This is a genomic window from Variovorax sp. HW608, assembly GCF_900090195.1.
Classification (GTDB): Bacteria; Pseudomonadota; Gammaproteobacteria; order Burkholderiales; family Burkholderiaceae_C; genus Variovorax.
The window spans coordinates 5,791,045-5,848,715 of record NZ_LT607803.1 but is presented as its reverse complement, the minus strand read 5'-3'; the positions used below and the strand labels follow the sequence as shown (position 1 = coordinate 5,848,715).

At 63.8% G+C, this 57,671-nt stretch carries 48 protein-coding genes and 1 tRNA gene (2 of these 49 only partly in view); 26 read left to right on the top strand and 23 right to left on the bottom strand.

Going from position 1 to position 57,671, the window contains the following annotated elements:
- Positions 1-148, bottom strand: the 5' portion of a protein-coding gene (locus VAR608DRAFT_RS27645) for a hypothetical protein (RefSeq protein WP_088956980.1). It extends 77 nt beyond the left edge of the window; only the first 148 of its 225 coding nucleotides appear in the window; the start codon lies at positions 146-148; its stop codon lies off the left edge, out of view.
- 92 nt (positions 149-240) lie between these two features.
- Here VAR608DRAFT_RS27645 and VAR608DRAFT_RS27640 point away from each other — a divergent pair, with 92 nt between their 5' ends.
- A complete protein-coding gene (locus tag VAR608DRAFT_RS27640) occupies positions 241-1,014 on the top strand; it encodes a carbonic anhydrase (protein ID WP_088956979.1) in 774 nt (257 codons plus the stop codon).
- A gap of 63 nt (positions 1,015-1,077) precedes the next feature.
- Here the strand turns inward: VAR608DRAFT_RS27640 and VAR608DRAFT_RS27635 are convergent, their stop codons facing one another.
- The 4 genes from VAR608DRAFT_RS27635 to VAR608DRAFT_RS27620 form a co-directional block, all read right to left on the bottom strand.
- Entirely contained in the window at positions 1,078-2,292 is a 1,215-nt protein-coding gene (locus tag VAR608DRAFT_RS27635; protein WP_088956978.1) for a branched-chain amino acid ABC transporter substrate-binding protein, read from the bottom strand.
- A gap of 125 nt (positions 2,293-2,417) precedes the next feature.
- Positions 2,418-2,855, bottom strand: a complete 438-nt coding sequence (locus VAR608DRAFT_RS27630; RefSeq protein WP_231972980.1) for a hypothetical protein — start codon at positions 2,853-2,855, stop codon at positions 2,418-2,420.
- Positions 2,855-3,292, bottom strand: coding sequence for a DNA polymerase III subunit chi (locus tag VAR608DRAFT_RS27625; protein ID WP_088956977.1), 438 nt, complete (start codon positions 3,290-3,292; stop codon positions 2,855-2,857). The genes VAR608DRAFT_RS27630 and VAR608DRAFT_RS27625 overlap by 1 nt, the downstream gene beginning before the upstream one ends.
- Entirely contained in the window at positions 3,289-4,803 is a 1,515-nt protein-coding gene (locus VAR608DRAFT_RS27620) for a leucyl aminopeptidase (protein WP_088956976.1), read from the bottom strand. The genes VAR608DRAFT_RS27625 and VAR608DRAFT_RS27620 overlap by 4 nt, the downstream gene beginning before the upstream one ends.
- A 21-nt stretch (positions 4,804-4,824) precedes the next feature.
- Here VAR608DRAFT_RS27620 and lptF point away from each other — a divergent pair, with 21 nt between their 5' ends.
- The 6 genes from lptF to VAR608DRAFT_RS27590 all read left to right on the top strand — a co-directional run bounded on the left by lptF (position 4,825) and on the right by VAR608DRAFT_RS27590 (position 9,859).
- A complete protein-coding gene (gene lptF / locus VAR608DRAFT_RS27615) occupies positions 4,825-5,934 on the top strand; it encodes an LPS export ABC transporter permease LptF (RefSeq protein WP_088956975.1) in 1,110 nt (369 codons plus the stop codon).
- The gene (gene lptG, locus VAR608DRAFT_RS27610; RefSeq protein ID WP_088956974.1) at positions 5,931-7,037 is read left to right on the top strand and encodes an LPS export ABC transporter permease LptG; all 1,107 of its coding nucleotides are present in this window, start codon (positions 5,931-5,933) and stop codon (positions 7,035-7,037) included. Before lptF ends, lptG begins: the two co-directional genes overlap by 4 nt.
- 10 nt (positions 7,038-7,047) lie before the next feature.
- Positions 7,048-7,416 carry a sirohydrochlorin chelatase gene (locus VAR608DRAFT_RS27605; protein ID WP_088956973.1) on the top strand — a complete coding sequence of 123 codons (369 nt, stop codon included), beginning with the start codon at positions 7,048-7,050 and terminating at the stop codon, positions 7,414-7,416.
- 63 nt (positions 7,417-7,479) lie between these two features.
- The gene (locus VAR608DRAFT_RS27600; protein ID WP_088956972.1) at positions 7,480-8,421 is read left to right on the top strand and encodes a CysB family HTH-type transcriptional regulator; all 942 of its coding nucleotides are present in this window, start codon (positions 7,480-7,482) and stop codon (positions 8,419-8,421) included.
- Entirely contained in the window at positions 8,418-9,590 is a 1,173-nt protein-coding gene (locus tag VAR608DRAFT_RS27595) for a pyridoxal phosphate-dependent aminotransferase (protein ID WP_088956971.1), read from the top strand. Before VAR608DRAFT_RS27600 ends, VAR608DRAFT_RS27595 begins: the two co-directional genes overlap by 4 nt.
- A gap of 110 nt (positions 9,591-9,700) precedes the next feature.
- The gene (locus VAR608DRAFT_RS27590; RefSeq protein ID WP_088956970.1) at positions 9,701-9,859 is read left to right on the top strand and encodes a DUF3309 family protein; all 159 of its coding nucleotides are present in this window, start codon (positions 9,701-9,703) and stop codon (positions 9,857-9,859) included.
- Between the two features lie 68 nt (positions 9,860-9,927).
- On the opposite strand, the gene hrpA is transcribed toward VAR608DRAFT_RS27590, so the two are convergent.
- The gene (gene hrpA / locus VAR608DRAFT_RS27585; RefSeq protein ID WP_231972979.1) at positions 9,928-13,839 is read right to left on the bottom strand and encodes an ATP-dependent RNA helicase HrpA; all 3,912 of its coding nucleotides are present in this window, start codon (positions 13,837-13,839) and stop codon (positions 9,928-9,930) included.
- Between the two features lie 136 nt (positions 13,840-13,975).
- On the opposite strand from hrpA, the gene argA reads away from it, so the two are divergent.
- The 9 genes from argA (at position 13,976) to VAR608DRAFT_RS27540 (ending at position 23,733) form a co-directional block, all read left to right on the top strand.
- Complete coding sequence (gene argA, locus VAR608DRAFT_RS27580) at positions 13,976-15,322, top strand: amino-acid N-acetyltransferase (RefSeq protein WP_088956969.1); 1,347 nt, start codon at positions 13,976-13,978, stop codon at positions 15,320-15,322.
- Between the two features lie 75 nt (positions 15,323-15,397).
- Complete coding sequence (gene dapC, locus VAR608DRAFT_RS27575) at positions 15,398-16,609, top strand: succinyldiaminopimelate transaminase (RefSeq protein ID WP_088956968.1); 1,212 nt, start codon at positions 15,398-15,400, stop codon at positions 16,607-16,609.
- Entirely contained in the window at positions 16,606-17,430 is an 825-nt protein-coding gene (gene dapD / locus VAR608DRAFT_RS27570) for a 2,3,4,5-tetrahydropyridine-2,6-dicarboxylate N-succinyltransferase (protein WP_088956967.1), read from the top strand. The genes dapC and dapD overlap by 4 nt, the downstream gene beginning before the upstream one ends.
- Before the next feature lie 81 nt (positions 17,431-17,511).
- Positions 17,512-18,660: a PilT/PilU family type 4a pilus ATPase gene (locus tag VAR608DRAFT_RS27565; RefSeq protein ID WP_088956966.1), complete on the top strand. Its 1,149-nt coding sequence runs from the start codon at positions 17,512-17,514 to the stop codon at positions 18,658-18,660.
- Positions 18,661-18,676: 16 nt separating this feature from the next.
- Entirely contained in the window at positions 18,677-19,852 is a 1,176-nt protein-coding gene (gene dapE, locus VAR608DRAFT_RS27560) for a succinyl-diaminopimelate desuccinylase (protein ID WP_088956965.1), read from the top strand.
- Positions 19,849-20,715, top strand: coding sequence for a 50S ribosomal protein L3 N(5)-glutamine methyltransferase (gene prmB / locus VAR608DRAFT_RS27555; protein WP_088956964.1), 867 nt, complete (start codon positions 19,849-19,851; stop codon positions 20,713-20,715). The genes dapE and prmB overlap by 4 nt, the downstream gene beginning before the upstream one ends.
- A gap of 36 nt (positions 20,716-20,751) precedes the next feature.
- Complete coding sequence (locus VAR608DRAFT_RS27550) at positions 20,752-22,734, top strand: ATP-binding cassette domain-containing protein (protein ID WP_088956963.1); 1,983 nt, start codon at positions 20,752-20,754, stop codon at positions 22,732-22,734.
- A gap of 18 nt (positions 22,735-22,752) precedes the next feature.
- The gene (locus VAR608DRAFT_RS27545) at positions 22,753-23,334 is read left to right on the top strand and encodes a hypothetical protein (protein ID WP_231972978.1); all 582 of its coding nucleotides are present in this window, start codon (positions 22,753-22,755) and stop codon (positions 23,332-23,334) included.
- A gap of 168 nt (positions 23,335-23,502) precedes the next feature.
- On the top strand, positions 23,503-23,733 hold the full coding sequence (locus VAR608DRAFT_RS27540) for a hypothetical protein (RefSeq protein WP_157731126.1): 231 nt from the start codon (positions 23,503-23,505) through the stop codon (positions 23,731-23,733).
- Positions 23,734-24,210: 477 nt separating this feature from the next.
- Here the strand turns inward: VAR608DRAFT_RS27540 and VAR608DRAFT_RS27530 are convergent.
- Positions 24,211-24,303: transfer RNA gene (locus VAR608DRAFT_RS27530), tRNA-Lys, on the bottom strand.
- Positions 24,304-24,481: 178 nt separating this feature from the next.
- Here VAR608DRAFT_RS27530 and VAR608DRAFT_RS27525 point away from each other — a divergent pair.
- Positions 24,482-25,492, top strand: a complete 1,011-nt coding sequence (locus VAR608DRAFT_RS27525; RefSeq protein WP_088956960.1) for a tyrosine-type recombinase/integrase — start codon at positions 24,482-24,484, stop codon at positions 25,490-25,492.
- Positions 25,493-25,597: 105 nt separating this feature from the next.
- Here the strand turns inward: VAR608DRAFT_RS27525 and ltrA are convergent, their stop codons facing one another.
- Complete coding sequence (gene ltrA / locus VAR608DRAFT_RS27520; RefSeq protein ID WP_231972977.1) at positions 25,598-27,106, bottom strand: group II intron reverse transcriptase/maturase; 1,509 nt, start codon at positions 27,104-27,106, stop codon at positions 25,598-25,600.
- Positions 27,107-27,508: 402 nt separating this feature from the next.
- On the opposite strand from ltrA, the gene VAR608DRAFT_RS27515 reads away from it, so the two are divergent.
- Together VAR608DRAFT_RS27515 and VAR608DRAFT_RS27510 are read left to right on the top strand one after the other, a co-directional pair.
- A complete protein-coding gene (locus VAR608DRAFT_RS27515; protein ID WP_088956959.1) occupies positions 27,509-29,128 on the top strand; it encodes a tyrosine-type recombinase/integrase in 1,620 nt (539 codons plus the stop codon).
- A 209-nt stretch (positions 29,129-29,337) separates the two neighbouring features.
- Positions 29,338-30,612 carry a site-specific integrase gene (locus VAR608DRAFT_RS27510; RefSeq protein ID WP_088959009.1) on the top strand — a complete coding sequence of 425 codons (1,275 nt, stop codon included), beginning with the start codon at positions 29,338-29,340 and terminating at the stop codon, positions 30,610-30,612.
- A gap of 325 nt (positions 30,613-30,937) precedes the next feature.
- Here VAR608DRAFT_RS27510 and VAR608DRAFT_RS27505 read toward each other — a convergent pair whose 3' ends face one another.
- From VAR608DRAFT_RS27505 to VAR608DRAFT_RS27480, 6 genes are all read right to left on the bottom strand, one after another.
- Positions 30,938-33,685, bottom strand: a complete 2,748-nt coding sequence (locus VAR608DRAFT_RS27505; RefSeq protein ID WP_088956958.1) for a UvrD-helicase domain-containing protein — start codon at positions 33,683-33,685, stop codon at positions 30,938-30,940.
- A complete protein-coding gene (locus tag VAR608DRAFT_RS27500) occupies positions 33,685-34,746 on the bottom strand; it encodes an HNH endonuclease (RefSeq protein WP_088959008.1) in 1,062 nt (353 codons plus the stop codon). The genes VAR608DRAFT_RS27505 and VAR608DRAFT_RS27500 overlap by 1 nt, the downstream gene beginning before the upstream one ends.
- Positions 34,747-34,748: 2 nt before the next feature.
- Positions 34,749-35,141, bottom strand: a complete 393-nt coding sequence (locus tag VAR608DRAFT_RS27495; RefSeq protein WP_088956957.1) for an HIT family protein — start codon at positions 35,139-35,141, stop codon at positions 34,749-34,751.
- Positions 35,142-35,147: 6 nt separating this feature from the next.
- On the bottom strand, positions 35,148-36,239 hold the full coding sequence (locus VAR608DRAFT_RS27490) for a DUF3883 domain-containing protein (protein ID WP_443082896.1): 1,092 nt from the start codon (positions 36,237-36,239) through the stop codon (positions 35,148-35,150).
- Positions 36,240-36,575: 336 nt separating this feature from the next.
- Positions 36,576-37,586: a hypothetical protein gene (locus tag VAR608DRAFT_RS27485; RefSeq protein ID WP_157731125.1), complete on the bottom strand. Its 1,011-nt coding sequence runs from the start codon at positions 37,584-37,586 to the stop codon at positions 36,576-36,578.
- Complete coding sequence (locus VAR608DRAFT_RS27480; protein ID WP_088956954.1) at positions 37,498-38,187, bottom strand: DUF4365 domain-containing protein; 690 nt, start codon at positions 38,185-38,187, stop codon at positions 37,498-37,500. Before VAR608DRAFT_RS27480 ends, VAR608DRAFT_RS27485 begins: the two co-directional genes overlap by 89 nt.
- A gap of 600 nt (positions 38,188-38,787) precedes the next feature.
- Between VAR608DRAFT_RS27480 and VAR608DRAFT_RS27475 the strand changes: the two genes are divergently transcribed.
- The 5 genes from VAR608DRAFT_RS27475 to VAR608DRAFT_RS27455 all read left to right on the top strand — a co-directional run bounded on the left by VAR608DRAFT_RS27475 (position 38,788) and on the right by VAR608DRAFT_RS27455 (position 45,409).
- Complete coding sequence (locus VAR608DRAFT_RS27475) at positions 38,788-40,608, top strand: hypothetical protein (RefSeq protein WP_197700420.1); 1,821 nt, start codon at positions 38,788-38,790, stop codon at positions 40,606-40,608.
- Positions 40,605-43,685, top strand: a complete 3,081-nt coding sequence (locus VAR608DRAFT_RS27470; protein ID WP_088956952.1) for an AAA family ATPase — start codon at positions 40,605-40,607, stop codon at positions 43,683-43,685. The genes VAR608DRAFT_RS27475 and VAR608DRAFT_RS27470 overlap by 4 nt, the downstream gene beginning before the upstream one ends.
- A 280-nt stretch (positions 43,686-43,965) precedes the next feature.
- Positions 43,966-44,634, top strand: a complete 669-nt coding sequence (locus VAR608DRAFT_RS37255) for a hypothetical protein (protein WP_157731124.1) — start codon at positions 43,966-43,968, stop codon at positions 44,632-44,634.
- An 80-nt stretch (positions 44,635-44,714) separates the two neighbouring features.
- Positions 44,715-44,936: a hypothetical protein gene (locus VAR608DRAFT_RS27460; protein ID WP_088956950.1), complete on the top strand. Its 222-nt coding sequence runs from the start codon at positions 44,715-44,717 to the stop codon at positions 44,934-44,936.
- Positions 44,933-45,409 carry a hypothetical protein gene (locus tag VAR608DRAFT_RS27455; RefSeq protein WP_088956949.1) on the top strand — a complete coding sequence of 159 codons (477 nt, stop codon included), beginning with the start codon at positions 44,933-44,935 and terminating at the stop codon, positions 45,407-45,409. Before VAR608DRAFT_RS27460 ends, VAR608DRAFT_RS27455 begins: the two co-directional genes overlap by 4 nt.
- 98 nt (positions 45,410-45,507) lie before the next feature.
- Here VAR608DRAFT_RS27455 and VAR608DRAFT_RS27450 read toward each other — a convergent pair whose 3' ends face one another.
- Positions 45,508-46,470 carry an IS5 family transposase gene (locus VAR608DRAFT_RS27450; RefSeq protein WP_088956948.1) on the bottom strand — a complete coding sequence of 321 codons (963 nt, stop codon included), beginning with the start codon at positions 46,468-46,470 and terminating at the stop codon, positions 45,508-45,510.
- Positions 46,471-46,584: 114 nt separating this feature from the next.
- Between VAR608DRAFT_RS27450 and VAR608DRAFT_RS27445 the strand changes: the two genes are divergently transcribed.
- A complete protein-coding gene (locus VAR608DRAFT_RS27445; RefSeq protein WP_088956947.1) occupies positions 46,585-46,893 on the top strand; it encodes a hypothetical protein in 309 nt (102 codons plus the stop codon).
- Positions 46,894-47,550: 657 nt separating this feature from the next.
- Here the strand turns inward: VAR608DRAFT_RS27445 and VAR608DRAFT_RS27440 are convergent.
- The 4 genes from VAR608DRAFT_RS27440 to VAR608DRAFT_RS27425 form a co-directional block, all read right to left on the bottom strand.
- Positions 47,551-48,141 (bottom strand): isochorismatase family protein, encoded by a 591-nt coding sequence (locus VAR608DRAFT_RS27440; RefSeq protein ID WP_088956946.1) that lies wholly within the window; start codon positions 48,139-48,141, stop codon positions 47,551-47,553.
- Between the two features lie 18 nt (positions 48,142-48,159).
- A complete protein-coding gene (locus VAR608DRAFT_RS27435; RefSeq protein WP_443082895.1) occupies positions 48,160-48,828 on the bottom strand; it encodes a pirin family protein in 669 nt (222 codons plus the stop codon).
- A gap of 79 nt (positions 48,829-48,907) precedes the next feature.
- Complete coding sequence (locus VAR608DRAFT_RS27430; protein ID WP_088956944.1) at positions 48,908-49,981, bottom strand: alkene reductase; 1,074 nt, start codon at positions 49,979-49,981, stop codon at positions 48,908-48,910.
- A 327-nt stretch (positions 49,982-50,308) separates the two neighbouring features.
- Entirely contained in the window at positions 50,309-51,673 is a 1,365-nt protein-coding gene (locus tag VAR608DRAFT_RS27425; RefSeq protein ID WP_088955659.1) for an IS1380 family transposase, read from the bottom strand.
- A 184-nt stretch (positions 51,674-51,857) separates the two neighbouring features.
- Between VAR608DRAFT_RS27425 and VAR608DRAFT_RS27420 the strand changes: the two genes are divergently transcribed.
- Positions 51,858-52,733, top strand: coding sequence for a LysR family transcriptional regulator (locus VAR608DRAFT_RS27420; RefSeq protein WP_088956943.1), 876 nt, complete (start codon positions 51,858-51,860; stop codon positions 52,731-52,733).
- Positions 52,734-52,998: 265 nt separating this feature from the next.
- On the opposite strand, the gene VAR608DRAFT_RS27415 is transcribed toward VAR608DRAFT_RS27420, so the two are convergent.
- The 4 genes in view from VAR608DRAFT_RS27415 to VAR608DRAFT_RS27400 are tightly spaced (at most 50 nt apart) and all read right to left on the bottom strand, a layout consistent with a single transcriptional unit that may run on beyond the window.
- Positions 52,999-54,843, bottom strand: coding sequence for a hypothetical protein (locus VAR608DRAFT_RS27415; protein ID WP_088956942.1), 1,845 nt, complete (start codon positions 54,841-54,843; stop codon positions 52,999-53,001).
- A gap of 50 nt (positions 54,844-54,893) precedes the next feature.
- Entirely contained in the window at positions 54,894-55,934 is a 1,041-nt protein-coding gene (locus VAR608DRAFT_RS27410; RefSeq protein ID WP_088956941.1) for a Gfo/Idh/MocA family protein, read from the bottom strand.
- 1 nt (position 55,935) lies between these two features.
- Positions 55,936-57,003, bottom strand: coding sequence for an ABC transporter ATP-binding protein (locus VAR608DRAFT_RS27405; protein ID WP_088956940.1), 1,068 nt, complete (start codon positions 57,001-57,003; stop codon positions 55,936-55,938).
- A gap of 34 nt (positions 57,004-57,037) precedes the next feature.
- Positions 57,038-57,671 carry the 3' end of a DUF5060 domain-containing protein gene (locus tag VAR608DRAFT_RS27400; RefSeq protein ID WP_088956939.1) on the bottom strand. It continues 884 nt past the right edge of the window, so 634 of the gene's 1,518 nt are visible here — the last part of the coding sequence; its start codon lies off the right edge, out of view — the gene reads right to left on this strand; its stop codon occupies positions 57,038-57,040.

Below are 57,671 nucleotides of genomic sequence, written 5' to 3'. Positions count from 1 at the left end.
TCGCGGCGTCGAGGTCCGGGAATTGGGAGATGACCGTGCCGTCCGGCCCGCACAGACCGAAGGCGATGACCTCGCCATTCGCATCCTGAATCTGGGCGACGCGAAAGCCGTGGGGGCCGACCGCGTGTCGAATGGCTCTACTGGGCATCGCAGCTCCGGGAAAAGTCGAAGAGGCGTGATTCTGCTGGAAATGCATGGCAAGCTTGCGGCCTCCAAGAACCCCAACGAACGGGAGTCACGATGTCCTGCTTTCAACGTCCGTCCTGCGTCGCCGCGACCCTCCTCGCCCTGACCGTCAGCCTCGGCGCCCATGCCGAGGAACACGCGCATTGGTCCTACAGCGAGCACGCCGGTACCGGCCCCTCGCGCTGGGGCGCGCTCGATCCTGAGAACCGGCTGTGCAAGACAGGTCTTCAGCAGTCGCCGATTGCGCTGCACTCGCGCAACGCCGCGCGCCTCGCCGACCGCGATGTCGCCCTGCACCTCGGTGCGGCCAAGGGCGAGCTCGTGAACAACGGCCACACGATCCAGTTCAACGTGGCGGACGCACCGGCCAATACCGTGGCCTACAAGGACGGCAGCTACGCGCTCGCGCAGTTCCACTTCCACACGCCCAGCGAGCATCGCCTCGATGGCAAGCCATTTCCGATGGAGATGCACCTGGTGAACAAGGACGCCAGCGGCAAGATCACCGTCGTGGGCGTGTTCATCAAGCAGGGCGCGAAGAACGAAGCGCTGGCCCCGCTGTGGGCGCAGTTGCCTGCACCGGACGCGGCGCCGAAGGCCGGGGAAGTCGATCTCGCCGCACTGCTGCCGGCGTCGCACAAGGCCCTGCTCTATGCCGGATCGCTGACGACGCCGCCGTGCTCCGAAGAGGTGAACTGGATCGTCATGGAGCAGCCGATCGAGATGTCGCGGCAGCAGATCCAGGCTTTCCAGAAACTGTTCCGCGACAACCATCGCCCGATCCAGCCGGACCATCGGCGCAAGGTCGTCGAGGAAGCGGCCATGTGACGCTGGCCGCCTGAAACAAAAAGGGGCCCCGAAGGGCCCTTTTTCTTGGGTCAGCGCAAGCGCTCAGCTCGCGCCGCGCACCACGGCGATCTGCGTACGCTGGCCGTTCTTGTAGGTGTACAGCGTCAGCGCACCGTTCTTGATGTCGCCCTTCTCGTCGAACGCGATCGGACCGGTCAGGCCCTTGTATTCGATCTTGCTGACTTCAGGCAGGTACTTCTCGGGGTCGGCCGAGCCGGCCTTTTGCATCGCGGCAGCCAGCACGTTCACGGCGTCATAGACGTACGGCGCGTAGATCTGCACTTCGACGCCGTTCTTTTCCTTGAACTTGGTCTTCCAGGCGTCCAGCGGCCCCTTGAAGTCGCCTTCCACACCGCCGGCTTCGGCGCACACCACCATGTCTTCGCCGATTGCATCGCCGGCGAGCTTGGCGAGTTCGCCGGTGCACAGGCCGTCGCCGCCCATGAACTTGACGTCCATGCCGAGCTGCTTGACCTGCTTGAGCATCGGGCCGCCGACAGCGTCCATGCCGCCGAAGAACAGGATGTCGGGCTTGGCGCCCTTGAGCTTCGTCAGGATGGCGTTGAAGTCGGTCGACTTGTCGGTGGTGAACTCGTGGCCGACGATGTTGGCGCCGGCGGCCTTGGCGGCCTTCTCGAATTCCTCGGCGACGCCCTGGCCGTAGGCGGTGCGGTCGTCGATCACGGCGATGTTCTTGCCCTTCAGCGTTTCGACGGCGTACTTGCCGAGCGTGCCGCCGAGCTGGGTGTCGTCAGCCACCACGCGGAAGGCGGTCTTGAAGCCCTGGCGGGTGTACTTGGGGTTGGTCGCCGACGGCGAGATCTGCGGGATGCCCGCGTCGCTGTACAGCTTGGAGGCCGGGATGGTGGTGCCGGAATTCAGGTGGCCGACCACGCCGTTGACCTTGCTGTCGACCAGCTTCTGCGCCACGGCGGTGCCCTGCTTCGGATCGGCTGCGTCGTCTTCGGCAAGCAGTTCGAACTTGGCAACCTTGTCGCCGATCTTGATGCCCTTGGCGTTCAGGTCCTCGACGGCCATGCGCGCGCCGAGTTCGTTGTCCTTGCCGAGGTGAGCGATGGCGCCGCTGGTCGGGGCGACGTGACCGATCTTGACGACCAGCGTTTCGGCCGGAGGCGCAGCCGGGGCGGGCGCCGCTGCGGTCGGGGCAGTGGCAGCGGGTGCAGCAGCTTCTTCCTTCTTGCCGCAGGCCACGAGCGCGAGAGCAGCCAGTGCGACCGCAGTCCATTTCAATTGCATGGGGTACCTCCAGAACATTGGTAAGTGAAGTTGAAAACCGGTCTTTCGATCCGGGCGCTTTCGACTCAGCAAATATCGCGCCGCAGATGCTTTGCGCCCACGCGCTTTCCGACCTGGCGCGCAGTTTAGCCCAAGGATTGCGGGCCGAACGTTGGCGTAGACCCGGGGTTTTCCGATAGTTCGCGGGCCAGTGATTCGCTCACCAACTGGCGCAAAACCGCCTCGATTTCCCTGCGCAGACCGGGGATCATCGTGTCGAGGTGATGCTGAACGGCGGCTGACACCGCATCGCTCACCCGCTCTTCGAGCGAGAGGTCCACGCGCTGCAGAACGCGGTGCAGCAATTGCTCTTCGAGCCTGAAGGCTTCGGCCTCGGAGATTCGCGCCTCGGGGCTCAGCGCAACCGCCCGTGAGGGCTCGGCGGCCGTCGCCGGCGGCGCAGTCGACGGGGTGTCGGACGGCGCGATCAGCGCAGGCGAGACCGGCGGCGTGTCGTCCTGCGACGGCTCGAACACCGTCGTCAGCGTCGGAACGAAGCGCGGCGGTGTGCGTTGCGTCGACATCAGCTGGCGCCTCCGCCGTAGGGATAGGTGCGGATCGCGTAGCCGCGGTCCTTGTAGTGGCGCCAGCGCACCCGGCCGGCCTGCCTGTCGGACTCGTCGCTGCCGACGATGTCGATCAGGCGCTCGAAGCGCTCGAACCTGGCCGGCAGCTCGGCGCCGAGATTGACGAGGATCGGCCGATCCGGCAGCGACGGCGTGCCGCTCTCGGCCAGCACGACCGGCGAACGCGCAACAACGTGCGCCTCGTCGCCGCACCGGCAATGCGCGATGAACTCGGTCGGCTGCAGGGTCCAGAGGGACTGGTCGATGGCATCCAGCGTAGCCGGATCGGCCATCACCACGAGACGGGCGCCGTGCGCGCCGACGGCCTTGCGCAGCAGACGGCAGGCGTAGCTCACCTTGTCCGGCATGTTGTAGTGGCCGTCGATCTCGGTCACTTGGCGCGGACCTTTCCGCCGCTCTTTCGCGCGGCCTTCGGGGCCTTGTCCGACTTGGACCTGGCGCCGTCCTTGCGGCTTTGCGTGACCAGGTAATTGAGCAGCAGGCCCACCGGCCGGCCGCTCGCGCCCTTGGCTGCCCCGCTCTTCCATGCCGTGCCCGCGATGTCCAGGTGGGCCCACGGAAAGTCGCTCGTGAAGCGCTGCAGGAACTTGGCCGCCGTGATCGCGCCGCCGGCGCGGCCCGCGATGTTGGCGACGTCGGCGAAGTTGCTCTTCAGGCCCTCGGCGTAGTCGTCGTCCAGCGGCATGCGCCAGCAGCGGTCCTGCGACTGCTCGCCGGCCGCGGCCAAGGCTTCCGCCAATGCGTCGTCGCTCGAGAACAGGCCGCTTCGCACGCCGCCCAGCGCGACCACGCAGGCGCCGGTGAGGGTCGCGATGTCGATCACGGCCGACGGCTCGAAGCGCTTGGCGTAGTTCAGCGCATCGCACAGGATCAGCCGGCCTTCCGCATCGGTGTTGAGCACCTCGATGGTCTGGCCGCTCATGCTCGTCACCACGTCGCCCGGTTTGACGGCACGCCCGTCGTTCATGTTCTCGCACGCCGGCACCAGTCCGATCACGTTGATCGCGGGCTGGATGTCGCCCAGCGCGCGGAACACGCCGAGCACGCTCGCCGCGCCGCTCATGTCGAACTTCATTTCGTCCATTTCGGCGGCGGGCTTGAGCGAGACGCCGCCGGTATCGAAAGTGATGCCCTTGCCGACCAGCACGGTGGGCGCCTGGTCCTTCGGCGCGCCGTGATAGCGCAGCACGATGAAGCGCAACGGCTCGGCCGAGCCCTGGGCCACCGCGGAGAACGCGCCCATGCCGAGCTTGGCGACCTCCTTGGGGCCGAGCACTTCGCATTTCACGTTGGGGAGTTTCGACAGCTCTTCGGCAGCGCCGGCCAGCAGGGTCGGCGTGCAGTAGTTGGCCGGCCGGTTCGCCCATTCCTTGGCGAGCTCGATGCCGGCGACGGTCGCGGCTGCTTGATCGAAGGCCCGGCGCAGCGCGCCCGCATCGGGGACGCCGAAGACCACCTGCTTGATGGTGCGGGGTTCCGCCTTGGACTTGGTGGTCCCGTAGACGTAGCTGGCGTCGGCCACCGAGATCACTGCGCTGCCGAGCGCGTCGGCATCCAATGCCTGCGTGGCCGCGACCACGACCCGCTTGGGATTGGCAGCCTTTGCCGCACCGATCGCGGCGGCCACCGCGGAACGGACCGAGGCGGGCTTGCCGTCGCCGGAGGACACCAGCACCACGCGCGGCGCGGCGATCCCGCCCTGCCGGTACAACGCGAGCAATTTGCCGGCCTTGTCGGGCAGGTCGCCGGCCTTGCGGGCTTCGGCGATCAGCGCGGAAAGGGCATCCTTGGAGGTGGAGGAACCGGACGCCACCAGCACGATGAGCACATCGGCTTTTTCAGCAGCAGCCTGGGCGGCGGAGAGGGTCTTGAGTTGAAAGTCCATAATCCTTTTTTTCCCTCGACGATGTTATTCCATTCCTCTATACGCAAGGAGCTCTCCCGCAGCTTCGGGGCGACGCTGGTGGTGCTGGTCACGATCGTGATGACCATGATGCTGATCCGCACGCTCGGGCTCGCGTCCAAGGGCAGCGTCAATCCCTCCGAGGTCTTCCTGGTGATGACCTATACCGTGCTCGGCTACATGCCGACCATCCTGAGCCTGTGCCTGTTCATCTCGATCGTCGGCACGCTGTCGCGCATGTACCGCGACAGCGAGATGGTGATCTGGTTCTCGAGCGGCCGCGGCCTGGCCGAATTCCTGCGGCCGCTGTTCGGCTTCGCGTGGCCGATCCTGGTGCTGGTCGCAGTCTTTGCGCTGGTCGGCTGGCCCTGGGCCAATTCGCAGACGCAGGGCATGCGCGAGCGCTACGAACGACGCAGCGACATCGAGCGCGTCGCCCCGGGCGAGTTCCGCGAATCCGCCGGCCGGCTGCGCGTGTTCTTCATCGACAAGGACTCGCCGGACAGCGCCACCGCCAGCAACGTCTTCATCCAGTCGATCGAGCGCAGCCTGCAGATCATCACGTCCGCGCGCAGCGGCCACATGGAGGACATCGACGGCAAGCGCTACCTGCTTCTGAGCAACGGCCAGCGGCTCGAACGCTCGCTGAACGCCGAGGGCACCAAGATCAGCGAATTCGACACCTACGGCGCCAGGGTCGGCGGCAGCGGCACTGACTCGCCCAACGCCACGCCGGTGCAGGCGCGAACCACGCTGACGCTGCTGCGCGAGCCGGCGCTCGTCAATCTCGGCGAGCTCGGATGGCGCGTCGGCATGCTGCTCGCTGCCGCCAATTTCGTGCTGCTGGCGCTGGCGCTGTCCAGCGTGAATCCACGTGTGGGCCGCAGCGGCAACTATCTCTTCGCCCTCTTCGCCTTCGTCCTCTACTACAACCTGCTCAACCTCGGCCAGAACTGGGTGAGTTCGGGCAAGTACGGCATGGGCGGCTTCATGCTGGTCCTGCATGGCGCTGCCTTCCTGGTCGGCCTCGCCTGGCTCATGAAGCGGCACTACAACTGGCGACTGCTGCCGGCGCTTCGCGCCCATCGCGCCCGAAAGACAAACACCGCGTGAAAACGATCCGTCGCCTCATCTACGTGGAGGTGGCGAAGGCGGTGGCCTTCGTCGCGCTCGGCTTCCTGAGCCTGTTCTTCTTCTTCGACTTCGTCGACGAGCTGCAGTCGATCGGCCGACCCGAGTCGCTGGGCTACGGTGCGGGGCAGGCGCTGCTGTACGTGGCGCTCCTCATCCCCAGCCATCTCTACGAGCTGCAGCCGATTGCCGTGCTGATCGGCACCATCTTCGTGATGGCGCGGCTCGCGCAAAGCTCCGAATTCACCATCCTGCGCACCAGCGGCCTCGGACCGTGGCGGGCGCTGCGCGCGCTGCTGATCCTCGGCCTCGGCTTCGTCGTGCTCACCTTCGCGATCGGCGACTACATCGCCCCGCTGAGCGACCGCACCGCGCAGCTGCTCAAGGTGCGCTTCCAGAATGTCTATTCGCTGGTCGGCAACACCGGCGCATGGCTCAAGGAGCGCCAGGGCGAGAACTCCTACGCCGTCAACGTCGCCACCATGGACCGCAACGGCGCGCTGAAGGAGCCGCGCATCATCCAGTTCGACAACAAGGGCTTCCTCACCTCGCAGACGACCGCCGCATCGGCGCGCACCAACGACGGACACTGGACGCTGGTCGACGTCAGCCGGGAGGAATACAACACGCGCGGCCCCGGCAACGCGCACATCGTCACGACCAAGATCCCGATGGTCGAATGGCCGACCTCTCTGACCTCCGAAATGGTGTCGGTCGCCCTGCTGCGCCCCGACCGGATGCGCACGCTCGACCTGTTCGACTACATCCGCCACCTCGAAGCGAACGGCCAGACGGCGCAGCGCTACGAGATCGAGTTCTGGCGCAAGGTGTTCTACCCGCTGTCCTGCCTCGTGATGGTCGTGCTGGCGCTGCCGTTCGCGTATCTGCACTTCCGCCAGTCGGGCATCACGACCTACGTGTTCGTGGGCGTGATGATCGGCATCAGCTTCTTCCTCTTGAACAACGTGTTCGGCTACCTTGGCAATCTCGGCAACTGGCTGCCGTGGATGACGGCGGCCGCGCCGGGGTTGATCTACTCGGTGATGTCGCTGGGCGCCTTCACCTGGCTGGTGCTGAGGCGCTAGAGCCATCGTCATGGACGCGATTCGCGGCATCGTTCTCTTTGCGCACGGCTCGCGCGACGAGCGCTGGCGCGCGCCGGTCGAAGCCGTGGCGCGACGGGTCGGCGAGCTCGATCCGCAAGCGAGGGTCTCGTGCGCGTACCTCGAACTGGTCCAGCCCGACCTGCGCGATGCGGCCGAGGCCTTGATCCGCGAAGGGGCGCGCACCATCCGGGTGCTGCCGCTTTTCCTCGGGATGGGCAGGCATGTGCGCGAAGACCTTCCGCGCCTCCTCGATGAACTGCGCGCCCGGCATCCGACAGTGGGATTCACCCTGGCCGGCGCGGTCGGCGAGGCGCCGGAGGTGATCGAACTGCTCGCCAGGAAGGCGCTGGAATCCTGAAGGCGCGGTGATTTTCATAGATTCCGAAGGCATAATGAATTCCCGAATAAGACGGAATTTGTTATGAATCTTCACCAGTTCAAGTTCGTGCAGGAGGCCGTGAGGCGCAACCTCAACCTGACGGAAGCCGCCAAGGCGCTGCACACCTCGCAGCCGGGCGTCTCGAAGGCCATCATCGAACTCGAGGAAGAACTGGGCGTGGAAATCTTTGCGCGGCACGGCAAGCGGCTCAAGCGCGTGACCGAACCCGGGCAGCATGTGCTGGCGAGCATCGAACTGATCATGCGCGAGGTCGGCAACCTCAAGCGGATCGGCGAGCAGTTCAGCGCCCAGGACAGCGGCACCCTCTCGATCGCCACCACCCACACCCAGGCGCGCTACGTGCTGCCGGTGCCGGTGGCCAAGCTGCGGGAGGCCTACCCCAAGGTCAACGTGAGCCTGCACCAGGGCTCGCCGGACCAGGTGGCGCGCATGGTGATCGACGAGATCGCCGAGATCGGCATCGCGACCGAGTCGCTCTCCGACTACGCCGATCTGGTGACGATGCCCTGCTACGAGTGGCAGCACGTGCTGGTGCTGCCCAAGGACCACCCGCTGGCCGCCAAGGAACGCATCACGCTCGAGGATCTCGCCTCCGAGCCGATCATCACCTACCACCCCTCGTTCACCGGCCGCACGCGCATCGACCACGCCTTCGCGCACAAGAAGCTGACGCCGCGCATCGCGCTCGAAGCCATCGACTCCGACGTCATCAAGACCTACGTGCGGCTCGGCCTCGGCGTGGGCATCGTGGCCGAGATGGCGGTGCGCGACGAATCGAACGGCGACCTCGTGGTGCGGCCGATGGGCCACATCTTCGGCGTCAACATCGCGCGCGTCGCGTTCAAGCGCAGCGCCTACCTGCGCAACTTCGTGTTCAAGTTCGCCGAGCTGCTTTCGGACCGCCTCGACCGCCACCTGATCGCCAAGGCGTTGAGCGGCCAACATCAAGACTACGACCTGTGAGTACCTCCACCGTGACCGCCCGCACCCCTGAAGTCCAGACCAAGCTGCCCGCCGTGGGCACGACCATCTTCACCGTCATGTCCGCGCTGGCCGTCGAGAAGAACGCGGTGAACCTCGGCCAGGGCTTCCCCGATTTCGGATGCGATCCGAAGCTGCCGCAGGCAGTGACCGACGCCATGGCAGCGGGCCACAACCAGTACCCGTCGATGCCCGGCATTCTTGCGCTGCGGCAGGCGATCGCGTCGAAGATCGCCACGCTCTACGGCCACAGCTACGACCCGCACAGCGAGATCACCGTCACCGCCGGCGCGACGCAGGCCATCATCACCGCGATCCTCGCCGTGGTCCGCCCGGGCGACGAGGTGATCGTGCTGGAGCCCTGCTACGACAGCTATGTCCCCAACATCGACCTGGCCGGGGGCACGGTGGTGCGCGTGCCGCTCACGCCCGGCACCTTCCGGCCCGACTTCGACAAGATCGCCGCCGCCCTCACGCCCCGCACGCGCGCGATCATCATCAACACGCCGCACAACCCGAGCGCCACGGTCTGGACCGAGGCCGAGATGCGCCGGCTCGAAGAGCTGCTCGCGCCCACCGACGTGCTGGTGATCAGCGACGAGGTCTACGAGCACATGGTCTACGACGGTGCGCGCCACGAGAGCGCGGCGCGTTTCCCGGACCTGGCTGCGCGCAGCTTCATCGTGAGCAGTTTCGGCAAGACCTACCACGTGACCGGCTGGAAGGTGGGCTACGTCGCCGCGCCGGCGCCGCTCACCGCGGAGTTCCGCAAGGTGCATCAGTTCAACGTGTTCACGGTCAACACGCCGATGCAGTACGCGCTCGCGACCTTCATGGCCGACCCGGCGCCCTATCTCGAACTCCCGGCCTTCTACCAGCGCAAGCGCGACCTGTTCGCGCAAGGTCTGGCGAAGACGCGTCTCCGGCTGCTGCCGAGTGCCGGCACCTACTTCCAGTGCGTGGACATCAGCGAGGTGAGCGACCTCGACGAATCCGATTTCTGCCAGTGGCTGACGAGCGAAATCGGCGTTGCCGCGATCCCGCTGTCGGCCTTCTACGGCGACGGCTTCGACCAGCGCGTGGTGCGCTTCTGCTTCGCGAAGAAGGACGAAACGCTGCACAGCGCCCTCGAGCGGCTGGCGCGGCTCTGACAGAAACGGTAGGAGAGTCCTGACCGACGGAGGGGGTGCCTTCCGGCGAGGGATTCGACGACCCGCCTCGACCATGGGCTCCTCGAATGATTCCGCCCTAGGAGATGCCCATGTCACTCTCGTTGATTCTGCTGATCGTCCTGATCCTGCTGCTGGTCGGTGCGTTGCCGAGCTGGGGCTACAGCCGCAGCTGGGGATACGGTCCGAGCGGCGGGCTGGGTCTGGTGCTCGTGGTCGTGGTCGTGCTGCTCCTCATGGGGCGGATATAGCGCCCTCGCCCAGCGCATGAAAATGCGAACTGCCCGCTTCGGCGGGCTTTTTCATGCCCGATCGCGATCTAGCTCTCGAGCTGCACCCAGAGCTTGTCGAGGCGCTTCACGCTCACGGGCTGCGGCGTGCGCAGCTCCTGCGCGAAGAAGCTCACGCGCAGTTCTTCGAGCAGCCAGCGGAATTCGCCCATGCGCTCGTCGGCCGCACCCTTGCGTTCCGCGAGCAGGCGCCAGTAGCGCTGCTCCTGCGGGCGAAGCTCCGCGAGCCGCTGCGCATCGCGCTCGGGGTCGCCGCGCAGCTTGTCGAGCCGCAAGGTGATGGCCTTGAGATAGCGCGCGAAATGCTGAAGACGCGGCCAGGGCGTATCGACCAGAAAACGCTTGCCGACCAGCCGCTGCAGCTGCTGCGATGCATCGGCATTGGCCGTCGGCTGGATCTTCGTGTCCTTGATCTTGCGCGCCGCCACCGCGTACTCGGCGAGGATCACGCTGGCGAGGCGCGCCACCTCGTTGGCGATCAGCGTCAGCCGGCTGCGCCCTTCTTCCACGCGGCGCTTGAAGGCGGCCTCATCGGTCGGTAGCGGATCCTGCAGGAACGCGCGGTCGAGCGCGACATCGATGACCTGCGCGCGCAATTCCTCCAGCGTGCCGAGCGCCATGAAGGCCACGGCCATCTTCTGCAGATCGGGGATGTTCTTTTCGAGGTACTTGAGCGCGTCCCTGATCTGCAGGGCGAAGAGCCGCCGCAGACCGACGCGGTGCTTCGCGGCAGCGACCGCGGGCTCGTCGAACACTTCGATGGTGACGGCGTCGCCGCCATCGACCAGCGCCGGAAAGCCGATCAGCGATTGCGCGCCGCGCCGCACTTCCATCAGCTCCGGCAGTTCGCCGAAGGTCCATGCGGTGTGGCGCTGGCCCGCCGGCGCAGCAGCCGCCGGTGCCTGCGCCTGCACTGGGCGTTCGTCACGCTGCAAAGCTGTCGGCGCTTCTGGCGCCTTCTTCACGTTGAGCCCCGCGAGCGCCTGGAAGGCACCGCGCGCCTGCGCACCGAGCTCCGCCTTCAGCGCGCCGAGGTTGCGTCCCATGCCGAGTTGCCGGCCGTGCTCGTCCACCACGCGCAGGTTCATGAACAGGTGCGGCGGCAGCATGTCGAGCTTGAAATCCGTGCGCTTCACGTCGAGGCCGGTTTCCTCGCGCACGCGCCTCTGCAGTGCATCGGTCAACGATCCGTGGCCGAATACTTCGGGCGCACCGAACAGCTCGCCGAGGCGCAATGCGGTTTCCGGCAGCGGCACCAGCCGCGCGCGCGGCTTCTGCGGCAGGCTCTTCAGGAGTGCCTGGATCTTGTCCTTGAGCATGCCGGTCACCAGCCACTCGCAGCGCTCCTCGCTGACCTGGTTCAGCACGAACAGCGGCACCGTGACCGTGAGCCCGTCCTTGGCATCGCCCGGTTCGTGCAGATAGCTCGCCGCGCAATCCACGCCGCCCAGCCGGAGCGTCGGCGGAAAGGCCTGCGTCGTGATGCCGGCCGCCTGATGCCGCATCAGTTCGTCGCGCGTCAGGTAAAGCAGCCGCGGCGCGTCCTTCGCCTCTTTGCGATACCAGTCCTCGAAGCCCTGCCCGCTCGCGACATCCGCCGGCACCTGCGCGTCGTAGAAGGCGTAGATCAGCTCGTCGTCCACCAGCACGTCCTGCCGGCGCGACTTGTGCTCCAGCGCCTCGACCTCGCGCACCTGCTTGCGGTTGGCGGCGAGGAAAGGCAGCCTGCTCTCCCACTGGCCGCCCACTAGCGCCTCGCGGATGAAGATCTCGCGCGCCGCCGCCGGATCGACACGGCTGAAATCCACGCGACGCCCGCTGTAGACCACGAGCCCATAGAGCGTGGCGCGCTCCAGCGCCGCGACCTGTGCGCCCTTCTTCTCCCAGTGCGGATCGAGCAGCTGCTTCTTGAGCAGATGGCCGCCGACCTGCTCGAGCCACTGCGGCTCGATGTTGGCGATGCCGCGCCCGAAAAGCCGCGTGGTTTCGACCAGTTCCGCGCACACGATCCAGCGCCCGGGCTTCTTCTTCAGATGCGCGCCGGGGTGGCGGTAGAACTTGATGCCGCGCGCACCGAGGTACGCCTCGTCGTCTTCGAGCTTCCAGCCGATGTTGCCGAGCAGGCCCGACAGCATCGACATGTGCAGCGCATCGTAGCTCGCCGGCTGCGTGTTGATGCGCCACTTGTGCTCCGTCACCACGGTCAGGAGCTGCGAATGGATGTCGCGCCACTCGCGCACACGCCGCAGGTTGATGAAGTTCTGGCGCAGCAGCTGTTCGTACTGCCGGTTGCTCAGTTTGTGATGAGGGCCTTCGGCCCCCATCACGGGTGATGCTCCAGAAGGCGCCGCGCGACCGCGCGGCGCGGCGCCATGGCCGCCGCGCGCATCCTGGATCCACTTCCACAACCGCAGGTAGCCGCTGAATTCGCTGCGCTCGTCGTCGAACTTCGAATGGGCCTGGTCGGCCTGCTGCTGCGCGTCCAGCGGGCGGTCGCGCACATCCTGCACCGACAGCGCGCTCGCGATCACCAGCACCTCTTCGAGCGCACCGCGCGAGCGCGCCTCCAGGATCATCCGCCCGACACGCGGATCGAGCGGCAGCTTCGACAGCTCGACGCCGGTCGGCGTGAGTTCGTTCGCGTCGTCGACCGCGCCGAGTTCGTTGAGCAGCTGGTAGCCGTCGGCGATCGCGCGCCGCTGCGGGGCTTCGAGAAACGGAAAGCGCTCGACGTCGCCGAGATGCAGCGACTTCATCCGCAGGATCACGCCCGCCAGAGACGAACGCAGGATCTCGGGATCGGTGAAGCGCGGCCGGCCCTCGAAGTCCTTCTCGTCGTAGAGCCGGATGCAGATGCCGTTGGCCACCCGTCCGCAGCGGCCCGCACGCTGGTTGGCAGCCGCCTGGCTGACCGGCTCGACCAGCAGTTGCTCGACCTTGCTGCGGAAGCTGTAGCGCTTGACGCGCGCGGTGCCGGCGTCGATCACGTAGCGGATGCCCGGCACCGTCAGCGAGGTCTCGGCCACGTTGGTCGCCAGCACGATGCGGCGGCCGGTATGGCTGTCGAAGATGCGGTCCTGCTCGGCCTGCGACAGCCGCGCGAAGAGCGGCAGCACCTCGGCGTTGCGCATCACCGGCTGGTGGCCGAGGTGCTTGCGCAGATGGTCCGCCGCTTCGCGGATCTCGCGCTCGCCGGGGAGGAAGACGAGGATGTCGCCGGCGTTGTGCGGATCGCGCCAGAGCTCGTCGACGCCGTCGGCGATGGCGTCGTTCAGGTCGTAGTCGCGCGATTCCTCGAAGGGGCGCCAGCGCTGCTCGACCGGAAAGGTGCGGCCCGACACCATCATGACCGGCGCGGGCGTGATGGGCCCCCACGCTCCGCGCTGCGCGTCGTCGCTGCCCCCCGAGGGGGCCGCGCCCGGCTTGGGGCGGCCCGGCACCCGGCGAGCGGAGGCAAAGTGCTGCGCAAAACGGTCGGCATCGATGGTCGCCGAGGTCACGATCACCTTCAGGTCCGGCCGGCGCGGCAGGATTTCCTTCAGGTAGCCGAGCAGGAAATCGATGTTGAGCGAACGCTCGTGCGCCTCGTCGATGATCAGCGTGTCGTAGGCCTTGAGCAGCGGGTCGGTCTGCGTCTCCGCGAGCAGGATGCCGTCGGTCATCAGCTTGACCGAGGCGTCGCGCGAGAGGCGGTCCTGGAAGCGCACCTTGAAGCCGACCACCTCGCCCAGCGGCGTCTTCAGCTCTTCGGCGATGCGCTTGGCGACCGACGATGCGGCGATCCGGCGTGGCTGGGTATGGCCGATGAGGCGGCCCTTGCCGGGCGGCGCATTCAGCTTGCCGCGTCCGAGCGCCAAGGCGATCTTCGGCAGCTGCGTGGTCTTGCCCGAACCCGTCTCGCCGCAGACGATCACCACCTGGTGCGCGTCGATGGCGGCCATGATTTCGTCGCGCCGGGCCGACACCGGCAGGGATTCTGGAAACTCGATTCGAAGTGGGGACGAAGACAAGGCGGGCAGTTCGGGGAAAATCCGCAATTATCTTGCGACCGGCCTCCTTCCACCCCTCACCCCGCCAATGTCCACCGTCTTCAATTTCACCTTCGTCCCCTGGTTCCGCTCGGTGGCGCCGTACATCCACATGCATCGCGGCAAGACCTTCGTGGTCGCCATGGCCGGCGAAGCGATCGCGGCGGGCAAGCTGCAAAGCATCGCGCAGGACCTCGCGCTGATCCAGAGCATGGGCGTCAAGGTGGTGCTGGTTCACGGCTTCCGCCCGCAGGTCAACGAACAGCTGCGCGCCAAGGGCCACGAGGCGAAGTATTCGCACGGCATGCGCATCACCGACGAAGTCGCGCTGGACTGCGCCCAGGAAGCCGCCGGCCAGCTGCGCTACGAGATCGAGGCCGCGTTCAGCCAGGGCCTGCCGAACACGCCAATGGCCGGCTCCACGGTGCGGATGATGTCCGGCAACTTCATTACCGCGCGGCCGGTCGGCGTGGTCGACGGCATCGATTTCCAGCACTCGGGGCTGGTGCGCAAGGTCGACGCGGTCGGCATCCGGCGTGCGCTCGACTTCGGCTCGATGGTGCTGATGTCGCCTTTCGGCTTCTCGCCCACCGGCGAGGCCTTCAACCTCACGATGGAAGAAGTCGCGACCAGCGTCGCGATCTCGATCCAGGCGGACAAGCTGATCTTCCTGACCGAGATCCCGGGGATTCCGGCGGATGCCGGCCAGCCCGTCAGCGACGACAACCCGATCGACACCGAACTGCCGCTCGATGAAGCGGAGAAGCTCCTCGCATCCCTGCCGCCGGCCCAGCGCCCGACCGATGCCGCCTTCTACCTCCAGCACTGCGTGAAGGCCTGCGAAGCCGGCGTCGAGCGCAACCACATCATTCCCTTCAGCGTCGACGGCTCGCTGCTGCTCGAGATCTACGTGCACGACGGCATCGGCACGATGGTGATCGACGAGAAGCTCGAATCGCTGCGCGAAGCCACGGCCGACGACATCGGCGGCATCCTCCAGCTCATCGAGCCCTTCGAGCGCGACGGCACGCTGGTCAAGCGCAGCCGCACCGAGATCGAGCGCGACATCGGCCAGTACACCGTGATCGAGCACGACGGCGTGATCTTCGGCTGCGCCGCGCTCTACCCCTACCCCGAAGCCAAGACCGCGGAGATGGCCGCGCTCACCGTGTCGCCGCAGTCGCAGGCGCAGGGCGACGGCGAACGCATCCTGAAGCGCATCGAGCACCGGGCCAAGGCGCAGGGGCTGGAGAGCATCTTCGTGCTCACCACGCGCACCATGCACTGGTTCCTCAAGCGCGGCTTCCAGCAGGTCAACCCCGACTGGCTCCCCGATGCACGCAAGCGCAAGTACAACTGGGACCGCAGGAGCCAGGTGCTGGTCAAGAAGCTCTGATCGATCCCCCGTGAAAGGCTCCGACGCCCACCTCAAGGCAACGGTGCCACGGCTCGGCCACGATAATTCGGTCCCATGAACCCCCTGCTCGCCAAACTGCAGCCCTACCCCTTCGAACGGCTGCGACAACTTTTCGCGGGCGTCACGCCGAACCCGCAGTACACCCCGATCAGCCTGGGCATCGGCGAGCCCAAGCATCCGACGCCCGGCTTCATCAAGGATGCGCTCTCCGAGAACCTCGGCGCCCTCGCCGTCTACCCGGCGACGGCCGGCGACCTCGAACTGCGCCAGTCGTTCACCGGCTGGCTGCAGAAGCGCTATGGATTGAGCCTCGATCCCGCGACCCAGGTGCTGCCGGTCAACGGATCGCGCGAGGCGCTTTTCGCGCTGGCGCAGACGGTGGTCGATGCGAGCCGGACGCCGGCGCCGGTGGTCATGTCGCCCAATCCGTTCTATCAGATCTACGAGGGCGCGGCTTTCCTCTCGGGCGCCGAGCCGTACTACGTGCCGAGCGTGCCGTCGCGCAATTTCGCGGTCGACTGGGACAGCGTGCCGGGCGAGGTCTGGGCCCGCACGCAGCTGGTCTTCGTCTGCTCGCCGGGCAATCCGACCGGCGCGGTGATGCCGCTGGACGAGTGGAAGAAGCTCTTCGACCTGTCGGACCACCACGGCTTCGTCATCGCCGCCGACGAGTGCTACAGCGAGATCTATTTCCGCGACGAGCCGCCGCTCGGCGGGCTCGAAGCCGCGGCGAAGCTCGGGCGAGGCGACTTCCGCAACCTGATCGCGCTCACCTCGCTGTCCAAGCGCAGCAACGTGCCCGGGCTGCGCAGCGGCTTCGTGGCGGGCGATGCGTCGATCATCAAGTCCTTCCTGCTCTACCGCACCTACCACGGCAGCGCGATGAGCGGCACGGTCGCGGCGGCAAGCATCGCAGCCTGGAGCGACGAATCGCACGTGGTCGACAACCGCGCCCAGTACCGCGCCAAGTTCGCGGCCGTCACGCCGATGCTGGAGCCGGTGCTCGACGTGCGCCTGCCCGATGCGAGCTTCTACCTCTGGGCCGGAGTTCCCTCCGCGTGGCAGGGCGACGACCAGGCCTTCGCCCGCGAGCTCTACGCTCAATACAATGTGACGGTGCTGCCCGGCAGCTATCTCGCCCGCGACGTGGCCGGCAGCAATCCGGGCCGCGGGCGCATCCGGATGGCGCTGGTCGCCGACACCGCCGAGTGCACCGAAGCCGCGCAACGCATCGTCCAATTCATCCAGAACCGAGTTCTTCCATGACCCAACAACTCCAGCAGACCATCGACGCAGCGTGGGAAGACCGCGCCAATATCTCCGCCACCAGTGCTCCGAAGGACGTGCGCGACGCGGTCGAGCACGTGATCGCCGAGCTCAACAACGGCAAGCTGCGCGTCGCCACGCGCGAAGCCGTCGGCCAATGGACCGTGCACCAGTGGATCAAGAAGGCCGTGCTGCTGTCGTTCCGCCTCAAGGACAACGAGCAGATGCAGGCCGGCTCGCTGGGCTTCTACGACAAGGTGCCGACCAAGTTCTCGCACCTGTCGGCCGGCGAGCTGAAGGACGCCGGCGTGCGCATCGTGCCACCGGCCGTCGCGCGCCGCGGCAGCTACATCGCCAAGGGCGCGGTGCTGATGCCCTCCTACGTGAACATCGGCGCCTACGTCGGCGAGAACACCATGGTCGACACCTGGGCCACCGTCGGCTCCTGCGCGCAGATCGGCGCCAACGTGCACCTCTCGGGCGGCGTCGGCATCGGCGGCGTGCTCGAGCCGCTGCAGGCCGGCCCGACCATCATCGAGGACAACTGCTTCATCGGTGCGCGCTCCGAAGTGGTCGAAGGCGTCGTGATCGAGGAAAACTCGGTGCTGTCGATGGGCGTCTACATCGGCCAGAGCACGCCGATCTACGACCGCGCCACCGGTGAAGTCACCTATGGCCGGGTACCCGCCGGATCGGTTGTGATCAGCGGCACGCTGCCCAAGGACAACGGCAGGTACAGCCTGTACGCCGCCATCATCGTGAAGCGTGTCGACGCGCAGACCCGCGCCAAGACCTCGCTGAACGAGTTGCTGCGCGACTGATCGAGCCAACGGCCGTCCGAGGGGGCGGCCCTCGACGCCGTTGGCGACAAGCCTATTCACATCACCACGAGAGGAGAGCCGATGAACATGATGGAGCGAATTCTTCGCCTGATGGCCGAACGCAAGGCCTCCGACATCTACCTATCGGCCAACTCCCCGGCGCAGATCCGCATCAACGGCAATTGCATGCCGATCAATGCGCAGGTGCTGCCGCCCGAAGCGCCCCTGAGCCTGCTGGCGGAAGTGGTGCATGAAAGCCGCATCACCGAACTGGAGCGCACCGGCGAGCTCAACATGGCGATCGCACTCGAGGGCGCCGGCAACTTCCGAATCAGCGCGATGCGCCAGCGCGGCACCTACGCGGTGGTGGTGCGGCATATCGCTTCGGTCATTCCGGCGTTCGACGACCTGAACCTGCCCGAGATCCTGAAGACGCTCATCATGGAAAAGCGCGGGCTCATCCTGATGGTGGGCTCCACCGGCGCCGGCAAGAGCACCACGCTCGCGTCGATGCTCGACTATCGCAACGAGAACGCCTCCGGCCACATCCTGACGGTCGAGGAGCCGATCGAGTTCACCTTCACCAACAAGAAGTCGCTGGTGAACCAGCGCGACGTGGGCAGCGACACGCAGTCGCTCCAGATCGCGCTGAAGAACGCGCTGCGCCAGGCTCCCGACGTGATCCAGATCGGCGAAATCCGCGACCGCGAGACGATGACGGCGGCGATCGCCTATGCCCAGTCGGGCCATCTGTGCGTGGCCACGCTGCATGCGAACAACAGCTACCGCGCGCTGAACCGCATCCTGAGCTTCTACCCGGTCGAGGTGCGGCCCACGCTGCTCGGCGACCTCAGCGGCGCGCTGCGCGCGATCGTCGCGCAGCGCCTGCTGCGCACGCCCAACGGCGCGCGCGTGCCGGCACTCGAGGTGATGCTCAACACCGCGCTGATCGCCGAGCACATCGGCAAGGGCGACTTCACCGCGGTCAAGGAAGCCATGGAGCAATCCATGGCCGAAGGCTCGCAGACCTTCGAGGAAGACATCGCGCGCCTGATCACCGAAAATCTGGTCACCCGCGAGGAAGGCCTGTCGCAGGCCGATTCGCCGACCAACCTGATGTGGCGCCTGCAGAACCGCAAGGCACCGACCGCCCACAACGAAGAACGCTCCTTCCTCGAACAGGTCGAGGAACCCACCTTCACGGACATCACGCTCGACGTGCGTCTGTGAGCCACCTGCCCTGTCGATGTCACGAACGCTCCAGCTTGCCGAACTACTGATTTCACGTCCCTCGGTCACCCCTGACGATGCGGGGTGCCAGGGGATTCTTGGCGAACGACTGGCGCGGCTGGGCTTCAAGCTCGAGACCATCGAAAGCGGCCCGGCGGATTTCCGGGTCACCAACCTCTGGGCGGTGCGCGCCGGTGCGGCCGGCGCCGAAAGCCGCAGGATCGCTTTCGCCGGCCACACCGACGTGGTCCCGACCGGTCCGCTCGAACAGTGGACCAGCCACCCGTTCACGCCGACGCACCGCGACGGCAGGCTCTACGGTCGCGGCGCCTGCGACATGAAGACCTCGCTCGCGGCCTTCGTGGTCGCCATCGAGGAATTCCTCGCGGCCAAGCCCGACCCCCGCCTTTCGCTGGCCCTCCTGCTCACGAGCGACGAGGAAGGCCCTGCCGTCGACGGCACGGTGGTGGTCTGCAACACGCTCGCCGCACGCGGCGAACGCATCGACTACTGCATCGTCGGCGAGCCGACCGCGGTGGAGCGCTGCGGCGACATGATCAAGAACGGCCGCCGCGGCACGATGAGCGGCAGGCTCAGCGTCAAGGGCGCGCAGGGCCACATCGCCTACCCGCACCTCGCGAAGAATCCGGTGCATTCATTCGCACCTGCGCTGGCCGAACTGGTCGCGATCAACAGCGCAGGCGGCTGGGATGCAGGCAATGTGCACTTCCAGCCAACGAGCTGGCAGATCAGCAACATCCACGCGGGCACCGGCGCGAGCAACGTGATTCCGGGGGCCGCGGTCATCGATTTCAATTTCCGCTTCTCGACCGAGTCGACGCCGGAATCGCTCAAGCAGCGCGTCCATCAGGTGCTCGATGCGCACGGGCTCGACTACACGCTGGACTGGACGATCGGCGGCCTGCCCTTCCTGACCCAGCCGGGCGAGCTGGTCGAAGCGGTGCAGCAGGCGATCCGCGACGAAACCGGCATCGACACCGAGCTTTCGACCAGCGGCGGCACCAGCGACGCGCGCTTCATCGCCAGGATCTGCAAGCAGGTCGTAGAACTGGGCCCGACCAACGCCAGCATCCACAAGATCGACGAGCACATCGCGGTCGCGGAGATCGATCCGCTCAAGAACATCTATCGCCGCACGCTGGACCGGCTCGAAGCGCTGCTCCATCCATGAGCACGGTGATTCAACTCGTCGAGGCCGGCGCGCGGCAGCTGGCCGATGCCGGCGTGTCGTTCGGGCATGGCACGACCAACGCCTTCGACGAAGCGGCCTGGCTCGTGCTCTGGCGCTTGGGCCTCGCGCTGGACGATCTCGACGGCGTTGCTGAGCGTCCGGTGGCGCCCGCGGAGGCCGCGCGCGTTGCCGCGCTTTTCGAAGAGCGCATCCGGACGCGCAAGCCGGCCGCCTACCTGACCAAGGAAGCCTGGCTCCAGGGCGTGCCCTTCTACGTCGACGAACGCGCGATCGTGCCGCGCAGCTTCATCGCCGAACTGCTGGCCGACGGTTCCATCGACACGTGGCTCAGCGACCGGACGCGCCGTGTGCTCGACCTGTGCACCGGCAACGGCAGCCTCGCGGTTCTGGCGGCCATGACCTATCCCGACGTCTCGGTCGATGCAGCCGACATCTCGACAGAAGCGCTCGAGGTCGCCGCGATCAACGTCACGCGCCACGAGCTCGATGCGCGCATCACCCTGCTCGAATCCGACGGCCTCGCTTCGGTGCGCGGTCCTTATGACCTCATCCTCTGCAATCCGCCCTACGTCAACGCGCAGAGCATGAGCGCGCTCCCGGCCGAATACCGCGCCGAACCCGAGCTGGCCCTGGCGGGCGGTACCGACGGCATGGATTTCATCCGCCGGCTCTTCGCCGATGCGCCGGCCCGCATGACCGAATCCGCCGTGCTGGTGCTCGAAATCGGCAACGAGCGCGCGCATTTCGAAGCCGCCTTTCCAAGGCTCGAAGTGGTGTGGCTCCCCACGAGCGCGGGCGAGGACCAGGTGTTGCTGGTCGCCCGCGAGTCTCTGCTGCAGTAGATATTCCCTGGCCCCGCCGATGTGGCGGGCAAAGCCATGATCACCCTCAAGAACGTCATCCTGCGCCGCAGCGCCAAAGTGCTGCTCGACGGCGCCAGCGTCACCATCAACCCCGGCGAAAAGGTCGGGCTGGTGGGGCGCAACGGCGCCGGCAAGTCGACCTTGTTCGCGCTCTTCAACGGCACGCTGCACGAAGACGGCGGCGACTTCGCGATGCCGAAGCAATGGCGCATGGCGCAGGTCGCGCAGAACATGCCCGAGACCGACGAATCGGCAACCGATTTCGTCGTCACCGGCGACACCCGGCTGGTCGAACTGCGGGAAGCACTCGCCGCCGCCGAGGCCGGGCACGAGGCCAACCCCGACGACGCGGAGCTCGGCATGGCCCTCGCCCATGCCTACACCGACCTGGCCGATGCCGGCGAGCACGACGCCGTGCCCCGCGCGCAGGCGCTGATCCTCGGCCTGGGCTTCAAGCCGCACGAGCTCGACCAGCCGGTCAACAGCTTCTCGGGTGGCTGGCGCATGCGCCTGCAGCTGGCACGCGCGCTGATGTGCCCGAGCGACCTGCTGCTGCTCGACGAGCCCACCAACCACCTGGACCTGGACGCCCTCGTCTGGCTCGAAGCGTGGCTGCAGAAGTACGCCGGCACGATGATCGTGATCAGCCACGACCGCGAGTTCCTCGACGCCGTGACCGATGTGACGCTGCACATCGAGCATGCCCGCCTGAACCGGTACGGGGGCAACTACAGCGCCTTCGAGACGCTGCGCGCCCAGCAGCTGGAGTTGCAGCAAGCCGCCTACGCCAAGCAGCAGGACAAGATCGCCCACCTGCAGAAGTTCATCGACCGTTTCAAGGCCAAGGCCAGCAAGGCCAAGCAGGCGCAAAGCCGGGTCAAGGCGCTCGAGCGCATGGAGAAGGTCGCGCCGCTGCTCGCGGAGGCCGATTTCAGCTTCGAGTTCAAGGAGCCGGGCAACATCCCGAACCCGATGCTGACGATCAGCGACGGGAGCTTCGGCTACCAGTCCGAGGACGAGCCGCCCAAGATCATCCTGCGCGGCGTGAACCGGTCGGTGCTGGCCGGACAGCGCATCGGCATCCTCGGCGCCAACGGCCAGGGCAAGTCGACGCTGGTCAAGACCATCGCACGCGAAATGGGTGCGATTGCCGGCACGATCACCGAGGGCAAGGGCCTCAACATCGGCTACTTCGCGCAGCAGGAGCTCGACGTGCTACGGCCGCAGGACACGCCGCTCGAACACATGGTCCGCCTGGCGCGCGAACTCGGCGCGGCAACCAGGGAGCGCACCGGCGAACAGGACCTGCGCGGCTTTCTCGGCAGCTTCAACTTCAGCGGCGACATGGTGAAGCAGCCGGTCGGCACCATGAGCGGCGGCGAGAAGGCCCGGCTGGTGCTCGCGATGATGGTCTGGCAGCGTCCCAACCTGCTGCTGCTCGACGAGCCGACCAACCACCTCGATCTCGCGACCCGCGAGGCGCTGGCCGTGGCGCTCAACGAGTTCGAAGGCACGCTCATGCTGGTCAGCCACGACCGGGCGCTGTTGCGTTCGGTGTGCGACGAGTTCTGGCTGGTGGGCCGCGGCGCGGTCAGTGACTTCGATGGCGACCTGGATGATTACCAGCGTTATCTGCTGGAGGAATCGCGGCGCCTTCGCGAAGAAGCCAAGCTGGCGATGAATGCAGTGGCAGTCGAGCCCGTACCTGCCGCACAAGAAGCGCCCGCGATCGGAAAAAACCAGCGCCGACAGGATGCCCAGGACCGGCAGCAGCGCAACGAGCGCGCCAAGCCGCTCAAGCGGGAACTCGCCCAGATCGACCAGCGGCTGGCCGACGCAGGCATCGAGAAGACCGCCATCGAGGCGCGCCTGGCACGACCACTGCCGGCGCCCGAGATCGCCGAAGCCGGCAAGCGCCTGAAGACGCTGAACGACGAGATCGAACAGCTCGAGGAGCGCTGGCTCGACTTGTCCGATCAGCTCGAAGCGCTCGCCTGAGTCTGCTAAGGTGCACGGATGCCGTCCGCCGTCGAACTTGCCCAGGGCGATCCCGAGCTGATCGCCGCCATCCGCCGCAGCCGGCGGCTGCTCGGCCGCAAGGCGCTGATGGCGGCCGCGGTCGGCGCGGTCCCGGTGCCGGGCATCGACTGGGCGGCCGACGCCACCCTGCTGTCGCGGGTCATCCCGCAGATCAGCGCCGAATTCGGTCTTTCCGTCACCCAGCTCGATCGGCTCGCCCCTTATGACCGCGAGCGCATCCAGAAGGCCGCGGCCGCCGTCGGCGCCCTCCTGGTCGGCAGGCTGGTGACGCGCGAATTGCTGATGAGGCTCGCGCGCCATGCCGGCGTCAAGCTGACCGCCCAGCAGGCCGCAAAGTACGTCCCGATCGTCGGGCAGGCCGTTTCGGCCACGCTGAGCTACGCCGCGCTGCGCGCGCTCGGCGAACTGCACATCAAGGATTGCGTGCAGGTGGCGCAATCCGTCCGCCACCTCCTCCCCTCGCCGATCGCCGCAGCCGCACCGCGTCCCGCCCCACGGCGCGCGCCGCGGCTTGGCGGCGTGTGGCACCGGCTCGGGCTGCGGCATCAGGGCGACTGAGCCGTTTACCCACACAGAATTGTTGGACTAGCACGACAGTGAAAATTACGCAATCGAGCGAACGGGAGATAATGCGCAAGCTCATGCTGAGCCACAGGCTCGAAAGGCAAGAGCCGAGGTATGGGGTCAGGCAAGGTTTTTCCGCGCGATGAAACGGAGGAGCGCAAGATGAATGAGACAGATCTTGCAGCGTCGGTAGAGCGGTTGATGGCTCGGGTCGACTACTACCTGCATTGCGAACTCGACGAGGAATACGATCACGACAGGCCGGACACTGCGCGCCGCCTGCTCGAATCCGCGCTTCGTCAGGAACTGCTCCGCGCGAGCGCGGTCGGGCTCGTGTCCAGCATTTCGGGTTCCCGACAGCCGTCGATGCATGACAACGACGCTTCAGCGTAACTGACAACCAAAGGCCGCTTTCAGCGGCCTTTTTGTTGACCGATACCGGGGCCTGCCTCCCCGCGGGGCAGGCTTCCGGCGCCGCGCCTATTGCTCCTTCGAGCGTTCGAGTTCGCTCGTTGCGCGAATCTGGGACAGGACCGAATTTGGGCAGGCAGCCATCACGGTGTAAGCTGGCCGCGTGAAACAACACCTCCCCCTCATCGCCCTCACCTGCTTCGCCTTGCTGGCGCCTGAGATCGCCGCGGCGGCCTCGTCGAACAGGTCCTGCAAATGGGACCGGCAGACAGGCCGCATGATCTGCAGGCGGACCCCCACACCCGCACCGGGTACGCCGCCACCGCCATCCACGCCGCAACCGGACAATCCACCGGCACCCGGCTCGTCTTCGTAGACGGAACGGGGCGCGTGCCCCAAGACAAAAAGCCTGCTGTCGATGAATCGATGGCAGGCTTTTCTCGTTGCGTGCGGCTTGACTGGTAGGACGTACTGGATTCGAACCAGTGACCAACGGATTAAAAGTCCACCACCTCCGACGCGACAGGTAGCGACAGCACGCGTCAATGTCCGACAGTGTCGGACAAAAACTTCAACCCAATCAACAACTTATCGCGTTTCTTACGCGATCGGGTCCTTCCGCCATGGGCACACGGGAAGTACGCTTTTTGCCCCTGACTTGATGAGTAAGTGATGAGTCAGTGCCAGAGGAGAGAGGACAGCCACCGTCAACCCTGAAAGGAGCCATGCCATGACATCCGCGAATCAAGATCCGATGGACATGACCGTGAGGCAGGCCTTCGAGATCTACCAGGACCGCCGTCGTCGCTCGGGCGCATACAGCCCGGTGACGATCGGCGATAGCGAATACACCATGACGAAGTACGCCGCAGGACTCTGGGACAGGCCCGTGGCGAGCATCACGCCGCAGGAGTGTGCACAGCTGTTCTCAGAGCTCACGAAGATCGGTCCGGTCGCGGCCAACCGGACCCTGTGCTGCCTGCGCACCGTGTTCGATGTCGCCCGCGACTGCACCATCGACATGGAGGGCCATAGCGTGCTCCTGGACAAGGGCAACCCGGTGACGCTGATGCTCAAGAGCACCCCGTTCAACCCGGTTGGCCGCCGCAACGGCCGCATTCCCATCGGGCGCGTGCGCGCCGTGTGGCGGGCGTTGAAGGAACTCGGCGAACACGCCGCCAACCCGGCGACCCGGACAGCGGCCGATTGGCTGCGCCTACGGCTGCTGACCGGCATGCGTCCCTCCGAGAGCCAAGCCCTGCGGTTCTCGCACGTCCACCTTGTGCACAACATCATCGAGGTTCCGCCGGCGTTGACGAAGAACTACCGTTCGCTCATCCTGCCGATGCCGCTGCAGTTGAGCGACTTGATCGAACACCGCCGCGCGGTCTATGTCGCCGAGCACGCAGGCCAAGACGTGCCGCCGGAGGCATTCATCTTCGGCTCGGCGGCAAGCCGCGCTGGCCACATCATGAACGCGCGCCGGGCCCTCAAGGCGGTGGCGGGCCCGGAAACCACGCAGTACGACCTGCGCCGCACGTTTTGGGATGTGGCGGCCCAGTGCGGTATCGATCCGGACGTGCGCATTCGGCTGCTCAACCTCGCGGCCCGTGACTACGGCTTCGGACGGCTCCGCATCTCCCGGGGAATGCTGCTGGACGCGCTCACGCGAATTGCCCAGTGGCTCGATCAGGATGAGGGCCCCGCCGCGTCATTGCGCGGACTGACCGTCCTGCACTGAACAGCCGCCGCCCCCGATGGGGCGGCGTTTCAGCCCATTCAACGTTCAGTCAGAGTAGGAATGTCAGTCACCCAACACCCCCTCCACAGATCCGTACGTGCGGAGCTACCGCATACGGCTCCTGCCTTGGGTCATGACGATCAGACGCTGGTTCGGGTAGGGGTGGCAGATGTTCGGGACAGGCAGCCAGCGCGCCATCAAGCGATACATGCGTCGCCAAGGCAGGTCGTGGCTCTGGCTGCGGCGGCACAGCGTGCGATGCCACAGCCCGACGACCTGATGGCGGAATGTCCTCAGCCGCGCGCCGTTGCACGGCACGCCGAAGTAGCGCGCATGCCCAGTCACCACCGCCCGCAGGTACTGGCCCTGCTCCGGGATGGGTTGGTGCATGCGCCTTCTGAGTTCGAGCTTGATCACCTGCAGCTTGGCTCGCAGGCGTTTGGCACTGGTGAGTCGCAGGACCATGAACTTGCCCTTTCGGGTCGTCCCGCAGCAATGCGTGAACCCCAGGAAGTCGAAGGTCTGCGGCTTGCCTTGTCCCTTGCGGCGTCGGTTCTCGTGGGCGAAGCGCCCGAACTCGATCAGCCGCGTCTTCTCGGGATGCAGCTTCAACCCGAACTGGCCCAGCCGCTCGGCCACCGCGCGCTGGAAGCGCTCGGCGTCATCACGGAACTGGAACCCCGCAACCCAATCGTCGGCGTAGCGCACGACGATCACGTCACCCCGGGCATGGCGCCCCCTCCACTGCTTCACCCACAGGTCCAACGCATAGTGCAGGTAGATGTTGGCCAGCAGCGGACTGATGCTCCCGCCCTGAACCGTCCCCAACTCACCTTGCGTGAGCCTGCCGTCCTCCAGCACGCCCGCGTGCAGCCATTTCTTGATCAGCCGCACCACGCGCGTGTCAGCCACGCGATGTTCGATGAACTTCACCAGCCAGTCCCTTTCGATCGTGTCGAAGAACTTGGCGATGTCCGCATCGAGTATCCAGTTCACCTTCCTTGCGCCCACACCCACCGCCACGGCATCCAGCGCGTTGTGCGCGCTGCGCCCGGGCCTGAAGCCGTAGCTGAACCCGAGGAAGTCCTGCTCGTAGATGGCGTTCAACACTTCGACCGTGGCACGCTGGACGAGCTTGTCCTCCAGCGCCGGCACGCCCAGCGGGCGCTTGCTGCCGTCGGCCTTGTCGATGTACACCCTCTTCACAGGCTGGGGCCGGTAGCCCCCTCGGGCCAGCCGCTCGGACAACTCCAGGAGATTGCCCTCCAGGTCCTGTCCGTACGTCTGCCAGGTCTGGCCGTCCACCCCGGCGGCCGCGTCGCGCTTGAGCGCGAGGTAAGCCGCCCGCAGGCGTTCGACCGCGTAGATGTGATGCAGCAGTCCCGTGAACTTCGCATCACGACGGCCCTTTGCCGTCTGTCGTATGCCATCGAGCGCGGTTCCCATGTCATAGACCCGCACCGATCTGCGGGACATGCGCGCCGCGATGGCATTTCCCTTGGCCTGCCGCCTTCCCTCCACCACCTCCGCCGCCGCAGGAGCTTCCCCCGCAGCCTTGTTCGGCAGCTTCTTCGGTACTACGCAGCAGTCCGACTTCCCGCGCCTGTGGCTCATCGTCGTACGCCCTTGGGCTTCACGATGCGCTCTGCAGCCAGCGCTTCCCAGCGCTGCGCAGAAGGACGCGGGATCTCCCGGTTCCCGAACAAAGTGCTTGCGTGCGTGCTCGGGGTCTTTGACCGCGCGGGGTCCGCCTCTGCCTCGCCAATGCGGCAGCGACGGTGTGACCTTCGGCATTCTCCTACTGCCTCGGCACCCCGGACCACCCGCAGCTGTCGCCACGGGGCATGTATTACGCGGCTCGATACCCGGCCCGCTCGTCCCCCTATCAACGCTTCGCCCACACCCTCGCGGATGTGCACGCATGACTCGGGGCCGCCGTAGCTGGCTAAGCCTTCAACGTATGAAACTTTCATTCACAACACTTTGCCGGTTTTGACCGGCGCACAGGAGACGAGCATGACATCCGTCCAAGAAGCCAAGCGGGACAAGTTGCCCAAGCTGACAATGCAGTTCGAGAAAAAGATCACCCTGAAATTCGCTGACGTCCAGCTTTTGGCCGTCGAAGCCGTGGAAAAAGCCATCAAGGATCCAGAGCGCCGAAAAGAGGCAAAAAAGGAGATCGCAAAAAAACGCGCCTTCCTGGTTTGGGATACCAATCCGACTTACAGAGGGTTTGTGATCCGCTTTCACAAGGGCGGCACGCGAACCTTCATTGCGCGTCGGCGCATCAACGATGGCTCCAAGAAACAAAAAGAAATCACGATCGGCGACGTCGACGCCATGGATTTCGACGAAGCCGCGCTGAAGGCGCATCAATTTCTCCACGACATGCGCGGCGGGACGGATCCTGTGGCCAAGGAGGCCTTGACCGAGAAGCAGAAGGAGGCCCGGAAAGCCACGCTATCGAACGTGTTCGATCTCTACAAGACTGCGAAACGTCCTCGCAAGAACACGCTGGATGACATGCACTACACCCTGAACCATCACCTGCTGGACCTGCGGGACATGGCCGTTGTCGACATCACTATCGACCACTGCCGCACGATCTTTACCAAGACGTCCGAGACGGCACCCATTCGGGCCAACAAGGCGGTGATCTATTTGCGCCTGTTGCTGAACTTCGCCCGGGACTGGTATCGAACGGAGGATGGGCAAATCACGATCCTCGAATTCAACCCGGTTTCGTTGATGCTCAAGACCATGAAACTCCACGAGTCGGACGCCCGACACGGCCGCATTCCCAAATGGCGTATCCCTGAGATGTGGCAGATCATGAAGGAACGTAGCGACGTGGGCGCGTCGGCTGACATCCGGACGACGGCGGACTGGGTGCGCTTCCGGATGATGACGGGCACGCGTATCGAGGAAAGCCGCGTGGCGCGCTTTGGGTGGATCAAGTGGGACGAGAAGGAGAACGTCATCGAGATCCCCAAAACGATCACGAAGACCCATAAGATGCTGCCGATCCCGATGGCACCGCAAATGCGAGAACTGATGGAGCATCGCCGTGCGCTGTATCTGGCTCAGCACCCTGGAGAGACGGTGCCGGCGGACGCCTATGTGTTCCCTTCCGAGAGCAGCGACTCGGGCCACGTGATGTCCGCACGAAATGTCATCAAGCGCCTACTCGGCGACGAGATTTCCGAGTATGACTTGCGCCGGACGTTCGAGGATGTCGCCACCGAATGCCGGATCGATCCTGACGTTCGCCGCCATCTGCTCAACCACACGCTGGACATCCACGGGAAGCACTATGCCAACAACCCGGAGTACACCAAGGACGCGCTGATTCAGGTCGCCCACTGGTTGGACACGGCTGTGATTGAGGCGCCCGCGCCCGCCCCTGCTGCAGCCGTCGTCGACCTCGAAGGGACGCGGGCCTGGCGCGGGCTCGGTGCGACCGAGCTGGACAAGCTGGTTTGGACACTGCCGGCCGTGAAAATCGCCACGATCTTTGACGTGAGCGACAACTGCATCAACAAGCGCTGCAAGGTCTTGGGCGTCCAGCGGCCACCTCGCGGCTACTGGCAGAAGCTGGGGGTCGGCCGGGTGTCGCCCTGGCCGCGCCAAGCCTAGGGCAAAGGCCTCGACGGCTGCGCACGGGCCCGGTCGGTCACCGATCGGATCCTGGCGCGCCTTGCGAGTCGATCTCCAGACGGTGGCTCTGGCCGGACTGGGGCCGATAATGGCGCCTTACGGCTCGCTATCACGCCGGTCCGTCGCTGGCGCCCTGCCCCCTTTGGCGCCCCAACCTTCCTTGATCCGGCCCGAACAGGAGCATGTTCATGGCACCTCGCAAGCGCAGGGAGTCGTCAAGACCGATCTCGAATGGAAACGGGTTGGGAGGATGCGAGGGCGACGATGCGACATCGCCTCCGGCGCCAGCCTCGACGTCGCAGGCTCAGGATGACCTCTTCCTGCCCGCACAACTGAGCCACCAACCGGCTTCTGTCGACCTGACCGATCTCCGGCCACAGAATGCGTCGCCCCTCAATCCCGACGCGCTCTCCAGTATTGCGGAGGCATCGGTCCGGGACCTCCTCCATCAAGGTCAGTCTGCGAACACCAAAGCTTCGTATGCCACGGCGATGCGCTATTGGAGTGCATGGTTCGCGACGCGATACGGGCAACCGTTCGAGTTGCCCGTCCCGATCCCTGTGGTCCTCCAGTTCATAGTCGATCATGCCGAGCGAATGGAAGGCGAGAGCGATGGACGCGGAAGCTCCGACCGCCCTCCTCGCCTGGTGCATGACCTGCCGATGCAGATCGACAGGCTGCTTGTAGAGACGCATTTCAAGGGCAAGCTTGGGCCGCTTGCGTTAGCCACCCTTGTTCATCGAGTGTCGGTCCTGTCAAAGGCGCATCAGATGCGGCGATTCGACAATCCGTGCGCATATCCGGGCGTCCGCCAGCTGCTGCGCATGGTGCGGGTGAGCTACGCACGCCGACAGGTACGTCCGCGGCAACAGGCCGCGCTTACCCGCGAACTGCTCGAAGCGCTGCTCGAAACCTGCGATTCGTCTCCCTGCGGGGTCCGTGACCGGGCCCTACTTCTCTTTGCTTGGGCAAGCGGTGGTCGTCGGCGTAGCGAAGTGGCCAATGCAATCGTGGAGAACTTGCAGGACCACGGGGAGCGCGGATTCGTCTATCTGCTCGCTCATTCCAAGACCAATCAAGAAGGTGTTCGAGATGACACCGTTCAGAAGCCCCTGGTGGGGCGAGCGGCCAACGCGATGTCGGCATGGCTGCAACTGAGCGGCGTGCAATCCGGACCTATCTTTCGACGCATCCTCAAAAACGGGCGGATCCTTGCAGAACCCTTGGCTCCGAGGGCGGTACGCAGGATCGTTGTGGAGAGGGCAGCGCTTGCCGGCCTTGCGGGGCACTACTCCGCCCACTCGCTCAGGTCGGGCTTCGTTACCGAAGCCGGTCGTCGTCAAATGCCACCCGCCGACGCAATGAAAATGACGGGGCACAAGAACATCGACGTCTTCATGAACTACTACCGCGCCGGTGATCTCTTGAACAGCCCGACAGCACGCATGCTGGAGGGCGAGTAGGTTCAACAGGTGCGCGCGACTGGCATCGCCTTCTGTTAGTCCTCGGTGTTGGCCAAGGCGGCAAAATGACGACACCATGATGACCGAACCAGGCAGCCTCTCCGACGAAGACCTCCTTGAGCGCGCACACCAGTTGCGGTTGCTGGCTCTGAGGGGTCACGTTGATGCGCGGGGCCCGGCCCATGCACACGAGCGCGAAGTGAGGCGGCGGTTCGGTTCTGCGACGACCAGAAGCGCCCTACTCGAAACACCGGCGGCGAAACGCCCCTTCTGGCGGTTTTGGTAGTAGCACATCCAACGTCACACGCGGCACCCTTGTGCGTCGCTACGACCGTCCTCTGTTGGTGTGGCGGTTCCTACGATCATCGCGCTTGTAGTCGCACTTCGGAAACGTGCTGCAAGACAGAAACGGGCCGTATCGGGAAGTTCTTGTCCTCAGGAACCCCTTGCCACACTTCGGGCAGATTTCGCTGTCGCCCTCCGACCCATCGGCATTGAGCACCCGTAGCCCCTGCTCCTTGACAAGTTCGCTGATGAAGCTCGATTCCATGTGCTGCACGGTGATGAGCGTCGCGGTCGATCGAGCGCGCGTGAGCGCCACATAGAAAAGACGCCGCTCCTCCGCAAACTCGTACGCTTCACCTGCCGGCATGGCCAACTGGAGCACCGGATCGTCCGCAATCTTGCTTGGGAATCCCAGCGTCTCGGCCGTCACGCGCGGAACGATGACGTGGTCGGCTTCCAGCCCCTTCGAGCGGTGCACCGTGAGGAAAGAGATTTCGACCCACTGGCTGTCGTACGTCGCCGGCATGAAGGAGCGATCCTTCTGGTAACGAGCCAGCAAATACACCGTCGCCCTCCTCCCCGCCCCGGCCGCCTCCCGCGCAATCTCGCGAATCCGCCCTTCGACAGCCGCCCGGATGAATCGCTCCTCCTCCACCCGAACAATGCGCACCGGTTCGACGATGTCCACCTTGGGCGAGCGAACTTGCTTGGCGATCTGACTCGGGTTCTTGCGAACGAAGGTGCTGCTGATCTCACACAGCGTTGGCGGGCAGCGGAAGGTCGTCTCCAGCTTGAGCGTCGTGGCTTGGCCGAAGCGGGTTTCGAAGCCCGTCATCACCGCAAGGTCTGCACCGGCAAACCGATTGATGCCCTGCCAATCGTCACCGACCGCGAACATGTACTTGTCTTCACCGCGCATCAAGGCGGCTACCATCCGCGCACGCGCCTGGCTCGCGTCCTGGAATTCGTCCACCATGACGAGCTCGTAGGGGCTGGCCCATTTGCCGGACTCGATGCAGTCGGTCGCCAGGTTGAGCATGTCCTCGAAGTCGATGCACCCGCTTGAGCTCAGCTTCTGCTCCCAGGCCTGCGACAGCTTGTCGAACAGTTGCAGGAACACTTCGTGGCGGAATCGGAAATCCCCGGCGGCCCCCTGCGCCAACCGCGCGCGCAGATCGGGCATCGACAGCCGGTTGCTCTTCACGTGCGTCAGGAAGGACCGAAACGTGCTGGCGAGGCGTGGATTCTCGATGGGTTGGCGGCCCGGCACGGGTCGGTCCGGATTCGGGTCCAAGGTCACACCCAGTACTTGCAACTCGCGCTCGAGGTACTCAAGCGCCTTGCCAGACCAAAGCTCGGCCATGGTCGTTTCCAGCAGGATCGTCTCGTGCTGCTGATGCAACGCGCGCTTCCAGGCCATTCCCTCCTTGTAGCCAGTGAACTCCTTGGGCGGCTCGCCCTTCTCGTTCAAGGCCCAATGCTCCAGGTAGGCCTTGGCATCCGGAAGGTAGAAGTCAGGGCGGTACTGCCGATGGCTGGCATCGGCCGTCTCATGCTCGTAGGCGCCTTCGTAGACATAGCGCACGCCGTTGTAGAAGAGCCAATTGGCCAGCACCACCTCCCCTTGGCTTTTGACGGTTTCACCGTTGAGCGTCCAGAAACCGCCACGGCGCTGCTGGGCGTCCCAGGCGTTGGGGTTGTCCTGCTCCTTGCCGAACTTGGGAAGGTCCTGCCCCAGGACGACCCGAAACAGATCCCATTGGGTGCGGAACTGGCGATCCCGATCCTTGAGGTCGTCGACCAGGCTCGCCAGGGTCTCGAGGTCTTGTCCTCCCTCCAGCCAGGGCGCAAGGGACGGCTTCTTTCCCGTGGCGGCCCCGATCACCTCCAGGCCGAAGGCATGAAACGTCCTGGCCGCGACCTTGTCAGCAGGCAGGCCCAACGGGATGAGCCTCGTGTGAACGCGCTCGCGCAGTTCCGCGGCGGCGTCGTTGTTGAAAGCCAGCAGCAGCATGCGCTCGGGTGCGAAGTAGCCATGTCGCAGCGCGTAGCCCGCTTTGGCCACCATGGTTCCTGTTTTTCCTGAACCAGCGGAGGCCACGAGCAACACCCGACTGTCGAAACAGACCACCGCATTGCGCTGTTCGAGCGTCAAGGGGGATTTCTCCACCCGTTCGAAGAACGCTTGATCGTCCTGGGCGACCTTGGCTGCGTGGCGCTGATTGACGCCCTGCGCGAACTCCTGGAGCGAACGCTGCCACATTCGGACGGCGTCCTGCACACCTTGCGGCTGGTGCGCGAGGTGTTGCCGGACCTCGGCGTGGTCGATGAGAGCATTCGGCATCGTTGGTTTCGAGCCGCCCATGCGCTGCATGAATTCCTGGCTGAGCCAGCCACGTCGTGCCACCTGGCGCTTGCAGGCTTCGATGGTCGACAGCGACCAGCGCAGGATCGGTCGTACTTGCAGGTCGAAATCGCGGAGCAAGGCCTCGATCTGTTCGCGTTCGCGCTTCGCCTCTTGCGCCGCAATGACGGCTCGCTGAAGTTGCCGAGCTTGCTCGTTCGGGATGCCGTCGAGCTTGAAGCGCTTGCCGGTGCCCAAGGCAAGGAACAAAGTGGCCCAGAAAAAGCCTCGTTTGACCGCGAGGCTCTCGAGTTCGCTGACGCCACTTGCAAGCATCTGGCCCTGAACCGCGAGGCGAATGCTTTCGCCATCCAGTTCAAAGCTCCATTCGGGCGCCTTGGTGAGCAGCTTGCCAGCTGCGGTGGGCCTCCATAGGCGCGTCATCAAGACGCCCCGAGAAGCTGCAAGTGGTCAATTCCGACCGTTTCATACGCAGCCGCCTTGATCCACGCCCGGCCACCAGCTGCATGCGCATTCGAGTACCCCCAGGCGGCCACGCGATGCACAGTTCGATCGTCAACCGCCACGCCAGCGGATATTCCGATCTCGGCCAGCTGCGCCGACTGCTTGCTCAAACGCTGTAACCAACGCTCCAGGTGCCCCTTGCCAGCCAAGGAATCGGATTTGCTCCGGTTGCACTGAGGATGCGCCAATACAAAGTTGTGAGCCAGATCGCGCGGATAAAGCGCGAACGGGATGAAGTGGTCGACGTCGGCCCCATGCATGCCCTGGCCACAGTAGAAGCAGCGCGCCCCGTCCAGCTTGCGCAACCCCGTGCTGATAGTGGCCAGCGACTGCCGAGAGAGACCGAAGAGGAAGTCTTCCAGGTCCCCTGCATCGCCCAGGATGGCGTGGTTGCGCCGGTTGGCCTTGACGTGGTCCATCCAGTGCGTCCGCGCCAATTGCTGTACTAAGGGGTGAAAGCGACGAAGGCAGTAGGCTACGTTGGGTTTGAGCTGAATCATGCCCCGCCCTGCCTTTTCGTAGAGGAACGGATCGGTGATACCGCCAAAGTTCTGCAAGTAGGTCAACGGCTGGGCCGAAACGACCGCGCTCACCTTGGCGACCAGCGCCCCGTAGGCCGGCATCGCGCGCGCCTGCGTCGATGTTGTCGCACCGGAGCTTGCTCGGAACGCAGCGATGCTCGTCAGCACGGCCGCCTGGACGCCAAGGTTCTGGACCAACACGCCAGCATTTGTATCCTGCCTGCCGGTCCCATAAGGCAATGCATGGCGCCAGTACAGCTGCACAAAACGATCCGCAATCTGCTGGATCGAGAGCGGCAGCTCCCTTCCATCATCTGCACCCAGCTCCACCGCCAGGTCAGACAGCGCGATGAGAAGTGCGAATTTGTAGGTCGCCGTGAAATCGCCCTCCGCGAACAAGCGCTGCAGCTTGCTCAGAAACGCGAGCTGCACTTCGGCCGAGGGGGCTGGCGAAACCACCGTCAACCTCTTGGGCTCCAGTAGTCCGCCTTGTCCGGGATGATCCAGCGCACACCGCCGCGGGGGTCGGTTTGATCGCCGTGGAAACGCGGAATGAGGTGGATGTGCAAGTGCGGTACCGTCTGCCCCGCTGCAGGACCATCGTTGATCCCGATATTGAATCCGTCGGGACGAAATTCGGTTTGTGCCGCCGCTTTTGCCTGATCCAGCAATTCGAGCAACGCCGCCCGCTCTTCTTGCGTGATCTCGAAGAAGGAGCCGACATGGCGCTTTGGAATCACGAGGCTATGGCCCGGCGAGACCGGAAAACCATCTCGAATCCATACCGCAAGTGCGTTTTGCCCGAGGACGCGAGCGGAGGGCAAGGTGCAGAAGGGACAAGGCTTCTCGGTCATACGTGTCTATGCCATCAGGCGGCGGAAAGAGGCGCGGTAGTCGATGGGTTCCAGGTGCAGTTGGTCGGCGAGATTGCCCTTGAGGACATACAGCTTCGGTTCCTCGCGAAACTGGAAGACGCGGTACAGGTGGAAAGCGTCTTCGCGCTCAGCAGCAAACTCCAACTCGTTGCGACTGATGATGAACGACGAGGCATGGCCGCCGTTGGTGGTCTTGACCTCGATGAAGCGATGCACACCGGGGCGCTCATGCGAAAGGATGTCGTAGCCGGCGCCGTCGCCTAGTCGCTCCGAAGTCCACTCCAGCTGCTGAAAGAGTTCGGGGAAGCCTGCGTCGCTGAGACGCCGCTGCTCGTAGCCAATCACCCACTGCTCGCCGGCGCGGCCGAGCTTGCGATTCACCTCATCGCGCTGCGCCCAATCCACCTTGCGTGGCAAACGAGCTCTTGGCATGTTCCCCTTCACCTGAAGAACCCTCTCCATGGGCGGTGGTTCGACGAGAGAAGCGTAGAAGGAAACCTGACCAGGCGCCTTGACCTCTTCCATGGCATCAACCACCTGACCCACGAATTCGGGATGGTCGAGCACGAATCGCTGAACCGCTTGACGCAGCAAGAGTTGGGCGTTGGCACGTGGCTTGTAGCCGGCGATGAAAGGCAGTTCCAGTCCATGCAGGACGGCACTGATGTTCTGTAACTTCAGCTCCACCGAGCCTTTGCTGCGGCCTCGCAGCTGTTGGCGCAACTGCGCGTTGAACTCGGTCTTCGTGTAGTTCTGCTGCGCCGCCTCGAGCCGCAGCATCTCGAAGTAGGAGGCCACAGTCGCCTGCACTTCGTCCGCGCTCCAGTCTTCGCCGATGCGCACCACCTCGAAGCCGAGGCGCTGGAGCTTGGGGACAACAGTCGCCTCGCCGCCAGAAAAGTCCGCTGCCTTCAGCGGCCCTTCTTCGGGAAACTGATAGCCGAATGCGGCGCCAACAATGGCCTTGGAGTCGCAGAGCTGTCCAGTCTTTGCATCGCGGACCATGAAGTCGCGAGATTTGCCAAAGCCGTAGCGGGTCAAGAAAGCGGTGCGGCCCAGCCGCACGAATTCGTCCAACGCTGCCTGGACCGCGGCGGGACTTTGCAGACTGGACAACTCAGCGGACATTGCACACGCCCGCGCACACCGCAACCATTGACATGCCCTCCTCCGAAGGCCGCACTCTAACCGCTCGCTGACACTCAACTTGTTCGTGACGCGACTACTCGTGACTTTTGCCACACGCCGTTGAGCACCAGGTTAGAGCGTTAGCGGTCGGTCGCGGAGTCGTGTCCCACGGGTGGATGACCGACAGGTTGTGGAAGTTGGGACCGGGATTTGCCAACGACTGCTTCGTATCAGCTTGGGAGCGGCAGATGGCAACCACGAAGCGCTACCGCCGCGGCGCGATCCTCAACTTTCAGTCCGCTCATGACCCTCAGCGTTTGCTGCAAGGGAGAAGTGTCCGTGAACGGGTCCGCCCCGCGGCTCGCCGGTAGTCAGCGTCTCGCCTCCGATGATTAGCCGAGGCCAACCGGGATGAACATGCACCGTGGCCCGCCCGTCCTCGATGGGTATGTCCGTGGCTGCAACCTCCGCCTTCTCCTTGGTCAGAAATCGAAACCCTCGGATCGATCCATCGTGCACGTACGCGTCCGCCGCTCCCTCTACCCAAGCCAGCAGACCGTGCTGCTTCATTTGCAGGGTGATCGGCACCCTATAGATGCACGGCTCCCAACCTTCTTCCGAAATCTCTTGATCTTCGTCCAGGCCCAGAACAAACGTAGGAAGCACCGAGCGGCTTCCTACGTCGAGAATCGCTTCGAGCACGCCGAGGTTACAGGCAAAGGTTTCGTCCGCAAGGTCTGAGAGCATGACGCCGCTGAGCGGCAGCCCCAGGTGCGCGAAGATTCTCTCGAAGGCCTCAATGGACCGGCCCAGGCTTCCGAGACCAAAGCGCTCGATGGGAATGAGCGTACGGCCTTCCTCGTTGAGGGTCGCACCGAGCCTGAGCATGCGCAAGAAGGCAAGCTGACCGCAAGTGACTAGGTCCTTGGCGCCCTCCTGCTCGACGCTCCAGCTCAAGTGATGGACGTGTTTTCGGCGAGATTCGCTTGCTCTAGCATCGGTGATTCGAAGCACCAAACCTGATGCGCCTATGTACGCTCGCTCGTCACGGACACGCCGCAGCAAGAAGGTACTGAGCACTTGATCGTCGCCATGCTCGATCTGAAGCGTGACCTCGCTCTCGGCCTCACCAGCAACCCAGAGGGCGCCCTCGACGAGGTCTCCCACTGATAGGAGGGCGGCATGCGGCTGATGGCGAGCGAGGACCTCACCAAAGCCTTGCGCAAAAGGGATCGGCCGGAACATCGCCGTGGCCAGCGCCTCGTGTCTGTCCGCCGTCGCGTTCACGATGGACATGAGGTTGGGGACCACGACAGCTGCCCAATTCACCCATGGCACCGGAGTTAGTGTGCAGGACGGCGCCCGGTATCACCTCCTCGAGGCGCAGCTGTGTCCGCGCCTTCATGAATTTGGCTCGCTGGGAAGGGCGGGAGGCTTGCACCAACTCGCGGGAGAAGCGATCGGCGCCCTCGGACATCGAGTCCAGCCGCATGGAGATCGAATCACGCTCGGACTTAAGGAACGACGCCCATTGCTCCAACAGAGCGATGTCGAGCCAGCGGAATCGCACCTCCGATGTGGGCATGTGCACGGCAGCCACGCAGAAGACCCCGGCTTGGCGCATGGCGGTCTCGACATCCTCTCGGGAGAACCCGATCCGGGGCGGCTTCCCGGACTTCTCGATGGCGGTTGCACGGACCTGAACCAGCACCGAGAGTCCAGTCACTTCTTCGGAGCCCTTGGATGTCGGCAGCATTTGCTGGCACACATAGTCGACGCCATAGTCGTCCTGCAGTTTGCTCGCGCTGAAGCCGCCGATCGTTGCCCACTGCTCGAAGATGAGCTCGCCTCGTCTCCCGATCTTCTGGGCCAATGCTCGCCGCTTGGCGTCCGTCATAGTGCCTTCATACCTATCTCGCCTGACCCGGTCTCGATGGCGCAGAACCCGCCGTGCAAAAGTTGAAGTATGACAGTACCAGTGGCACAACCGCCCAGGCAGCACAGGCTGCGAAGGCATCAATGCCTTCCGACGTGTGCTCTTCGCTGCCGAGCGACCTTCAGGCGGCCGCGTACGCGCACGACCGGCAGCTTTGCGAAAACGAGATCAGGACGATGTATGCCTGTTCAGGGTCGCGTGCGGCGCCGAACGTCTTCTATCCGACGCCATGCGACTAGCCGCTCATGGGCGAACTGAGCCGCAGCAATGGCCTCCGGTTCGTAGACCGCTGCTCTTCGTCTATCCACGGCACCCTGTCGTGCGAGCCAGATGTTGAGTAGGGGCGCTTACGGGTCTCTTCAAACCAAGATCCGATGTGCAGCCATTGTCAGACTTGTCAGATCCTCGTGTGAGGCCCGGTGCACTTCGGCAAGCACATGGCTCGAACCCAGCTCACAAGTTGTTACCATGACCGGGCCCATGCCATCCTGCTTTATCGCACACATGCTTGCGGCCCCCAGAGAGTGTTCCGTTCGTCATCCGTCGAGGAGAGGAGAAAGTGTGGCGATAAACATCGTAGATGTCGAAGAAGTACTGCGCCAGCAACCGCATCCTTTGACGCTTGTGAACTTGGAAGCCCTGAATCCAGCACGCGAGCCCTACAGGGCAATCTTGCTTCAGCCCACAGGCACGGTCGAAGCCAATGACGTCCGGGTTGGCCACGCAGACCCTGCACTTGGTCACGCCTTGTGCAGCGGATTTCTTTCCTCCGCAGTACAAAGCCATTCTGACCTAGCGGTAGCACCGGAATACTGCGTCCCTTGGTCCGTCGTACAAGAAATCGTCGAGGGAAGATTTCGCCCTCCACAAGGCGCCATCTGGGTGCTTGGATGTGAAAGCATCTCGCCGGCCAATTTTCAAGCATTGGTTCAACACTACAACGCCGCTGGCGCTTGCGTGTTTCATCACGAACCACTCGATGCGCGCCAAGCTGGACAACGGCGCTACGTCGACCCGCTGCTCTATGTCTTCTGGGCACAAAACCAGGCTGGGCAGCCTGTGCTCTTCCTTCTCGCCCAGCTAAAGACGGTGGCCTGCCGGGACTACCGGGACGTAGAGCAGACTTCACTGTGTCTCGGTAAGACGGTGTATGCCTTCAATCGCGGCATCAACACCATGAGTCTCGTCTCAATCATCTGTTCCGATGCCTTCAACTTCACCGAGCACATCGACGCGATTCACACCAACTGCCTTCTCATTCATATTCAACTGAACCCGAAGCCCGCGCATACCGACTATGCAGCCTACCGCACCCGACTTTGCTCAGTGGGAACCAACAGCCACGTCGAACTCCTTTGCTTGAACTGGGCCAAGAATATCCAAGAGGCCAAGGGGACAGGCAAGTATTCGGATTGGAACAATATTGCCGGATCTGCCTGGTATGCACCGCCCGGAAAATTCAGCGCTGACGATGGGCTCATCGATTCGCTGCATCGTGGCGGTCTTTACTACTGCCTGCTTGCTCAACGATGGCACTCGTTCTTCCTGAACTACGAAGGCCAGATTATTCAACTGCAGAAGCAGAAGCTGCTTTTCCACGGCGAGCAAGCACTGGCCCCGAAAAATTTCGTTGCGGTGGAAGATCGATGGTCTTGGAACCCAGGCAGCAACAGCTGGGATCCCGGTGCAGTTGCCAACGACGGCTTTGCCGACGCGCTGACGGACTACCACGCGATTGCCGAGCACCTGGAATTGGCCTCGCAGGCTAGTCCACTCGCAGTCGAACGCGCAATAGAAATCCTCATGGGGCCTCGCGGGAACCCGGCCTCCTGGTACACAGTCAAGGAACTCGATGCAGTCCATCTGGACAAGGACGAGGAATCGATACGTCGCGTCACGGTCCACCAAGACCCTGACCTCACCCGGCCAGGATCCGCTTACCGATTTCAAAGGTTGCAGCGTGCGCACGATGCAATCAGACTCGCCGAGAGCGATGTTCCATGGCCTCCTCCGGTCCGGGATTTGGCGGACGGCTTCAAGCTGTCATGGAAACACAAGTCCCCACACCACAACGTGGAGCCGAACGCCGGCGGGCGCGGTCCCGCATCGCTTGTTTACCTATCGGACCAGGCAAACAATTCGGTGGTCGAAAGCACGCACCAAAAACTCAGCAAGGCCATCATCACCCATGCGATCAATGAAGCCTGCGAGGCCGGTAAAAGCGGCGAAGAACTAAGCGACGCCGTCGTGCGCGCTCAAGACCGACTTTGCGTCGTGTTTCGACGTGACAACCGCTATGGTGCACGCGGGCCCGAAGGCACCAATCTCATTGACACCCCGGCCAGCGCATCACCGGTAGATTTCTCAGAGGACAGATCATGATCGATGCGCAACGAGTTGAGGCGCTACTCAGGAGCCGCTACCCCAATCTCGAAAGCGTTGGGAAAGGTGTATTTCGAGGCGTCGACCGCTTCGGCGCTCGCGACTACGCGGTTCGATACTTCGACCTGAACGATCGGCTGGCGACGACTGCCGATTCGCTGAAGGGATACCAGGAAGAAGTGCTTTCGCCAATGTACTTCTCCAGCGACGTCGCGACCGATCTGCGATGGAACCACTACCTGTACTTCGTCACGAGCGACGAAGAAGCGCAGAGGGGCGAATTCGGTCGCCTCAAAGCCAAGGTAGAGGCGGACAGGGAGTACGCCCGCAAACTGATCGTTCGGGAAGGCGACGTCGCCAGCTTGCTGACCCACGCCCAAGCGCCCGAGCCCCCGATCGCCTTGCCGATCGACCTTGCAACAACATGGTCAAACACTCTCGAACAGCACGGCCTTGCCTTCATTTTGGATAGCGAGACCTCCGTTCCCGACGCCGTTCGGCGAATCGTTGCGGGAACGAAGAAGGCGACGTTGCGTCCGATTTCGCCGGTTACGCTTCTCGAATCCGAACGGGCCGCTGCAAGCCACTTCATCGAGCGCTTGACCATCAAGGGCTTCCGCACGCACCCGGAGGAAAAGGAGCATCTGCTAGGCCGAGTGAATCTGATTGTCGGCAGCAACGGTGTTGGAAAGACCTCACTTCTTGAGGCAATTGAGTTCGCATACTGCGGAAGGAATCGTCGATCCTCCACACTACTCGGCAACACATCGATTGCCGCAGATCTTGATGGAGTCGAACACAAGCTGTCTTCGACTACCGATGCCACGCGACTTCGAGCGCGCCATTCAGTTTGGTATGCAAAGACCGAACTGAAGACGGTCACCATCCAAGATAGTTTCGGGAAGTTCAATTTTCTGGATACCGATGCTGCCGTGGAGCTCAGCGTATCCGCAAGCTCAGCACAAATTGGGACCGATGTCACCCGTTTGGTGTTAGGCGCGACGGCAGAGAGTCTGGCAGACAGGCTGCGTCGCGTTCTCAAGCAGTTGCAGGATGAGCTGAAGGACCTAAGGCGCGACAAGGCGAGCCATGAGCAGTTGAAGCTTGCAGCCCAGAAACGCCTAGATGTCATCAAAGCTGCCCCCAAACTGTCCGACAGTTTGTTCCTCGAACTTCTTGCGGCGCTGAAGGGCCAAGGATGGAGCCAGCCCCCAGATGAAAAGGGTCAACTCGAAGCATTGCGAGAGCGCTTGCATGAAGCCGCGTCCGCCGTCGCATTGATCCGCCGATCTGCGATCAACATGCTGCACGCCGAACCCGATTCGGCACTTCGGCTACTGTCGAACCTGAACGAAGAAGCCAGCAAGGCGGGAGCTCTGGATCAGCGGGCCAAAGCCGCCCGGTTGGCACAGGTCAACGCCCGTCAGCAAGCGGAGATAGCGGCGGAAGGGAGCGCCGCTACGGAGGCCCTGCTTCCCTATGCCCGCGCCAACTTTCCGCTCCTTGTCAAGCAGGCATTGGAGTGTCGGGATCGGGTGCGCATGCAGACTACGAAACTGAGCCCGGTAGCCAGCCTCGGCAACACGGACTCCATCCAACAACTTCTGGAAACGCCTCTTGCCGACGCCATTGACTCAGTTGACACCGAGATCGCGGAGCAACAGCGCCGGCTCGACGCGGCGCAGGCTTCTTTGCAGGCTCTGGAAAAGACACAGAGTACGCTGACCGTTCTGAGGCAGCGCCTGTTGGGAACCGCCCAAGACATACTGCAGCGGTCGGCCAATCCCGACCATTGCCCTCTCTGCCGAACAGAGTTTGAAGAAGGTCAGCTACTTACGCGAATGATGGCTGATGTCGAGGTCGGTACCTCCGAGCAAGCAAGCCTGCTGCGGTCAGACATCTCGTCGGCCAGCGAAGTGATCGAAGGCGCCCGGTCCATGTTGGACCTGCTACATCGCTTGCGCACGTTTGCTGGAGATAGCGCGCCGATCCTCACGGTCGCCCACGCGCTTGAGCAGATCGCCCAAGAACGAGCTGCATTCGATCTTGATCGGAAGGAACTGGAAACGTTCCAGGCGCGGGCTCAGCAACTGCAATCCGACGGGCTGTCCTCTAAAGACCTTACTAGCAAGTTGCTGGCTGCGGGAGTTTCCGAACTCCCTTCACTTGAGGAGTTACAGCGAATCCAATCGACCTACAAACAGACGGTGGAAACGCTGCAAAGCGCTGAGAAAGCCGCGCTACACGAGTCGGACGTCGTGCGGCAGGAATGCGATGCTATGGCCGAACGCCTTTCCATCGAGGCCCTCGGCGACCCGGACCACCTCGCAAGATCGGTCAAAGAACTGATCTCGGATGCGGAAGCTTCCCTGGGAGCACGCCAAACTCTTGCGTCCATCCTGACAATCGGCACTGAGGCGACCGCGGAGGAAATTGCGCTGGGTCTCGGAGCTATTCAGCGAGTGCTCGCGCAAGTTGCCACGGCCGTGGCGCAAGAGGGTGCCAACGACAAGGCCCTTGACGACGAAACCAAGAACGTCGAAGGCCTCGTCAAGAAGATTGAAAGCAGCGGAAAGAAGATCAACTGCGCAAGCGACGCAGAGCAGGTGCTGGAGACCCTGGCCAAACAAAGCTCTGGGGGCGAGTTGGAGAGCCAGATCCTGACCGAGAACGCAGCGGAGATTGCTCGCACGTTTGCCAGCATCCACATGCCCAACGAGTTTGAGATTCAGGTCATCCAAGGAAAGCTCGTCATTGTTCGCAGGAGCACCGGCGCTGAGGTTCAGCTCGAGCACATGAGCACAGGTCAGCGCGCCGCGTTTGCCCTTTCGCTTTTCTTGGCGATGAACGGAAGGCTCCGGACAGGCCCCCCAGTGCTGCTATTCGATGATCCCGTCGCACACATCGACGACATCAACATGCTGTCGTTTCTCGATCATCTTCGCCAGCTTGCCATCGGTGGATCGAGACAAATCTTCTTTGCTACGGCAGACACAAAGCTTGCTGGGCTTTTCCGCCACAAGTTCAGATTCTTGGGCGATGAGTTCAAAGAGTTGCGTCTCTCGCGAGCCTCTTAGACATGGTGACTGCTGAAAGCGGTCCATGCCGTCATGTCGCGGAACGCGGCACGTCCTCAACATTTGCCGATGCCGGTCAGCTCTTTCAACCAGCTCGCAGGTAGACTGCCTTTCCGCAGTAGCCCCTCTATTAGGATGAGAAGCGCATGAATTGGCACATCCTGACCGTTGCACGCCAGGCAACCCAGACTGAAGAGCAGGACCAGAATCCCGCCCACAAACTGCCGCAACCATGAGAGCTTGGTGGCGCCACACGTGGGACTGGGCAAGGCGCGGCGGCATGGTATGGCCGTCCGCAATCTTCTCGGTGCTGACACTGGCCCTCATCGTCTGGTGGCCGGGGCCCCGCACGATTTGTCAGGCACCGGATCTTGGCTTGCGTGTCTGGGGCATGCTGCTCCAGCTCATAGGAGCTTGGACGGTGTGGGCAGACCTTACGTCGACCGCGGGGCAGTTCGGAAAAACCGGCATCGCGAAACGCTTCTTTCTGTGGCTGCGTGAACCGTTTCGCAAGGCATCGACCTCGATTGTGGCAGCAGGGGTCTCAGCAACTGGAGCGGCGGGTGCGTTCGCCAACGCAACCATACGCCGCAACCCCTTACCAGGACGCGGGATCGAAGAGCGCTTCGCGGCTGTTGAATTCAATATCGAACAACTCACAAAGGAGCTGACCGAGACGAATCGGTCGATTCAAACCCTTGGCGCCAAACAGCGAGCAGAACTCGCGGATACGACTGCGCGACTGCAGAGCGAACTTGGCTCGGTGCGCGCCAGCCTTGAAGAGACGGCGACTGGAAACTATCCGAAGCTCCTGTTCGGGCTCGTCTGGCTTGCCGTAGGAATAGTCGTCGCAACGCTTTCTCCCGAACTCCTGCGCGCAGGCGCCGAAGGCCGCTCGCGCGTGGATGCGCAAAGCGCGGCCATTGCGAGAGGTGCGTGCCCACCGTGAGGGAACACCCGAGCTGTCGTCGACGCGGCCCCCACCCTCGGCGCAGAATCAGCGGCCCCACGGACAAACCGGAAACCCCAATGGACAATGAAACCGGGATCAAAAGCTCGCCAGCTCGCCCTGCGCAAGAGGAAAATGAGGACTTGCTCGATCCGAGCTATCTGGCGACGAAGACGCTTACCGAGATTCTGGCGACCGGTACAAAGCACGCCGGCGGCCTGGCGCAGTTGGCCCACGCCGAGCAAGAACGCACGCTGTTCGGCGGTGAGCCCCGCACAGCCGAAATGCGCGCACGGCTATGAGCCAGCTCGACCACGTACTTCTCCAATGGAGCTTTTCGCCACCTGAATACTTCGAGCAGCGCATCGAGATCGGGGCAGCGCACCACTCTGTCGAAATCGACGTCGGCAAAATCCTGGCTCGAATCGACGGCGAGCACTTTCAGCGTGATCCGTCCATGCCCGAGACGCTGCACAACGAACTGCTCGCCCGCTTCCGAGCAGCCCAACTGCTTACACATCGGCCGTTCGAGCTATCGGGATCCTCAATGGTGGAGGTCTTCAAGGACGGCCATACCAACCGGCTGATTGCGCCATTGACGGGCGTTATCGCGATCGGCTCCGTCGGCAGCGTCGGCGTGATCATCACGGACCCCACCACCGGAGAGGTTCTGTACGACTCGAGACGCGAGCGCCGCGACTCGATTAAGAGCCTAGGGATGGTGTCCAAAACCCGCGTGGCGATGCAACCTGAAGGGCTGAGCACCGGCATATGAAATCGCAGCATCGCTTTGCGTCGATTTCGACTCTATCGAGGTCCGTTTCGGGCCATTTGCCCAGTGGTTTTCGGCTCCTTGGCCCCTTTTGGGCGCGCTCATGCCTGCTCGCCCAAGAGCCGGCGCCGCGCCATCCACAGATTGCTCAAGGCAAACAACGTGTGCAGCTGCGCTGTGTTCTTCGCCAGTCCCTTGTAGCGCACCTTCACATGACCGAATTGGCGCTTGATGACGCGAAACGGATGCTCCACCTTCGCACGCACGCTGGCCTTGAGATGCTCGATTCGGTCGAGCACGGCGCCCATCGCGCTGGCCTTGTCCAGTGCTCGCCGCTTGCCCGGGCGCATGGCCACATGCCAGCGGACCTTGGTTCCTCGATTCTCTGTGCGCTTGGCCACTCCCTGGTAGCCCGCGTCAGCGAAGACATCGACCTCTTCGCCATGCACCAGTCGGCTGGCCTGGGTGACGTCGTTGACGTTGGCGGCTGTGCCCACCACCGCGTGCACCAAGCCGGAGTCGGCGTCCACGCCGATGTGAGCTTTCATTCCAAAATGCCATTGCATTCCCTTGCGGGTCTGATGCATCTCGGGGTCACGCTCGCCCGTCTTGTTCTTGGTCGAACTGGGAGCGGCAATCAAGGTGGCATCGACCACTGTGCCGCTCTTGAGCATCAGGCCCTTGCCCGCTAGCGTGGCGTTGACCGTGGCCAGGATTTGCTGGGCCAGGTCGTGCTCTTCGAGCAGGTGACGAAATCGAAGAATGCTCACGCGGTCGGGGATGCGCTCGGTGCTGCGCAGACCGGCGAACTCGCGGTACAGCGAGACCTCAAACAGCGCCTCTTCCATGGCCAGGTCGCTCAAGCCGAACCACTGTTGGAGGAAATGAATTCGCAGCATCGTCTCCGGTGCAAACGGCGGTCGACCCGTGGACTTCCTCGGTGCGTGCGCGGCAATCAACGCCACCAATTCGCTCCATGGGACCACCAGTTCCATCTCATCGAGGAACACCACCTTGCGCGTACGCCGAGTGCTCAGATTGAGGCCGAGGTCTTGCTGCTTCATGCCGATATTGTCTTGGCCGCACGTGACGTCACCGCGTTCGTGGCGACAAAGTTTTGAACACCGTCCCTAGGCGATCGAATCGCCGCGCAAGGCGCTGACCCGGTGCTCCGTTCCATGCTGGCGAGCTATGACGCTGCCGTTGCGGATCCGAGCGATGAGATGACCCATCTTTACGAGATTGAGGACGCGATGAAGCTGCGATTCGGCAATCCCGACAAGGCGGTCGCCGCGCTTGGCTTCTCGAAAGCTGAATGGGACCGGCTGCACAAGCTCTGTAACGAAGCACCTATCAACCAGAGCCGGCACCGCGGTGCACGCACCCCACCTCTGCGCGACGCGATGCCAGAAGAGCTCGAAGAGGCGCGATCGATTGCTCGCCGGATCATCGATGGATACCTGACATGGCTTGAGAGCGCAGTATGAAACATCAAAGCTTCTCAGTTCTTGTGTGAGGGCGGGGGCACTTTCAGGGCGCAGATTTCAGGCTGAACCCAGTCCAGCTGAGCACCGGCGCCGCTCGGCGCTATCGAGCGGTGGTTCAGGTGTCTATCTGGAACACGGTTGCCAACTCGCAGAACCACTTCAGCTCATCGAGCTGAAGCAGTCCCAAGGCGTGGACGGATCGACTGACCGCAACTAGTCTGACCCCGACATAGCGGGCCCCGTCGCGCCTTTTCTGAGGCGCCCTGCCCGCGCCTCTCCCGCAAGTCGTTCGAGGACAAGGTGTACCCTCGGCAGAAGCGCGATGCTGGGGTCGATAACTTCACCTTATCGCGCGCGACCCTCGACCGGCAACTGTGCACAGGGCCCGCAGGCCCCTGCCCTACTGCCTCCGAATCGCCAACCGAACGGTTGGCTCCATGCCCTTCGCGATTCTGCCCGGTGCAAAGGGAACGGCAGCTCACCGACATCAACCGGTCCCATCAAATCGCGGTCCGTTCCGACTGCACACGCTGCTGCACAGCGGTATTCGACAGTTCAATCTCTCGAAGCAGGTAGGTGTCTAATGCAGACGTGGCGCCTCCCCGAGGCCGCCGTTCCGACGTTCTCGCAATCCAACCCATCGCCCCGAGCAGCATGCTACGGGTTCGTCAGTGCGGGCATCACTACCTGCTCAACAATCTGGCCTCCTTCCGGCGTCGCCCAGCTGCCCGCCAGCTCCGCAATCACCTGGTTGGTGCTGGTAAGCGTCACACCATTCTTTTCCATGCGGCTCAAGGCAATCTCGTCAGCAAATTTGGTGGGCGACGCTCCAGCGTCGGCTACGACCTGAACTTCATAGCCCTCGAGGGCCAGACTGAGCGCAGGATAGACCGTGCACACATCATTGGTCACTCCCGCGATGATCAGCTTCCTGCGGCCGGTCGCCTTGACCGCCGCTGCGAAGTTTTCGTCCTCCATTGCATTGACGATGCCCAGGCGCTTGATGCGGGCAGCGAACTCCGCCGGGAGGATGGCTTCCAATTCGGGAAGCAACGGACCTTGCGCGTAGTCCTCCATGCTGGACGTCAGCACAACCGGCATCTTCAGAATGCGCGCGGTCTTGGCCAGCATCAACGCGTTGCGCTTGAGTTCCTCGAAGGGCAGTGATTTCGCCCATTTCATCGTGCCGACCTGGTGGTCAATGAGCAGCATTGCGGCGCTTTCGCCGGTGAATCGTTCATAAGACATCGCGAGACTCCTTGATGGTCAGGTTGCGCTGGATTGCAGCGGCGGGCCGGCGAACACCATGACCTTGGCGCTGCCTTTGGGAACTTGAAGGGTGATGGTGCGCGGCGTGCTTTGAACGGGGAATACCGGAACCCGGAGGTCGTTGAGACTGAAGCTCTGACCGTCCACCATTGCCGTGCCGAAGATCGGCATGACGAATGCGCAATGGCCGGCTGCAATCGGTACTGCCAGCTCGACGCACTCTTCCAACGAGATGTCGAGCATCGTGACGTCGGTGGGCGGATTCAAAGGCGATTGGGTGTCCTCAAAGCTTCCCGCGGGCACGCGTACCTTGGTCCCCGGCAGATGGACGACGGGTACGTCCTGGGGCTCAAGGCTCAAGGCGAATGGCTCACTGTCCTGCCTGTTGCTCGGCAAGCTGACGAAGATCTGCAGCGAGTGGACGGTCTTGCCCACTTCCGCCGGGACTTCCTCGTGGACAATCCCACGTCCGGCTGCCGCCCAGTGCAAGCCTCCGGGACGAATCAGGTTGTGCGTCCCGATGTTGTCGCGGTTCTCGATTCCAGTTTCCGAATCGAGGAACACGTATGACACGGCTGAGAAACCGGCATGGGGGTGAGGTGGGAAGGTCGCGGCACTCATCCAGGCTTGATCGACTCCGAGGAAGGGACTGATCAGCGCCTCCACGCCACGTAGTCCGTAGGCCCGAAAGTGACTGCCGTGATTGGCGCGCCGGAGTGGCGCAAAGAGGACCACGACGGGCTCCTCAGGCAGGCAGCGCTTCGCTCAAGGTGGGATAGTCCGTGTAGAACCTTTCAGTCCCGCCAAAGAACCCTTCGCGATGCGCCTCGTTCATGGGTGCATTGATCTTGAGTCGCTCGACGAAGTCTGGGTTCGCCAGCACCATCGCGCCATAGGACTCCAAGTCGGCCAGACCCGAAGCAACGTCGGCACCGACCTGCTCGCGTGGCCGCCCCGGGCGGTTCAGGATCAGCGCGCCCTGCCACAGCTTGCGAATGTCGGGCAGCAGCGACTCGTTGCCCTGGTGCATGATGTGCAGATAGGCGAGGCCGAGCTTGTCGAGTTCCGCCACCAGATAGCGGTAGAGGTCGGGACCCTGGACGCCCTCATCGATCCCCCACATCGTTGTGCCGGGCGACAAGCGAATCGCGGTGCGGTCTGCGCCGATCTCTGCGGCGATCGCCTTGGCGACTTCGATCGCGAAGCGAGCGCGGTTCTCGATGGAGCCGCCATATTCATCGGTTCGTGTATTGGCGCTCGGCGCAATGAACTGCTGGATTAGATAGGCGTTCGCGCCGTGAATCTCGACGCCATCTGCGCCGGCTTCCACGGCGCGTCGGGCCGCGAATGCAAAGTCGGCGACGGTTTGCCGTACTTCCTCGACGGTGAGCGCGCGCGGCGTCGGAAGGTCCTGCATCCCCTTGGCCGTGAACATGCCTGTCCCCGGCGCGATGGCTGAGGGCGCTACACCCGGGCGATGGTGTGGTGTGTTGTCCGGGTGGGACATGCGCCCGGCATGCATGAGCTGGATGAAGATTCGGCCGCCCTTGCTGTGCGCGGCGGCAGTAGTGTTCTTCCAGCCCTCGACATGCGCGTCGGTGTAGATGCCCGGTGTTGTCAGATAGCCTTGACCGTCTTCGGAAGGCTGCGTCCCTTCGGTGACGATCAGGCCGACGCTCGCGCGTTGGCCGTAGTACTTGGCGGCCAGATCTCCAGGCGTGCCGTCAAGCTGCGCACGCGAACGAGTCATCGGCGCCATGACGAGGCGATTCGCCAAGGTGAATCGGCCGACGCGGACTGGATCAAAGAGATTGCTCATGATGAATTCCTCAGATGGGCGGGTTCAAATTTCGGTCGAGGGGAATCATCCTTCGCTTCTTCTGCTGGATAAATATCCTGAATCCGTGACCCCTGTATGCCGATCCGGTTCAATTGCCCTGCCAATTCGCCCTTAATGGGTGCGCAGCGGATGTCCAGTGACCGCATGGCTCAATTGCAGCCTCTTCGTTCCGTACTGAACGCCCAGAGATGCTCTGCAACCGTGCGCACAGGGGCGATTTCCGTGCGCCGTTGCACGCTTGTGCGCGCTGCGCGACGTGGGGCCGCCGGCGAGGTACTGGATGTTGTGCTGGCGCCTGGACTGCCTTCAGCCGCCGGTGCCGGCAAGTTGCCAGTGCAATCGCTCGAAGGCGCTGGCCGCGCGATCGTTGGCCCCCAGGCCGAGGATGACGCGCCGGCCATGCTCGATGAGACGACCGGCGCGGTAGATGAGCTCCTGCATCACCGTCTTGATGCGCCGGCGCTTGGCCGCGTGACGCACTGGCGCATTCGGCCCGTGCAGCCCGGCCTGGCCCATCAGGCGCAGGATGTTCATGGCCAGCGCCGCGAGTTCGCACACCAGGTAGTTGGTATCGAACTTGCCCGAGGGCAGCCGCTCCAGGTCGAGGTCGGTCTTGAACTCGGAATGGAACTGCTCGTGCGTGCCGTGGTCGGCGTACAGCGCGATGACGGCCTTCGCATCGAACTGTCTGGCCTCCAGGCTCGTGCTCCAGCCGTCCAGCGTGAGCTTGGGTTCGATCAACAGCTGACCCTTCGCATCGATGGTGCGCTCGGTCAGGCGCAGCACGCGGCGCAGCGGCCGCTCGATGCCTTCGATGGACAGCGATTCCTCCCACACTGTCACGCGCTTGCCCGCGCGCGGATGCTCCCAGAGCGTGGCTGCGTCGGCATCGAGTCGCTCGGCCAGCGCCACCACGTGGGTGGTGCGCGGATTCCATTTGATCAGCCAGTCCACCTGCGGCTGGCCGGCATGGTTATAGGACTCGATGACGCGCATCAGCGCCGCCGAGTCGAAGCCAGAATCCAGGCGCGCCAGGATCGGCGCCTTCGGGCCCGCCGCACTCAGGCGCTGCGCCATCGGGATCACGCGCTCGAAGTTGAATTGTGTCTCCGACGCCGAGTGCTGCACGCCCGGGCGCAGCGCCAACTCCAGGCAGAACCCGTGCGAGCCCAGATAGGCCGCCAGGGGACAGTAGCCATCGACCCCGGCATAGGTGCGCCCCACGCCGTCCTTGGCGGTGCCGCCGTTGTCCATGGCGAACGTATCGACATCCAGCGCCACCCAGCCGCAAGGCAGCACGCCGTAGTCCGGGCGCGCGCCAGCCAGCAGTGTCTCGATCAGCGGCGGCATGAAGTCAAACAGGTCGCCCGCGCGGGCATCCATGCGCTGGCGCAGCGTCGGGCTCGAAGGCAGCAGTTTGATGCCCAGTGCCTGCTTGAAGAACGCATCACCGCGGAAGTTCTCGATCGCATCGAAATCGCTCTTGCCCTGCACCAGCAGCCCGACGTAGCTGCGCAGGATGTCGCTGTTGGCCACGCCGCCGACGACGCGCAGCGCGGTGTCGATGTGCCTGAACACCGGGGCGAGTCGCTTCAGGTGGTGTCCCACCAGGGCCAACCCCGCCACGGGCGTGAGGTCGTAGTCGAGTTGCTTGACGATGAAGGGGCGCATTGGAGGTTGACTCGGGTGCTGTGTCTTGCAACAGCAGCATTAAACGCGCCACATCGGTCATGCCCCTGATCAACCCCCCCGAATCGACCCCCACCCTCAGGGTGAGCCACCTTCACTCTCGCGCTCACGGATTCAGGTAAATATGGTAATTTGGAGAACATTGATCCGAATTTGAAGCAATCCGATGGATGACTACCTCAATGACATGGCCCTGTTCGTGGAAGTCGTCAAAGCCAAGGGCTTCCGCAGCGCGGCGGACACCATGGGGATGCCGAATTCGACGCTGTCGCGTCGCATCAGCCAACTGGAAAAGTCAATCGGGTTGCGGCTTCTTCACCGCACAACGCGCAAGATCGAGCCGACCGAAGCGGGTCAGATCTACTTTGAGCGATGCAAGCGCATCGTCGACGAAGCGCGGTTGGCTCACGAGCAGTTGGGCGAAATGCTGGCTCAGCCCAGTGGCGTGCTGCGCGCCTCGTTGCCGGTGGATTTCGCTGTCACTTACCTCGCACCCTTGATCGCGGAGTTTGCGCGCCTGTATCCGGGCATTGCCTTCGACTTCGACCTCACGCCGCGGCGCGTTGATTTGGTCAGCGAGCCCTTCGACGTGGCGATCCGCATGGGCGAATCTGAAAGCTCCCAGTTGATCGCCCGTCCGCTGGCCTTACTGACGCCGTATCTCTATGCCTCTCCGGGCTACCTTGAGCGATCGGGCGAACCCAGCAGGCCGGCCGATTTGGAGCGGCACGAGTGCTTCAATATCCTGAAGGCAAATTCTTGGATGTTGCGCGACGGCAAGCGCGCTCACACGGTCCCGGTGGGCGGGCGATTCGCTCTGAACAGCGTTGGCATGATCCGCCGCTTGGCGACGCTCGACCTGGGCATCATCCTGATGCCCCGCGAAATCGTCGCTGACGAACTCGCCAACGGAAAGCTGCGCCAAATCATGCCGAGATGGCACGGAACGCCGCAACCGGTCTACGCAATCACTGAAACGCGTCTTCTACCGGCAAAGACTCAGCGATTCATCGAGTTTCTTCGGGAGCGATTGGGACGATGAGGACTTGGCGAGATGCATTGGCACGCCGGTCGCAGGATGCCTGTGGTGGAACTCACGATCGGCGCAACTGATTCCACGAGGGGCGGATGCGGTACAGATGCTGCAGAACGCCGCGTGGATCAATATGTGGTTCTGGTAGAGCTTGCACCTCAGTCAGCTCGTGTTGCGCAGCCCGCGACCTACGTTGCGGATGGCTGCGCGCGGTGTACAGCGACGATTAGGTTCATGAAGTTGAAGCGCCAGGGTGGCGCGTGCGTAGCCAAAGTCAAACCGCCCGATCGTGCACAAAGTTTAGGACCGCGAAGGGGCCGAGGTGCGCATCGGTTCGCCCCTCGATCGAGATCGGAATCGAGTGCGCTGTGAGGTTGACCACCAGCCCTTTCATGGGACCTTCTGCATCCTCCCATCCGAGTCCAGCCAAGTCACTTCCAAGTCCCTCGATCGGCACAACCGGAGCGCCCGAGGCACGCGAAAACACCTCCAGCACCTGCCAGGCGGGGACCCTTGTGTCGCTCCCGAAATATGGCCCGCAGGGGCCGTGACTGTGATGGAGGGCCAGCACGTCCAATCCAGCATGGGCGCAAGCTGCTGCGTACGCGGCAGTCCACGCCGCACCAAACTGCCCCTGATGGCGCGGATCAGAACTCGCGAGGGGGATTCGGCGCGGCTCAGGATTAGATGCCGGCGAAGTCCCATAAGGATTTCTTGGAGACGCAATGGTGCTGGGACCAAGTCGATACGCGACTCCCGGGCACATCAAACGCACGGACAGCAGGATCGACTCGAGTGCCTCAATTGTCTCCATCACAGAGGTATCGTCGGCAGCGTGCACGATGGGGCAAGTTGCGTGGCCAACGAAATCCAGCGCCGTCGAAGCGGGCCGCTTTCGATTCAGTTCGGTGAAGTAGGTGAACATGCCCCCACCGACAAGAGAGTCGGGAAAGCACCTGCGCGCCGCCTGGGCATAGACTTCCAAAGGGGGCACATTCGGCCACACATCGGTGGGCTGGAAGCTCTTGAGAAACGGTGCAGGGAGAATTCGGATCGCATCCACCTGCAGCTGTGCCGAGTCGCATTTCTTCCGAAGAAGACTTGCCGCTTCATCCGGCGACAGTTCCTCCGGAACGACGGCGTCAAGCTGGACTTTCACCGGCAGGTCTCGCCTGAGTTCCGACACCGCACAAATATCCTCCGACAGCCGCGCAGATTCCAAGTCCGCGTCGACGATCCACCATTGCGCACCCAGCCCCCGTAATGCGGTGTGCTCGTTTGTCGTCGCCAAGCTGATCCCTGCGGGGACGCCGATACCCAGCGCGGGGAGCCTGTGATCTGTCGGCTCACCGAGTCGCAACTGACGCGTGTGCCCGTCACGCTTCTCGCGCTCGGCGGAGACGCCCGTCACCTCGAACTCGACGCGTTGGGCCAATGGGACCCCGTCGGGAAGCCGATACGGCCACTCGTCAAGCAACGAAGCCACGTAGGTCTTGAAGGAGGCGTCGGACCAATTCCGCTGGTCCTCCATCTCAAACTTGCCCGCGCGATCGTGAGGCAATGCGGCCTCCAAGCGGCAATGCAACGTCATTCCCGGCGCAGGCGAGTACGTCAGTGCGCGAATATCGAACACCGGTTGGGATGGGCTGATCTCCAGCGGGAAGCCCAGCTCCTCGAGCTTGCCGTTGGTATGCTCGACGGACAGTCGCTTGCCGGCGCAAGCCGCCGGATGCAGCACCACGAAGCCACATCGATTGGTCGACAACTCCGCATCGGGCGTTGCGATGACGTCGAAGGCAAGCGTACCGGCATCGCTACCTTCGACACGGGCCGCTGCCGTCAACAAGCCGTCAGGCATGCGCATCTTCATCGAAAAGGTCAGAACGAACCGGCTCGACGTCGTCTCGACCTGAATGTCTTCCACTTCGGCTGGCACGGTTCCCCAGTCGTTGTCCCGAAACAGATAGGAGACCCCGCGCGCAATCTCGACCCGGCCCCACTTGACGTGGCGCAGAGCCCCTCCTTCGAACTCACAGCTCAGAGCACCTGCCTCTAGTCGAAGCAGCTCTGGTTGCGGTTCGGTGGTGCCGTAGAGGCGAATGGCTTCTTCGTCGGTCATGAATCTGTTTCGATCGAACTGAACGGCAACCTCGCAGCGCGCCGGTTGCCCTATTGAAGAGAGATGGCCTTCTGAAGGCTATCCGCCGAGTCGTAGGCGGCGTAGACCAGTTTGAGCGTGCGCAGATTGTCGGCTCCTGACGTCTGAGGTTCCTTGACATCCCTCAAGCACGAAATCCAGTGAGCCTGGATGTTCAGCACGCTGTCCTGGATGTTGTGCCAGGGTCGCTCGGCCCAGGAATGCAAGGGCGGCTCGCATCGGATCGTCTGGGTCTCGCCGCCACGCCGGTGGATGACCAACTGGTAGTCGGCTTGCAGCCGCAGGGATCCATGCGACCCGTCGATCTCCAGCAAGGTCTGGGGAAACAGTTCGGTGGGCAGTGCGGTGGCGTAACTGCAGTCCACCACGCTCGTGATCCCCGTCGCATGCGTCAGCAAAAGCGTCGCCACATCCTCGCCCTGGATCTTTGGGTTGACGCGTCGCGTATTCGCACTCACGACCGTCGCCTCCCCGAAGAGGAACCGAGCAATGTCGATGATGTGGATGCCTAGGTCCTGCAGGATGAAGCGCTTGTCCGTGGCAAGGTAGGGCTGCCCGCTGAAGACATCAAAGGCCGATCGGAAGCTCACCCGCCCCCAGAAAGGCTCGCCGATGGCGTTCTGGTTGAGAACCTCGCGCACTTTCTGGATCGGGGTCTGCCAGCGGAAGTTCTCGTGCACCATCAAGGGAACGCCAGCGCGTGCGCAGGCGTCGATCATGGCCTGGCCGTCCTCGATCGAGTTGGCCAGGGGCTTCTGGCAGATGCATGCCACGCGAGCCGCTGCGGCCATCTCCACGAGCGGCCTGTGCGTACTAACGGTCGTCGCGATGTCGACGAAGTCCAGTTGCTCCGCCTCGAGCATCTGCGCAGCATCCTGGTAGGTGCGCTTGATGCCGAACCGGCTCGCGGTATCCTTCAGCCGGGCCTCGTCCCTGTCGCACAAGGCGACGATCTCCACCCCCTCCAACTGCTGCCACGCATGCAGGTGATTCTGCGAGAAGAAGCCGCAGCCGATCAGGCCGCCCTTCAATGTCTTTCCGCTCGTCGTCATTTCAGATGATCCGCAAAGTGGTCGTCGGGTCGAAGAAGTGCGTCAGGGACGCATCGAACGAAAGAGGCACTTTCTCCCCCTCCGTCAGCATCACCCGCTCCTTCAACACACAGGTCACCTCGGTCCCACCAAGCGAAACGACGAGATGCGTTTCCGCTCCTGTCGGCTCCACGACGAGGACTTCGGCGGGAACGCCGTTCTGCGGATCGATGACGATGTGCTCGGGGCGCACACCCAACAGCGCCGCCTTGCCCCTGGCGTTCTGCGGGCAGATCGCCAGCGGGATGCGCCGCTTCTCACTGCCCGCGTAGAACACCTGCCCGTCGGCATCGACGGTTCCCTCGATGAAGTTCATCGAAGGCGAACCGATGAACGATGCAACAAAGACATTCGCCGGCCGGTCGTACAGGTCCAGAGGAGCACCGATCTGCTCGACCTTGCCATCCCGCATCACGACGATCTTGTCGGCCATCGTCATGGCTTCGATCTGGTCGTGGGTCACATAGATGGTCGTCGTGCCCAGTCGCTTTTGCAGCGCCTTGATTTCCGCACGCATCTGGACGCGCAGCTTCGCGTCGAGGTTCGAGAGCGGTTCGTCAAAGAGAAACACCTTCGGATCGCGCACGATGGCACGCCCCATGGCCACGCGCTGACGCTGACCACCCGATAGCTGCCGCGGGTACCGAGTCAGCAGCGGCTCCAGGCCGAGGATCTTGGCCGCGTGCTGGACCTTGGTCGCGATCTCGTTCTTCTTCGCGCCCACGAGTTCCAGCGAGAAGCTCATGTTCTGCGCGACCGTCATCTGCGGGTACAGCGCGTAGCTCTGGAACACCATCGCGATGTCCCGGTCCTTCGGCGCGAGCCGGTTGACCGATTTGCCATCGATGGCGATGTCGCCGGCAGAGATGGTCTCGAGGCCCGCGATCATGCGCAGCAGCGTCGACTTGCCGCAGCCCGAAGGGCCGACGAGGACCACGAAGGAGCCGTCCTCCATATCGACCGATACGTCGTGAAGGACGGTCGCCTCGCCGAAGGTCTTGCGTGCGTTCTGGATGTGAACCGAAGCCATGATGTGTGTCTCCTGTAGGAAATGCGGTCGCTGTTCAGCCGCGGCGGCGCACCCGAACCGCCTGGTACGGCTTGCCCGGCAGGCGGACGCCGAACGCGGCCTCGGGCTCCTTGTTGTGGATCTCTCCATTGGTGCCGCGCAGCGCCGGGGAAGCAGGCAGCGGCGCCTTCTCGATCGGGGTGACGGTCATCTCCCAGGTGTCGATGAGGTCGATGTCATAGTCACCGTCCTCCTTCGGCAAGCCCACGGCCCATTCGACGGGCTGGTGTTCCCCGAAGTAGAGGTAGGTCACGTTGCCGTCCTGCGCGCCCGAGACCCGCACAAACTCCGAGCGACTGTTGGCGCGCGTGAATGGTGACAGGCCGTTCTTGACGTCCTGCTCGAGCAGGTCGCGCAAGAATCCGATGCGCTTCCAGCTTTCGCCACGCAGCACGCCACCCTTGGCCCACCAAAGCTCGTCTTCCGGGTGCATGTAGGTTTCACCGTGTCCGGCATAGCCGCCGCGCAGAAGGGTGATCCAGTAGCGGTTGACCAACTCCTGCGCGCTCAGGTTGCCCCAGGGGCGCGGGATGTTGCCTTCGTACTCGGGCTCGTCGTTGACGATCGGCTTGCCCCAGCCTTCGCGCCATTCGGCGGTCCGCTTGACGTCCCAGTGCTGGATGCACACG

Bases quoted from the DNA above. Each gene is read 5' to 3' on its own strand.
- dapD (WP_088956967.1), top strand. From the start codon at position 16,606: ATGACCCAACAACTCCAGCAGACCATCGACGCAGCGTGGGAAGACCGC.
- VAR608DRAFT_RS27510 (WP_088959009.1), top strand. From the start codon at position 29,338: ATGGCACCTCGCAAGCGCAGGGAGTCGTCAAGACCGATCTCGAATGGA.
- VAR608DRAFT_RS27405 (WP_088956940.1), bottom strand. From the start codon at position 57,003: ATGGCTTCGGTTCACATCCAGAACGCACGCAAGACCTTCGGCGAGGCG.
- lptF (WP_088956975.1), top strand. From the start codon at position 4,825: ATGTTATTCCATTCCTCTATACGCAAGGAGCTCTCCCGCAGCTTCGGG.
- prmB (WP_088956964.1), top strand. From the start codon at position 19,849: ATGAGCACGGTGATTCAACTCGTCGAGGCCGGCGCGCGGCAGCTGGCC.
- ltrA (WP_231972977.1), bottom strand. From the start codon at position 27,106: ATGAGCCACAGGCGCGGGAAGTCGGACTGCTGCGTAGTACCGAAGAAG.
- VAR608DRAFT_RS27450 (WP_088956948.1), bottom strand. From the start codon at position 46,470: ATGAAGCAGCAAGACCTCGGCCTCAATCTGAGCACTCGGCGTACGCGC.
- hrpA (WP_231972979.1), bottom strand. From the start codon at position 13,839: ATGGCCGCCATCGACGCGCACCAGGTGGTGATCGTCTGCGGCGAGACG.
- VAR608DRAFT_RS27505 (WP_088956958.1), bottom strand. From the start codon at position 33,685: ATGACGCGCCTATGGAGGCCCACCGCAGCTGGCAAGCTGCTCACCAAG.
- argA (WP_088956969.1), top strand. From the start codon at position 13,976: ATGTCCACCGTCTTCAATTTCACCTTCGTCCCCTGGTTCCGCTCGGTG.
- VAR608DRAFT_RS27425 (WP_088955659.1), bottom strand. From the start codon at position 51,673: ATGCGCCCCTTCATCGTCAAGCAACTCGACTACGACCTCACGCCCGTG.
- VAR608DRAFT_RS27590 (WP_088956970.1), top strand. From the start codon at position 9,701: ATGTCACTCTCGTTGATTCTGCTGATCGTCCTGATCCTGCTGCTGGTC.
- dapE (WP_088956965.1), top strand. From the start codon at position 18,677: ATGTCACGAACGCTCCAGCTTGCCGAACTACTGATTTCACGTCCCTCG.
- VAR608DRAFT_RS27480 (WP_088956954.1), bottom strand. From the start codon at position 38,187: ATGACGGACGCCAAGCGGCGAGCATTGGCCCAGAAGATCGGGAGACGA.
- VAR608DRAFT_RS27550 (WP_088956963.1), top strand. From the start codon at position 20,752: ATGATCACCCTCAAGAACGTCATCCTGCGCCGCAGCGCCAAAGTGCTG.
- VAR608DRAFT_RS27565 (WP_088956966.1), top strand. From the start codon at position 17,512: ATGAACATGATGGAGCGAATTCTTCGCCTGATGGCCGAACGCAAGGCC.
- VAR608DRAFT_RS27640 (WP_088956979.1), top strand. From the start codon at position 241: ATGTCCTGCTTTCAACGTCCGTCCTGCGTCGCCGCGACCCTCCTCGCC.
- VAR608DRAFT_RS27620 (WP_088956976.1), bottom strand. From the start codon at position 4,803: ATGGACTTTCAACTCAAGACCCTCTCCGCCGCCCAGGCTGCTGCTGAA.
- VAR608DRAFT_RS37255 (WP_157731124.1), top strand. From the start codon at position 43,966: ATGGTATGGCCGTCCGCAATCTTCTCGGTGCTGACACTGGCCCTCATC.
- VAR608DRAFT_RS27460 (WP_088956950.1), top strand. From the start codon at position 44,715: ATGGACAATGAAACCGGGATCAAAAGCTCGCCAGCTCGCCCTGCGCAA.
- VAR608DRAFT_RS27635 (WP_088956978.1), bottom strand. From the start codon at position 2,292: ATGCAATTGAAATGGACTGCGGTCGCACTGGCTGCTCTCGCGCTCGTG.
- VAR608DRAFT_RS27545 (WP_231972978.1), top strand. From the start codon at position 22,753: ATGCCGTCCGCCGTCGAACTTGCCCAGGGCGATCCCGAGCTGATCGCC.
- VAR608DRAFT_RS27455 (WP_088956949.1), top strand. From the start codon at position 44,933: ATGAGCCAGCTCGACCACGTACTTCTCCAATGGAGCTTTTCGCCACCT.
- VAR608DRAFT_RS27485 (WP_157731125.1), bottom strand. From the start codon at position 37,586: ATGTCCATCGTGAACGCGACGGCGGACAGACACGAGGCGCTGGCCACG.
- VAR608DRAFT_RS27440 (WP_088956946.1), bottom strand. From the start codon at position 48,141: ATGTCTTATGAACGATTCACCGGCGAAAGCGCCGCAATGCTGCTCATT.
- VAR608DRAFT_RS27495 (WP_088956957.1), bottom strand. From the start codon at position 35,141: ATGACCGAGAAGCCTTGTCCCTTCTGCACCTTGCCCTCCGCTCGCGTC.
- dapC (WP_088956968.1), top strand. From the start codon at position 15,398: ATGAACCCCCTGCTCGCCAAACTGCAGCCCTACCCCTTCGAACGGCTG.
- VAR608DRAFT_RS27605 (WP_088956973.1), top strand. From the start codon at position 7,048: ATGGACGCGATTCGCGGCATCGTTCTCTTTGCGCACGGCTCGCGCGAC.
- VAR608DRAFT_RS27470 (WP_088956952.1), top strand. From the start codon at position 40,605: ATGATCGATGCGCAACGAGTTGAGGCGCTACTCAGGAGCCGCTACCCC.
- VAR608DRAFT_RS27430 (WP_088956944.1), bottom strand. From the start codon at position 49,981: ATGAGCAATCTCTTTGATCCAGTCCGCGTCGGCCGATTCACCTTGGCG.
- VAR608DRAFT_RS27525 (WP_088956960.1), top strand. From the start codon at position 24,482: ATGACATCCGCGAATCAAGATCCGATGGACATGACCGTGAGGCAGGCC.
- VAR608DRAFT_RS27515 (WP_088956959.1), top strand. From the start codon at position 27,509: ATGACATCCGTCCAAGAAGCCAAGCGGGACAAGTTGCCCAAGCTGACA.
- VAR608DRAFT_RS27420 (WP_088956943.1), top strand. From the start codon at position 51,858: ATGGATGACTACCTCAATGACATGGCCCTGTTCGTGGAAGTCGTCAAA.
- VAR608DRAFT_RS27410 (WP_088956941.1), bottom strand. From the start codon at position 55,934: ATGACGACGAGCGGAAAGACATTGAAGGGCGGCCTGATCGGCTGCGGC.
- VAR608DRAFT_RS27415 (WP_088956942.1), bottom strand. From the start codon at position 54,843: ATGACCGACGAAGAAGCCATTCGCCTCTACGGCACCACCGAACCGCAA.
- VAR608DRAFT_RS27445 (WP_088956947.1), top strand. From the start codon at position 46,585: ATGCTGGCGAGCTATGACGCTGCCGTTGCGGATCCGAGCGATGAGATG.
- VAR608DRAFT_RS27630 (WP_231972980.1), bottom strand. From the start codon at position 2,855: ATGTCGACGCAACGCACACCGCCGCGCTTCGTTCCGACGCTGACGACG.
- VAR608DRAFT_RS27540 (WP_157731126.1), top strand. From the start codon at position 23,503: ATGAATGAGACAGATCTTGCAGCGTCGGTAGAGCGGTTGATGGCTCGG.
- VAR608DRAFT_RS27600 (WP_088956972.1), top strand. From the start codon at position 7,480: ATGAATCTTCACCAGTTCAAGTTCGTGCAGGAGGCCGTGAGGCGCAAC.